Genomic DNA, 57671 nt, shown 5'->3' with positions numbered 1-57671 from the left:
CAACTCCAGTAAGCTCTTCATTGTTTGTTAATCCATCATTATCACAATCATAATTAGGGAAATCAGTACAAGTTCCAATATATATTTGAACAGATGCAGTATCACAATTTGTTGGCACTGCAACCTCACATATCGTATATAAAACTGTGTAGTTTCCAGGAGAAGTCCCTGCAGGAACTATCAAAAGCCCATCTGAATCAATTATTAGTCCGTTTATTCCACCATTACTAGCAATTGAAATTGAAATTTCTGTATCACTTACGGGCACATTATTCATTAAATCATTTATGGTTATATCACCTACTACTACATCTTCTAAACTTGTATCAATAGGCGTTTGGCTATAATCATCATCAATAGCATCGATTGAATCTGGTGCGCTTACTACTACTGTAGCTGTCGCAGTATCACAGTTACTGTTAGTTGGTGCTGTACCATCTTCACAAACTATATAATCTACTGTATAAGTGCCAGGTGCAGTGTTCGCTGCTACGGCCACTGTGCCATCAGCATTCACCGTAAGTGGACCATCTGTATTTGGAGTGATTGTGACATCTGCAGGGTCTACAGGTATACCGTTAATTACATCATTAGAAAGAACATCACCTAAGGTAATACCATTAACTCCCTCTTCTGCTGTAGCATTGTAGCTATCGTCCATCGCATCGATTGGGTCCGGTGCGCTTACTACTACTGTAGCTATGGCAGTCTCGCAATTTGATGGAACAGCTGTCTCACAAATTTGATAAGGAATTGTATAAGTACCAGGTGCAGTGCCGCTGGCAACTATAACATCTCCAGTAGCAGGGTCTATTGACAATTCCACTGTTGGTGTAGCGGTTAAAGTAACATCTGCTGGATCTATCGTCGCTCCGTTTAAAGTGTCATTGGCTAATACATCACTAAAAGTAATACCAGTAACACCTTCCTCTGCAGTGGCTGTGTAGCTATCATCCATCGCATCGATTGGGTCTGGTGCGCTTACTACTATTGTAGCTGTCGCAGTATCACAGTTACTGTTAGGTGGTGCTGTACCATCTTCACAAACTGTATAATCTACTGTATAAGTACCAGGTGCAGTGTTCGCTGCTACGGTTACTGTGCCATCGGCATTCACCGTAAGTGGACCATCTGTATTTGGAGTGATTGTAACATCTGCAGGGTCTACAGGTATACCGTTAATTACATCATTAGAAAGAACATCACCTAACGTAATGCCAGTAACACCTTCTTCTGCTGTAGCTGTGTAGCTATCGTCCATCGCATCGATTGGGTCTGGTGCACTTACCACTACTGTAGCTGTCGCTGTCTCGCAATTTGATGGAACAGCTGTCTCACAAATTTGATAAGGAATTGTATAAGTACCAGATGCAGTGCCGCTGGCAACTATAACATCTCCAGTAGCAGGGTCTATTGACAATTCCGCTGTTGGTGTAGCGGTTAAAGTAACATCTGCTGGATCTATCGTCGCTCCGTTTAAAGTGTCATTGGCTAATACATCATTAAAAGTAATACCAGTAACACCTTCCTCTGCAGTGGCTGTGTAGCTATCATCCATCGCATCGATTGGGTCTGGTGCGCTTACTACTATTGTAGCTGTCGCAGTATCACAGTTACTGTTAGGTGGTGCTGTACCATCTTCACAAACTGTATAATCTACTGTATAAGTACCAGGTGCAGTGTTCGCTGCTACGGTTACTGTGCCATCAGCATTCACCGTAAGTGGACCATCTGTATTTGGTGTGATTGTGACATCTGCAGGGTCTACAGGCACACCATTAATTACATCATTAGTAAGAACATCACCTAAGGTAATACCATTAACTCCCTCTTCTGCTGTAGCTGTGTAGCTATCATCCATCGCATCAATTGGATCTGGTTCGCTTACTAACACTGTAGCTGTCGCAGTCTCGCAATTTGATGGAACAGCTGTCTCACAAATTTGATAAGGAATTGTATAAGTACCAGGTGCAGTACCGCTGGCAACTATAACATCTCCAGTAGCAGGGTCTATTGACAATTCCGCTGTTGGTGTAGCGGTTAAAGTAACATCTGCTGGATCTACCGTCGCTCCGTTTAAAGTGTCATTGGCTAATACATCACTAAAAGTAATACCAGTAACACCTTCCTCTGCAGTGGCTGTGTAGCTATCGTCCATCGCATCGATTGGGTCTGGTGCGCTTACTAACACTGTAGCTGTCGCAGTCTCGCAATTTGATGGAACAGCTGTCTCACAAATTTGATAAGGAATTGTATAAGTACCAGGTGCAGTGCCGCTGGCAACTATAACATCTCCAGTAGCAGGGTCTATTGACAATTCCGCTGTTGGTGTAACGGTTAAAGTAACATCTGCTGGATCTACCGTCGCTCCGTTTAAAGTGTCATTGGCTAATACATCACTAAAAGTAATACCAGTAACACCTTCCTCTGCAGTGGCTGTGTAGCTATCGTCCATCGCATCGATTGGGTCCGGTGCGCTTACCACTACTGTAGCTGTCGCAGTATCACAGTTACTGTTAGGTGGTGCTGTACCATCTTCACAAACTGTATAATCTACTGTATAAGTGCCAGGTGCAGTGTTCGCTGCTACGGTTACTGTGCCATCAGCATTCACCGTAAGTGGACCATCTGTATTTGGAGTGATTGTAACATCTGCAGGATCAACAGGTACTCCGTTGATGACATCATTAGAAAGAATATCACCTAAGGTAATGCCATTAACTCCCTCTTCTGCTGTAGCTGTGTAGCTATCATCCATCGCATCGATTGGGTCCGGTGCACTTACCACTACTGTAGCTGTTGCAGTATCACAGTTACTGTTAGGTGGTGCTGTACCATCTTCACAAACTGTATAATCTACTGTATAAGTGCCAGGTGCAGTGTTCGCTGCTACGGTTACTGTGCCATCAGCATTCACCGTAAGTGGACCATCTGTATTTGGAGTGATTGTAACATCTGCAGGATCAACAGGTACTCCGTTGATGACATCATTAGAAAGAATATCACCTAAGGTAATGCCATTAACTCCCTCTTCTGCTGTAGCTGTGTAGCTATCATCCATCGCATCGATTGGGTCCGGTGCACTTACCACTACTGTAGCTGTTGCAGTATCACAGTTACTGTTAGGTGGTGCTGTACCATCTTCACAAACTGTATAATCTACTGTATAAGTGCCAGGTGCAGTGTTCGCTGCTACGGTTACTGTGCCATCAGCATTCACCGTAAGTGGACCATCTGTATTTGGAGTGATTGTAACATCTGCAGGGTCTACAGGTACACCATTAATGACATCATTAGAAAGAACATCACCTAACGTAATGCCATTAACTCCCTCTTCTGCTGTAGCATTGTAGCTATCGTCCATCGCATCGATTGGGTCCGGTGCACTTACCACTACTGTAGCTGTCGCAGTCTCGCAATTTGATGGAACAGCTGTCTCACAAATTTGATAAGGAATTGCATAAGTACCAGGTGCAGTACCGCTGGCTACTATAACATCTCCAGTAGCGGGGTCTATTGATAATTCCGCTGTTGGTGTAGCGGTTAAAGTAACATCTGCTGGATCTACCGTCGCTCCGTTTAAAGTGTCATTGGCTAATACATCACTAAATGTAATGCCATTAACTCCCTCTTCTGCAGTGGCTGTGTAGCTATCGTCCATCGCATCGATTGGATCTGGTGCGCTTACTAACACTGTAGCTGTCGCAGTATCACAGTTACTGTTAGGTGGTGCTGTACCATCTTCACAAACTGTATAATCTACTGTATAAGTACCAGGTGCAGTGTTCGCTGCTACGGTTACTGTGCCATCGGCATTCACCGTAAGTGGACCATCTGTATTTGGAGTGATTGTAACATCTGCAGGATCAACAGGTGCACCATTAATTACATCATTAGAAAGAACATCACCTAAGGTAATACCAGTAACACCTTCTTCTGCTGTAGCTGTGTAGCTATCGTCCATCGCATCGATTGGGTCTGGTGCGCTTACTACTACTGTAGCTGTCGCAGTATCACAGTTACTGTTAGGTGGTGCTGTACCATCTTCACAAACTGTATAATCTACTGTATAAGTACCAGGTGCAGTGTTCGCTGCTACGGTTACTGTGCCATCGGCATTCACCGTAAGTGGACCATCTGTATTTGGAGTGATTGTAACATCTGCAGGGTCTACAGGTATACCGTTAATTACATCATTAGAAAGAACATCACCTAACGTAATGCCAGTAACACCTTCTTCTGCTGTAGCTGTGTAGCTATCGTCCATCGCATCGATTGGGTCTGGTGCACTTACCACTACTGTAGCTGTCGCTGTCTCGCAATTTGATGGAACAGCTGTCTCACAAATTTGATAAGGAATTGTATAAGTACCAGATGCAGTGCCGCTGGCAACTATAACATCTCCAGTAGCAGGGTCTATTGACAATTCCGCTGTTGGTGTAGCGGTTAAAGTAACATCTGCTGGATCTATCGTCGCTCCGTTTAAAGTGTCATTGGCTAATACATCATTAAAAGTAATACCAGTAACACCTTCCTCTGCAGTGGCTGTGTAGCTATCATCCATCGCATCGATTGGGTCTGGTGCGCTTACTACTATTGTAGCTGTCGCAGTATCACAGTTACTGTTAGGTGGTGCTGTACCATCTTCACAAACTGTATAATCTACTGTATAAGTACCAGGTGCAGTGTTCGCTGCTACGGTTACTGTGCCATCAGCATTCACCGTAAGTGGACCATCTGTATTTGGTGTGATTGTGACATCTGCAGGGTCTACAGGCACACCATTAATTACATCATTAGTAAGAACATCACCTAAGGTAATACCATTAACTCCCTCTTCTGCTGTAGCTGTGTAGCTATCATCCATCGCATCAATTGGATCTGGTTCGCTTACTAACACTGTAGCTGTCGCAGTCTCGCAATTTGATGGAACAGCTGTCTCACAAATTTGATAAGGAATTGTATAAGTACCAGGTGCAGTACCGCTGGCAACTATAACATCTCCAGTAGCAGGGTCTATTGACAATTCCGCTGTTGGTGTAGCGGTTAAAGTAACATCTGCTGGATCTACCGTCGCTCCGTTTAAAGTGTCATTGGCTAATACATCACTAAAAGTAATACCAGTAACACCTTCCTCTGCAGTGGCTGTGTAGCTATCGTCCATCGCATCGATTGGGTCTGGTGCGCTTACTAACACTGTAGCTGTCGCAGTCTCGCAATTTGATGGAACAGCTGTCTCACAAATTTGATAAGGAATTGTATAAGTACCAGGTGCAGTGCCGCTGGCAACTATAACATCTCCAGTAGCAGGGTCTATTGACAATTCCGCTGTTGGTGTAACGGTTAAAGTAACATCTGCTGGATCTACCGTCGCTCCGTTTAAAGTGTCATTGGCTAATACATCACTAAAAGTAATACCAGTAACACCTTCCTCTGCAGTGGCTGTGTAGCTATCGTCCATCGCATCGATTGGGTCCGGTGCGCTTACCACTACTGTAGCTGTCGCAGTATCACAGTTACTGTTAGGTGGTGCTGTACCATCTTCACAAACTGTATAATCTACTGTATAAGTGCCAGGTGCAGTGTTCGCTGCTACGGTTACTGTGCCATCGGCATTCACCGTAAGTGGACCATCTGTATTTGGAGTGATTGTAACATCTGCAGGGTCTACAGGTATACCATTAATTACATCATTAGAAAGAACATCACCTAACGTAATGCCATTAACCCCCTCTTCTGCAGTAGCTGTGTAGCTATCGTCCATCGCATCGATTGGGTCTGGTGCACTTACCACTACTGTAGCTGTCGCTGTCTCGCAATTTGATGGAACAGCTGTCTCACATATTTGATAAGGAATTGTATAAGTACCAGGTGCAGTACCGCTGGCTACTATAACATCTCCAGTAGCAGGGTCTATTGACAATTCCGCTGTTGGTGTAGCGGTTAAAGTAACATCTGCTGGATCTACCGTCGCTCCGTTTAAAGTGTCATTGGCTAATACATCACTAAAAGTAATACCAGTAACACCTTCCTCTGCTGTAGCTGTGTAGCTATCGTCCATCGCATCGATTGGGTCCGGTGCGCTTACTACTACTGTAGCTGTCGCAGTATCACAGTTACTGTTAGGTGGTGCTGTACCATCTTCACAAACTGTATAATCTACTGTATAAGTGCCAGGTGCAGTGTTCGCTGCTACGGTTACTGTGCCATCGGCATTCACCGTAAGTGGACCATCTGTATTTGGAGTGATTGTAACATCTGCAGGATCTACAGGTGCACCATTAATTACATCATTAGAAAGAACATCACCTAAGGTAATACCAGTAACACCTTCTTCTGCTGTAGCTGTGTAGCTATCGTCCATCGCATCGATTGGGTCTGGTGCGCTTACTACTACTGTAGCTGTCGCAGTATCACAGTTACTGTTAGGTGGTGCTGTACCATCTTCACAAACTGTATAATCTACTGTATAAGTACCAGGTGCAGTGTTCGCTGCTACGGTTACTGTGCCATCGGCATTCACCGTAAGTGGACCATCTGTATTTGGAGTGATTGTAACATCTGCAGGGTCTACAGGTACACCATTAATGACATCATTAGAAAGAACATCACCTAACGTAATGCCATTAACTCCTTCTTCTGCAGTGGCTGTGTAGCTATCGTCCATCGCATCAATTGGATCTGGTTCGCTTACCACTACTGTAGCTGTCGCAGTATCACAATTTGATGGAACAGCTGTCTCACAAATTTGATAAGGAATTGTATAAGTACCAGGTGCAGTACCGCTGGCAACTATAACATCTCCAGTAGCAGGGTCTATTGACAATTCCGCTGTTGGTGTAGCGGTTAAAGTAACATCTGCTGGATCTACCGTCGCTCCGTTTAAAGTGTCATTGGCTAATACATCACTAAAAGTAATACCAGTAACACCTTCCTCTGCAGTGGCTGTGTAGCTATCGTCCATCGCATCGATTGGGTCTGGTGCGCTTACTACTACTGTAGCTATGGCAGTCTCGCAATTTGATGGAACAGCTGTCTCACAAATTTGATAAGGAATTGTATAAATACCAGGTGCAGTGCCGCTGGCAACTATAACATCTCCAGTAGCAGGGTCTATTGACAATTCCACTGTTGGTGTAGCGGTTAAAGTAACATCTGCTGGATCTATCGTCGCTCCGTTTAAAGTGTCATTGGCTAATACATCACTAAAAGTAATACCAGTAACACCTTCCTCTGCAGTGGCTGTGTAGCTATCATCCATCGCATCGATTGGATCCGGTTTGCTTACCACTACTGTAGCTGTCGCAGTATCACAGTTACTGTTAGGTGGTGCTGTACCATCTTCACAAACTGTATAATCTACTGTATAAGTACCAGGTGCAGTGTTCGCTGCTACGGTTACTGTGCCATCAGCATTCACCGTAAGTGGACCATCTGTATTTGGAGTGATTGTGACATCTGCAGGGTCTACAGGCACACCATTAATTACATCATTAGTAAGAACATCACCTAAGGTAATACCATTAACTCCCTCTTCTGCTGTAGCTGTGTAGCTATCATCCATCGCATCAATTGGATCTGGTTCGCTTACCACTACTGTAGCTGTCGCAGTATCACAATTTGATGGAACAGCTGTCTCACAAATTTGATAAGGAATTGTATAAGTACCAGGTGCAGTACCGCTGGCAACTATAACATCTCCAGTAGCAGGGTCTATTGACAATTCCGCTGTTGGTGTAGCGGTTAAAGTAACATCTGCTGGATCTACCGTCGCTCCGTTTAAAGTGTCATTGGCTAATACATCACTAAATGTAATGCCATTAACTCCCTCTTCTGCAGTGGCTGTGTAGCTATCGTCCATCGCATCGATTGGATCCGGTTTGCTTACCACTACTGTAGCTGTCGCAGTATCACAGTTACTGTTAGGTGGTGCTGTACCATCTTCACAAACTGTATAATCTACTGTATAAGTACCAGGTGCAGTGTTCGCTGCTACGGTTACTGTGCCATCCGCATTCACCGTAAGTGGACCATCTGTATTTGGAGTGATTGTAACATCTGCAGGATCTACAGGTGCACCATTAATTACATCATTAGAAAGAACATCACCTAAGGTAATACCAGTAACACCTTCTTCTGCTGTAGCTGTGTAGCTATCGTCCATCGCATCGATTGGGTCTGGTGCGCTTACTACTACTGTAGCTGTCGCAGTATCACAGTTACTGTTAGGTGGTGCTGTACCATCTTCACAAACTGTATAATCTACTGTATAAGTACCAGGTGCAGTGTTCGCTGCTACGGTTACTGTGCCATCCGCATTCACCGTAAGTGGACCATCTGTATTTGGAGTGATTGTAACATCTGCAGGATCTACAGGTGCACCATTAATTACATCATTAGAAAGAACATCACCTAAGGTAATACCAGTAACACCTTCTTCTGCTGTAGCTGTGTAACTATCATCCATCGCATCGATTGGGTCTGGTGCGCTTACTACTACTGTAGCTGTCGCAGTATCACAGTTGCTGTTAGGTGGTGCTGTACCATCTTCACAAACTGTATAATCTACTGTATAAGTACCAGGTGCAGTGTTCGCTGCTACGGTTACTGTGCCATCGGCATTCACCGTAAGTGGACCATCTATATTTGGAGTGATTGTAACATCTGCAGGATCTACAGGTACACCATTAATTACATCATTAGAAAGAACATCACCTAAGATAATGCCAGTAACACCTTCTTCTGCTGTAGCTGTGTAGCTATCGTCCATCGCATCGATTGGGTCTGGTGCGCTTACTACTACTGTAGCTGTCGCAGTATCACAGTTGCTGTTAGGTGGTGCTGTACCATCTTCACAAACTGTATAATCTACTGTATAAGTACCAGGTGCAGTGTTCGCTGCTACGGTTACTGTGCCATCGGCATTCACCGTAAGTGGACCATCTATATTTGGAGTGATTGTAACATCTGCAGGATCTACAGGTACACCATTAATTACATCATTAGAAAGAACATCACCTAAGATAATGCCAGTAACACCTTCTTCTGCTGTAGCTGTGTAGCTATCGTCCATCGCATCGATTGGGTCTGGTGCGCTTACTACTACTGTAGCTGTCGCAGTATCACAGTTACTGTTAGGTGGTGCTGTACCATCTTCACAAACTGTATAATCTACTGTATAAGTACCAGGTGCAGTGTTCGCTGCTACGGTTACCGTGCCATCAGCATTCACCGTAAGTGGACCATCTGTATTTGGAGTGACTGTAACATCTGCAGGGTCTACCGGTACACCATTAATTACGTCATTAGAAAGAACATCACCTAAGGTAATGCCATTAACCCCCTCTTCTGCAGTGGCTGTGTAGCTATCATCCATCGCATCGATTGGGTCCGGTGCGCTTACCACTACTGTAGCTGTCGCAGTATCACAGTTACTGTTAGGTGGTGCTGTACCATCTTCACAAACTGTATAATCTACTGTATAAGTGCCAGGTGCAGTGTTCGCTGCTACGGTTACTGTGCCATCCGAATTCACCGTAAGTGGACCATCTGTATTTGGAGTGATTGTAACATCTGCAGGATCTACAGGTACACCATTAATTACGTCATTAGAAAGAACATCACCTAAGGTAATGCCATTAACCCCCTCTTCTGCAGTGGCTGTGTAGCTATCATCCATCGCATCGATTGGGTCCGGTGCGCTTACCACTACTGTAGCTGTCGCAGTATCACAGTTACTGTTAGGTGGTGCTGTACCATCTTCACAAACTGTATAATCTACTGTATAAGTGCCAGGTGCAGTGTTCGCTGCTACGGTTACTGTGCCATCCGAATTCACCGTAAGTGGACCATTTGTATTTGGAGTGATTGTAACATCTGCAGGATCTACAGGTACTCCGTTGATGACATCATTAGAAAGAACATCACCTAAGGTAATGCCATTAACTCCTTCTTCTGCTGTAGCTGTGTAGCTATCATCCATCGCATCGATTGGGTCCGGTGCACTTACCACTACTGTAGCTGTCGCAGTATCACAGTTGCTGTTAGGGGGGGTTGTTCCATCTTGACAAACTGTATAATCTACTGTATAAGCACCAGGTGCAGTGTTCGCTGCTACGGTTACTGTGCCATTGGCATTCACCGTAAGTGGACCATCTGTATTTGGAGTGATTGTAACATCTGCAGGATCAACAGGTACACCATTAATTACATCATTAGAAAGTACATCACCTAAGGTAATGCCATTAACTCCTTCTTCTGCTGTAGCTGTGTAGCTATCGTCCATCGCATCAATTGGTAAACCTAGATTTTTATCTAAAGTAATAGGTGTATTATCGCTTGCTGGGTTACCAAAAGAGTCAGCAACATCTGCAGTAACAGTGATGGGACCATTTGAAAGACTAGAAATATCCACATCTGTAGCCGTCCATACGCCACCCGTTACGGTTGCGGTGGTCGTAACAGTGTTTGTACCATCTGAGAATGTTACGGTTACAATCTGACCATCCTCGACATCTGTTGTAGTTCCAGAAGTGCTTACACTACCTACCTCTGCGCTATCTACAATATTATCACCTTCAATAGGAGTATCAATCGTTATGGCAGGCGCAGTTTTATCTCCATTTAATGTAATTATGAGTTGTGCTTGATCAGTTGCAACACCATCCGATAATACATAATCAAAATCTTCTGTTAACGTCTGCCCTGTCAATAACCCAGCGACTGCGGGATTACTTGTATCTGGGGTATAAGTATATGTTCCATCAGGGAATACCTCAATACTTCCATAAGTTCCCACAAAAACAGAACCACCTACAGCAACAGGACTTCCATCAATCTCAATTATAACAATATTTTCTGCCTTGCCTTGCCAGTATATATCTGATATTCCTGCAATTTGTCCCGCTTTATCATTGTCAGTTGCATCAGGACCATAATTATAACTTAATATTAGTTGATTTATAGGCTCTTCAAAAACAATGTTAACATTACCTGTGGCATCTTGTGGAATAGCATTTCCAGTACCATAAAAAGTATTATTTCCTGCTTCAACTACGCCGCCAGTCGTAACAACTTTATAAATAGAACTTACACCGTCTAATAATCCATTAATTCTAATTTGATCCTGCCAGCTTGTAGCTTGGGAGAAATCAATATCCACTACTAAAAACCCCAAATTAAATACGGGCTCATCAAAATCTATAATAAGCTCCGTATCTTGAGACGGACTCGTAGCGGCATCTATGGAGTATAAAAGATAACCCTGATGACCACCATTCACTCCAGTTTGAAATACCACTTGATTTTGATTAGCGACACCAATATTGGAAGGGTCAGTGGATTGAAAGTTTAGAGTTACACCATCAATAGTTCTCATCTCCATATCTACAGGTCCAGATAAACCTCCGAAGACACCTCCAGGGGCACTAAATTCGGTTTCCCATACTAGTGTACTTAACCCTCTATCTATAGCATCAACCCCATTCACACCCTCATCAGTAATAATATTTCCAGAAACATCAACTTCTGTAACTACTGTAATGGAATCATTGTTATCTTCAGCGTCAGGCGCCTCGTCAACACCATCAATGGTTATGGTTAATATACCATAATCAATAATCGAAGCATTGTCTTGAACTGTATACGATATTATATCATCGATAGACTCTCCACTTTTCAAACCTGTAACAGAAGAATTTGTCTCATCCACATCATAAACATAACTTCCATTTGGTTGAAAAATAATTGAACCATATAAAGTTTCATAAGAATTACCCACGGCTGTAGCGTATACATCTACCTCAGAGACCACTATTGAATTACCAGTATCATTAGCTAAAACATTGCCCGGTATACCCCCTACTGTATTTGCAGCGACAGAGCCTGCGTCATCTGTTGCTACTGGGCCATTTATAAAAACTCTCGTTTGACTCACTGCGGTAGCTGTTGCCAAATTTGGATCTGTCACTGTCACAGTTGCATTCCTTACACCTGCCGTTGGGGCAGCCGTAGTATTTCTATAATAAAGCGTTTTAAAAAATGCTATAAGATCATCGTTAGGTATTGGGTTACCAGATGCCTCTGTTATTAAAAAATCAGAACCTGTCTGAACAACCGTTAGCGTGGTTGAGTTGACAGTGAAATTTTGAGGAGCGTTAGTATCATCTAAGTCAAACTGAAAAAATCCATTAGGTATGTGACCAGTAGTTACATAAAGAAATTCTGAAGCATCTACGACACCCGTAAAATCTATACTAGCACTTAATATAGTGCCCGTATCAGAAGTTAGTGTAGGTACTTTGAACAAAGGACTAATACCATTAGATGGAACATTCCACTGCACTTCATTATCAACTCCTGCAGCATAAAAGTTAAGATCCAAAACAGGATCTGCATAAAAGGCACTTATTTTTAACTCATCGCTACAGCTCTCAACCACTTCATTTGGTGCTGCTAGAGAAGAACCTATTAAAAGCATATACAGCACAGAAAAAACACCGAGTTTACCCAGAGCACTTTTCACACTAGTTATTGACATTGCCATCTCACTCTTATAAGATAAGAAAGATGATTTTTTAATCTGTCCAGAAGGAATAGTAATTTTTCCCATATATAAATTCTTTTTTTAAACACCTTAACGATTTCGTCTTAAAGCTTAACTATCAATAAAACTAGATATGCGCTTCTCCTAAAGAGGAAGACAAAACATTACTTACAAATCTAATTTAATTACTTGTATAAGTTACAATTAACATACACTTAATCGTTGATATTTAACTTTTTAACGATTGACGATCTTATTTATATCGATGAAATACAGTTTAGTATCGACGAATGGCTTTAGTTGTTTTTTTATAAATGCCTCAATAATAAGTAATTAACAATAGGCCTAAAATCACAAATTATAAATACATACGAACTGCCTTAAGGTTCGGTTTGGAAATTTTTAAAAAATCTCAGAGTGAGAAACATCATTCCCTCTAGGGCTAGCAGTCCTTAATTTTATTTTGTCAAAAAAATGTAGAAAACCCTTTGTAAAAACTAGAAAAGACTTAAATTTGCATCCGCTATGAGAAATAGTGATGTTCTTTACAGAATGAAATGCGAAAGTAGCTCAGGGGTAGAGCATCACCTTGCCAAGGTGGGGGTCGCGAGTTCAAATCTCGTCTTTCGCTCAAAATTTTAAATAATTACGCTTTCGCGAAAGCGTATAGAAAATATACCAATTTTCTTTTCACATCCGTGAGAATATGCTCGAGTGGTGGAATTGGTAGACACGTTGGACTTAAAATCCAATGTCCATTAGGACGTACGGGTTCAAGTCCCGTCTCGAGTACAAAAGGCTTCCATTTAGGAAGCCTTTTTTATTTTAATCAATTTAATGTTAATACATTAAGATGTTGATTTATTCTTTTTCTTAACAAGCATTCTTTTTATCTCGTTGAGTTTCATAAGCGCTTCAACCGGTGTAAGCGTGTCAATATCTATATGCAATATCTCTTCTTTTATTTCTTCTAGTAATGGATCATCTAGATTAAAGAAGCTAAGCTGCATTTCTTCCTCTGCAGCATCTTTTAAGGTACCCGTAAGCTCTTCACTACCGTGAGACTTTTCTAGTTTACCCATCATCTTAGTAGCGCGACGCAGTACTTGCTGTGGCATTCCCGCCATTTTTGCTACGTGTATACCAAAACTATGCGCACTTCCTCCTGGCACGAGTTTACGTAAGAATAAGACATTGTCTTTAAGCTCTTTTACAGAGACGTTAAAGTTCTTAATACGCTCAAAGGTTTCACACATCTCGTTGAGCTCGTGATAGTGTGTGGCAAAAAGCGTTTTTGGCCTACCAGGGTGCTCGTGCAGGTACTCACTTATTGCCCAGGCTATAGATATACCGTCATAGGTACTTGTCCCCCTACCTATCTCATCTAGCAACACAAGGCTGCGGTCGCTCAAGTTATTAAGTATACTAGCTGTCTCATTCATCTCTACCATAAAGGTACTTTCACCCATAGATATATTATCACTAGCTCCTACTCTGGTAAAAATCTTATCTACTAAGCCTATGTGAGCCGCTTGCGCTGGCACAAAACTTCCCATTTGAGCAAGCAACACTATTAACGCTGTTTGCCTTAAAATAGCACTCTTACCAGACATATTAGGTCCAGTAATCATAATCATTTGTTGATCTGCACTATCTAGATATACATCATTTGTAACATATGCCTCACCTAGTGGTAATTGCTTTTCTATAACAGGGTGACGCCCTTCCTTTATATCTATTACTTGTGACTCATCTAGGGAGGGTCTCACATAATTATTTTCTCTTGCCAGTTGTGTAAACCCAAGCAAGCAATCAAGTTGTGCAATTTGTGTTGCATTAACCTGTACTTGCGGGATAAAACCACCTACCCAACTCACCAGCTCTGCAAACAGTTGCTGCTCTATGGCCTGTATACGCTCTTCTGCCCCAAGTATTTTACCCTCATATTCCTTAAGCTCATCTGTAATGTAACGCTCAGCATTAACAAGAGTTTGTTTTCTAATCCACTCCTCAGGCACCTTATCTTTATGCGTGTTTCTTACTTCTATATAATACCCAAAAACGTTATTTGAGGCTATTTTTAAAGAAGTAATACCTGTGCGCTCTGTCTCGCGCTCCAGCATCTTTTCTAAGTAGTCTTTACCTCCTTGTGATAATGCTCTTAAATCATCTAGTTCTTTATGAAAACCAGGTGCAATTGCACCGCCCTTTACTATAGAGACAGGAGCTTCTTCTCTTAAGGTTTCTTTTATTTTAGAGCGTAATACTTCACAGTTTTGCAACTGCTCACCTATAATTTTAAGCGATTCATTATCTGTAGCAGAAGCTAGCGCTTTAATAGGGACAACGGCTTCAAGTGAGTTTTTGAGTTGTATCACCTCGCGAGGACTAATCTTGCCTGTGGCAACCTTACTTATTAAACGCTCGAGGTCTCCTATCTGTTTGATATGAGACTGCATTTTATCAAAAATATCACCATTGTCTGATAAAAATGAGACCACCTCGTGACGTCGCTTTATCTCGTCTAGCCTTTTAAGCGGTAATGCAAGCCACCTTTTGAGAAGACGTCCACCCATCGCAGAAGTGGTTTTATCTATTATATCTATTAGGGTGATAGCCTTTACGCCAGAAGCAGAGTTATATAGCTCTAGATTACGTATGGTAAAGCGATCCATCCACACATAATCATCTGCAGCAATACGACTTATGCTTGTGATATGCTGTAGCTTATGGTGTTGCGTCTCTCCTAGATAATGTAAAGCGGCTCCAGCAGCTATAATACCTGCCGAAAGATGCTCGACACCAAAACCTTTAAGAGATTTCACATCAAAGTGCTTATGCAATGATTCTCTCGCATAATCTATGTGAAAAACCCAATCTTCTTGATAAAAAGTGTGATAATCTGGCCCATACGATTCTATGAATTTCTTTTTTTGAGCCTTAGAAACAAGTAATTCACTAGGAGTAAAATTCTGGAGCAACTTATCTACATAAGCAACATCACCTTGAGCCGTAAGATACTCTCCTGTAGACACGTCCAAAAAAGAAACACCCACCTTGTCTTTTTCAAAATATACTGCTCCCAGAAAGTTATTTGTCTTTGCAGAGAGTATATCATCATTCATCGCGACACCAGGGGTGACAAGCTCTGTAACGCCTCTCTTTACGATTTTCTTTGTTTGTTTTGGGTCCTCAAGTTGATCACAAATAGCGACACGACAACCCGCTTTTACGAGTTTAGGCAGGTATGTATTAAGTGAGTGATGCGGGAAGCCCGCAAGCTCAGTGCGCTCTCCACCATTATTACGATTGGTTAACGTGATATTGAGAATGGCAGCAGCTTTTACTGCATCTTCACCAAATGTTTCATAAAAATCGCCAACTCTAAAGAGTAACAAAGCATCAGGATATTTTGCCTTGATACCATTGTATTGTTGCATTAATGGGGTCACTTTCTTCTTTGCCAAACTGTAATTTTTAAGGAAAATAAAAATACGCCATTCTTTTGTGTTGACATTAATGACCTAAAGAATGTTATCCCCAGTTTTACACATTTTTTTAGTCCGCTTTCGCGAAAGCGTAAATAAAGCGTTTTAAGAGCTTTTTGCTATAATCAGCATACAAACACAAACCACTGTATATAAAATCGATTTAAACCAATTTAAAATCGCCCAAAAATAATAGAAATATTCTATTGTGTTTTTATTTTTAATATTTTCAAACTATTAAATACGAAAACCTACAACAAACACTGTGAGAAAAATCACTATTTACAATAAAAATATGAATTATCCTTAAAAAACATATATAATTAAGCTTTCTATTAACAAATACACACTTATATGTAATTTATATTAAATATTATTTATAATTTGGATGTAAATTTAAAATACAAATTATATGAAACAAAAACATCCATTCATCAAAATGGTTTATTTCTTGTTATTTTTAATTCCTTGTGCAATGATGGGACAATCTGTCGTTACTGGAGTTATAAGTGACGCGGGAAATAACCCAATTCCTTTTGTTAACGTTATTGAAAAAGGAACATCAAACGGAACCACATCAGATTTTGACGGAAATTATTCTATAACATTATCTGGCGACTCTGGAACCTTAGAATTTACATATTTAGGCTACGCAACTCAAGAAATCGCAGTTACTAGCTCACAAACACTTAATGTAACTCTTGAAGAATCTTCTGAATCACTAGATGAAGTTGTTATTTCTGGACTTGCGTCTTCTGTAAAAAGATCTAACGCAGCAAATGCGGTTGCATCAATCTCTGCCGAACAAATTACAGGCACAACACCACCACCTACACTAGACGGTGCACTTTATGGAAAATTTGCCGGAGCGCTAGTGAGTCAAAACTCTGGAGCACCTGGTGGAGGACTTTCTATAAAATTACGTGGAGCAACTTCTATACAAGGTAACACACAGCCACTATATATTATAGATGGTGTATATGTAGACAACTCTTCTATCTCTGCAGGTCTTAATGCAGTATCGGCAGCATCGGCTGGAGGTAGTGCTTCAAACCAAGACAACCCAACAAACAGAATAGCAGATATTAATCCAGATGACATACAAAACATCGAGATATTAAAAGGAGCCTCTGCTGCCGCAATATATGGATCTCGTGCTGCCGCTGGTGTTGTAATCATAACAACTAAGAAAGGTAAAGCAGGAGAAACACAGTTTAAATTTGGTCAATCCTTTGGATGGACTCAGGTAACTAAACTCTTAGGTTTACGTAACTACAATGAGCAACGTGTGGAAGATAGTTTTGGCGCAGACGCTGTACCGCTTTTTATAGCAGCTAGAGATGAGGGACGCCTAGTAGATTATGAAGAAGAAATTTTTGGCGAGAAAGGTCTTATAAGTAAAACCAACTTTAGTATGAGTGGTGGTGATACCAAAACTAGATTTTATGCTGGAGTAACACATAGCAATGAAAATGGTATCGTAAAAAATACTGGATATGAAAAAACCTCTCTTAGATTAAATTTAGATCACAGAGCAACAGACTTTTTAAAAGTATCTCTTAACACAAACTATATCAACTCAAAGTCTGATCGTGGTTTCTTTAACAATGATAACTCAGGGACAACTATTGGAGTTACATTAACAGGAACAACACCTTGGTTAGAATTATTTCCAGATGAAAATGGTGTATATCCAGACAACCCAGCTGGTGCTTCTAACCCGTTACAGACACGCGATAGAGTTACAAATAGAGAAACAGTAGATAGATTTATCATAGGAGCCTCTGCAAACCTTGATATTTTTAAGGCTGAAAAATCTAGCTTAGAATTAATAATGCGTGGTGGACTTGACACCTATGGACAGAAGTCAAGAGCTATCTTCCCAAAAGACTTACAGTTTCAAAAACCAGCAAATGGAGGACAAAATGGTGTGGCCGTACAAGGAGATACACAAAATAGAAACTACAACCTTGCAGCTTTCTTAGTACACAACTACAGAACAGATAATGAATTGTCATTTAGAACTCAAGCTGGTATAACTCGTGAGTATTTTGACAGAAACACACAACTTATCACAGCAAGTGGCCTTGTAGCATCTGAAACTAATGTTGATCAAGCGGCTAATACGGGTACTAACCAGTTTAGACTACTTCAAGAAGATGCTGGATTTTTTGTACAAGAAGAGATTAACTACCAAGACAAACTTATAGGAGCTATAGGTCTTAGAGGCGATAAATCTTCAAATAATGGAGATGCAAATAAGTTAAACTATTATCCAAAGGCTTCCCTTGCTGCAAATATCAACAAGTTTGATTTTTGGAAAGAAGATGGCTTTATAAACAAACTTAAGCTTAGAACGGCTTATGGAGAGGCTGGTAACTTTGCTCCTTTTGGCGCACTATTTACCTCATATACTTCATTCTCTACAGATGGATTACTAGGTATAAGTCTTGTAGGTGTACGTGGAGACGCTGGATTAAGCCCAGAGCGTCAAAAAGAACTTGAATTTGGTACAGATATTACTTTCTTTAATAATAAGATAGATTTTTCTGCAACATATTATATCAAAACTGTAGATGATTTAATTCTTAACTCTGCACTATCACCATCTTCAGGTTTTACTAGCGAGTTTGTTAATGCAGGAGAATTACAGAATAAAGGTATTGAGCTTTCTCTTAACAGTACTATCATCGAGTCAGAAAACTTCGTTTGGGATGCTAGTGTAAACTGGTTTAAAAACACTTCAAAAATCACACGTCTTGATGTAGATCCTTTTAACGTAGGTGCTTTTGGAGCAACATTAGGAACCTTTAGAATCGAAGAAGGGTCAAGTGCTACGCAAATTGTAGGTATAGGCCCTAATCCTGGAGCAAATGGATTCCAGAAGTTTGGAGATTCTGAGCCAGATTTTCAAATGGCTTTAAATAATAGTCTTCAATACAAAGACTTTCAATTATCATTTTTATGGCAATGGAAGAAAGGTGGAGATAACATCAACTTAACCACACTTCTATCTGACCTTAATGGTACAAGTGCAGATTATGACGATTTTGGTTTGGACCCAACTGGGACCCTCGCAAATGGACCATACAGAGTTAGCCAGTTAGGATCATCTGCAGACGTATTTGTAGAGGATGCATCTTACTTAAGATTACGTGAAGTAGGTTTATACTACACGCTTCCTTCTGCTACTTTAGATAACTTTTTAGGTGGTAATATAGACAACATAAAAGTTGGCTTTTCAGGTACTAACCTAATTAACATATTTGACTATAACAGTTATGATCCAGAAGTATCAAACTTTGGTGGTGGCGGTATCTTTACCGGTGTAGAGGTTACACCTTTCCCATCTTCTAAGCGATTCTTATTTAACCTAGCTGTAAACTTTTAATATAAAAAGATGAAAAAATATTTTATAAAAAGCCTACTCGCACTAAGTATTTGCGCCGGGTTTTATTCTTGTGAAGTTCAAGAATATTCAGATTTAAATAACCCTGAGGTTGATGCTTTTGCAGAAAACCTAACAAGGGGTGACTTACAAGATCTCGTAGGAGGGATTTTATACAGCTCAAGAGTTGGGCTTGGCACCTATTATGACGACTGTGGAGTTATAGGAAGAGAATACTATAGATTCTCAAGTTCTGACCCGCGTTTTACTAGTGATTTACTAGGTGGTGAGAACTCTGTGCTAGACAATAACACGTTTTATATCACAACACCTTGGTCAGCCCGCTATAGAACTGTAAAAAATGCAAATCTTATTTTAGGTTTTCTCGATGCACAAGACCTCTCTGCTATATTTACAGACGAAGAGCTTAGCGCTACAAGAGGGTTTCTTAATACAATGATTGCTCACGAGCTACTGCTCAACCTTAATCTTACTGATGAAGGAGGTATACGCATAGATGTGGCAGATGAGACTAACTTGGGGCCTATTGTTTCAAAAAGCGAAGCGCTAAGCTTTATAAAATCAACACTAGATGCCGCTGCCTTAGACCTAAGTGCTGGTGGTGATGCCTTTCCATTTGTACTTTCTTCTGGCTTTGGAGATTTTGATACTCCAGCAAGCTTTAGCCAAGTAAGCAATGCGCTTGCGGCACGTGTAGCTGCATATCAAGGCGATTTTGCTGGTGTACTATCATCTCTTGAAGATTCATTTTTAACACTAGATAATAATGAATTAGATTTAGGAGTTTATCACAACTTCACTCAAGACCAGACAGATATTCTTAACCCTATGTTTTTTGCTCTCAACTCATCTACTGCTGGTGCGCGTATCGCACAACCATCATTTATTACAGATGCTGAGACAGATGACCAACGTCTTGACAAAGTTGTGCTTAGAGAATCTGCTCTTACTCTAGATGGTCTTACTGGAGAGTATGACGTGTTTAGATATACTAGTAACGTAGACCCTATTCCAATCATACGTAAAGAAGAACTACTCTTATTATACGCAGAGGCAAACATTACGATCAATCCTATGGAAGCAGTAACAGCTTTAGATATCATACGTGAAAGTGCTGGACTGGATCCTTATACCGGAGCTATGGATGCTGCTTCTCTTACAGATGAGATGCTTACACAACGTAGATACTCACTCTATGCAGAAGGACATAGATGGATTGATGTACGTCGTTATAATCGTCTTGATGAGCTCCCTATAGACAGAGCAAATGATGATGTATTCTCTCAATTCCCAATACCACTTACAGAACTTTAATATTAAGTTATTGAGCAATTCTAAAACACCCTGGATATAGGGTGTTTTTTTATGCTTTCGCGAAAGCGTAATTACCCACAAAAAAAGCGCACTCAGCTTATTGCCGAATGCGCTTTTCCACACTTAACTAACTAACAAATTATGCTGCTTCTGGCAGCTCTTTTTCTTCTTCTGCTGTTTCTTTACCACCTCGTATTTTATATTTAATTCGATATACTATGTAATATAGCAATGGTACAATAATAAGAGTAAGGAAGGTAGCTATGATTAATCCGTAGATTACTGTCCACGCAAGTGGCCCCCAGAAAATCACGTTATCACCTCCTACATAAATCCCTGCATCAAACTCTTGGAACAATCCAAAAAAGTCAATATTAATTCCTATTGCAAGCGGTATTAAACCAAGAACGGTTGTGATGGCAGTAAGCAATACTGGGCGTAAACGCGCTCTACCTCCTTCTATTATCAATTCTTGCATTGTCTTTTTATCAAGTAATTGCTTGTCTTCAAGACCTAGCGCCACCTCTTTTCTATCTACTAGCAACTGCGTGTAGTCCAGAAGTACCACCCCATTATTTACTACAATACCAGCAAGTGAGATAATACCCATCATAGTCATTATGATAACGAAAGGCGCTCCACTTATAATAATACCTCCAAAAACTCCTATAAAGCTCAAGAAGATTGCAATCATAATAATCACAGGTTTTGATATAGAGCTAAACTGGAAAATAAGTAAGAAGAAAATTAACGCAAGACCTCCAAAGAAGGCACTTACTAAGAAGTTCATTTCTTTAGCTTGTTCTTCAATTTGCCCTGTGTAGTTTACCTTAATATCCTTAGGCACACCATCAAAGTTTTTCATCTCTTCTTGAATGGCTGCAACTACCACACCCGCATCTGTAAATCCAGCAGCAAGGTTAGAATATACCGTTACCACACGTTTTGAATCTCTGTGCTTGATTGCGCTAAAAGATGATGTATTTTTTGTAGTAGTAACAGCACTCACTGGCACTTCTTTTACTTGCCCAGTTGCTGGGTCTCTAAACGTGATATTCTGATTAAATAAAGCAGATTTATCATAACGCTGCTCTTCATTAAAGCGCACGTAGATGTCATAATCTTCTCCGTCTTTCTTATATACTCCAGCTTTATCCCCAAAGATAGAACGACGCAGCTGCATACCCACTTGACCGGTTGCCACACCTAGCTCTCCAGCCTTCTGGCGATCTACGATGACCTCTGTACCTGGTTTACCTCTATTTACATTAATCTTAAGCTCATCTACACCTGGCACGTTACGGCTGTTTATGTAGTTACGCATTTGCTCTGCTGCGATGATGAGTTCTTGGTAATCTTTACCTTCTAGCTCGATGTTAATAGGATACCCTTGCGGTGGTCCTGCAGCATCTTTTTCTACTGTAATCACCACTCCTGGATACACACCTCTCACGGCGTCTTGCACTTTAAAGCGTAGCTCTTCACTATCTGCCTCGTTACGGTACTTGTACTCACGCATCGTTGCCGTAATTTTTGCTTTATGCGGCATCTCGGCAGCACTACCGCCATCTGTTTGAGGATTACCTGCACCTTCACCTACTTGTGATACAGAAGTTTCTACAAGAGCATTGTAATCTTCACCCTCGAGATATGCCTCGTCATTAAATACTTTAAAGACGCGCTGCTCTATCTCTTTAGTAATGGCATTTGTTTTCTCGATGGCTGTTCCTTCTGGATACTCGATATACACCGTAATCTGGTTAGGCTTATTATCTGGGAAGAACTCAACAGCTGTGCGTCCTGCCATCATAGAACCAACAAAACCACCCATCGTTAATAACAATAGCAGAAATATAGCAATAACAAATGCTAAAGGTCTGTAGCCTCTAATAGACCACCCTAAGAAATTCTTGTAGACCCTCTCAAGCCACGTAAGGAAACGCTGCTGAAAAACATCTGCAGCACCTTTAAGTAGGTATTTGTAGATCCACATAAAGATAATAGTCGCTAGCACTAGACTCCCTAGACCGCGTATGCTTCCACCTAAAAATAATATCATTAACCCAATAGGCAACATTATGAGTGATGTGCGTATTAGAAATTTTCGCGAAAGCGCCTTCTCCTCTGTATTCATAAACTGTGATACGAGCATCGAGTTTATAAATATTGCCACAAATAATGACGAACCTAGTACCACAGATAATGTGATAGGGAAGTAAATCATAAACTGTCCCATAATACCTGGCCATAATCCTAACGGTACAAAGGCTGCTACGGTTGTAAGTGTAGAAATGATAATAGGGAAAGCAATCTCTCCGATACCTTTTTTGGCCGCTTCTATACGTCCCATACCTTCTTCATCCATAAGGCGGTATACGTTTTCTACCACCACAATCCCGTTATCTACAAGCATACCTAGTCCCATAATGAGGGCAAAAAGTATCATTGTATTCATCGTATAACCCATTAAATTAAGGATCATAAAACTCATAAACATAGACATAGGAATCGCAAAACCTACAAAGAGTGCATTTTTAAATCCTAAGAAAAACATAAGTACACCTACTACAAGTATAATCCCGAAGATGATATTGTTTACTAGGTCGTTTACTTGGTTTTCTGTTTTGGCACTCTGGTCATTTGCCGTACGTACGACTACATCTGGAGGAAAGACCTCTGCCGTGGCGTTTTCGATAATCTCGTTGATTTGCTCAACGGCTTCAATCATATTTTCGCCAGAACGTTTCTTTACATCTAGCATTACCACTGTCTCGCTTATCTCCTCATCATCTACGGTGTCTCCATCATAAAGCGTAAGGTCACGTGCATAAGTAGTTTTATCTTCTTCTGTAAATGATACAGTGGCGATATCCTTTAGGTATATCGCTCCATTTTCTGATTTGATCACAAAGTCTTCAAGCTCTTCTGGGCTTTGAATCTCTCCTATAACACGTATGTTACGACGCTGCCCACTGCTTATAAGGTTACCTGCAGAGAGGGTCATATTCTCGTTACCTATAGAAGCAAGTATGTCGTTAAAACTTACTTGAGCAGCAATCATTTTATACACATCTACCGCTACTTCTACCTCGCGTTCTTGAGCACCACGTATGGTTGCCTCCTTGATTTCTTTAAGACTCTCTATCTCGTCTTGCAGGTATTCTGCATACTCCTTGAGTTTAATAGTAGGGTAGTTACCAGATACGTTTACATTAAGAATAGGTGTCTCTTCTGAGATACTTAGGTCAAAAACATTAGGCTCTACCTTAGCGTTGTTAAACGTAGGCCAGTCCTCATTTGCAGTTTCTGAGTCTACCTCATCCTTAACACGTTGCTTTGCAACTTGCACGTCTACACCTTCTTTAAACTCTACTGTGATGATTGCATAATCTTCTTGTGAGGTAGATAATACTTCTACCACGTCAGAAAGATTCTGCAGTTTATCTTCTAGAGGGTCTACTATGAGACGTTCTATATCTTCGGCAGTGTTACCTGGGTAAGGTGCAGAGATATAAATTTTTGTCTCATTAATTTCTGGAAAGTTCTCACGAGCCATTCCTAGGTAGGCTCCCATCCCTAAGGCAAGAAACAGCGCCATAAGAACGTAAATAATCGTAGGATTATCTATCGCCCAACTTGAAATCGCAAACTCCTTGTTTACATTTTTCTTTTTCTTATCTGTCATCGCTTAGTATGTTAAGATTTTTACTGGCTGGTTATCTTTTACAGATCTCGCACCTTCTACAATGATTTTATCTCCCACTTCTAGACCAGATAGTACTTCTATGTTAGATCCTTGTGATTTACCTGTAGTGATGATTTTTTGCTGTGCTACCATTTCGTCCGCTTTCGCGAAAGCGGTATACACAAATTGCTCACCAGCTGCATTTTCATTAATCACATTGAGAGGGATTAAAATTGCACTTTCTGCCGTGTAATCGTTGATAGAAAGTCTCGCTGTAAGATTAGGTTTTACCTTTCCATCCTTATTAGGAACGTCTACTTCTATCGCAAAACTTCTGTTTGATGGCTTGATATAATTACCCGTCTGGCGCACGGTAGTCTCTACCGACTCTCCTAGTACTGGAAACTCTACTTTTACCTTTTTACCAGCAGTTACTGTAGGTAGGTAGCTTTCTGGAATCTCTGCCGCCACATACATATTATCCAGATTTACGATTCTGAATAATGCCATACCTGGAGCAACCACTGTACCTTGGTCTGTAATCACCTCATCTATTACTCCAGAAAAAGGAGCTGTAACCGTTGTTTTACCCAGCTGACTTCTAATCTGGCTCACCATATTTTGTGATGACTCATATTGTGTTTTTGCTTGCAGGTATTGTATTTCTGACCCTATTTTTTGATCCCAAAGACGTTGCTGGCGCTCAAAAGTAGTTTTTGCAAGTGCTAGTTGAGATTCCATCTGGGCTACTTGACTGCTTAGGCCACCGTCATCTATACGAGCCAGTGTTTGCCCTTTTTGCACGCGCTGTCCTTCTTTTACAACCACACGAGATAAGGTACCTTGATACTCTGGGTAGATAAGTACATTTTGCTTAGTCTCTACATTACCTTGCACCTCTATAAAGTGATTAAACAAGGTGTCTTTTACCGTCATTGTGGTAATAAGAACCTCTTTTTTCTCTCTAGGATTCTTTTTTTCTAGCACCTTTTCTATTTGTGCTAGTTGATCATTTGTCGCTGCGACATCTGCCTTAAGTGCTTCTTGTTTTGCCTGTAACTCCTCTACAGATCCAGACTCTAGAAGGGCTTCTACAGATTTCTCGTTACTGTCTCCACCGCAAGAGGCTAGCGCGATACTTAAGATGGCAAGTGTGATATATTTTTTCATCATTGTTCTATTACTGATTGGTACTATTTGGATTTTCTTTTTAAAAACTAGTTGTTTGTATAGTTAGGCACATTAAGAATAGTCTCTAGCTCTGCTTTTGTGGTTACAATTTGTAGCATTGCCTGTATTAATTCTTGCTGTACTTGGTATAGCTGCGTTTGTGCTTGTCTTAAATCAAAACTCGTACTAAGCCCTTCTCTAAACTTTACTTGGTTTTTATTTTCAATGCGCTCTGCAAGTTTGATGTTTTCTAGCGCAGTGTTGTAGTTATCTATCGCAAGCTCGTGATCACTTTTTGCAGAGGCATAAGCAAGTTTTATCTGTTGCTCTGTCTCCTCTCTTTGTGTTGCTGCTTGATCTAGCGCAATCTCTGCCTGCGCTGTTCTTGCATTACGCATACCAGAACTAAAAATAGGGATGTTAAGCTGGAACCCAGTAATAGACTGTGCAAACCACTTCTCATCACTATCAAAAAAGTTAAACTCGTTACGTCCTGCAAAGGTTCCTACGTTTATAAATGCTCCTAGTGTAGGTAAGGCCTTGCTCTTTTCTAGCTTAAGCTCTAGTGCTCTTTGCTCATTAAGATTATTTACAATCTTATAGTCTACATTTTGCTCAATGTTAAGCGTATCATTAAGTAATCCTAGTGCTGGAACAGCAAGTGACTCTAGACTATCTTTAAGAACTGTCTCCTCATCTACGCCTACACCTATTGCGAGATTAAACATTTGCTTTGCAATCACCACCATACGCTTTGCATTTGCACGCTGATTTTGAAGCGATAAATATGTGATTTGTAACTGCTCTACATCTTCCTCTTCTGCAAAACCGTTTTCAAAAATGAGTTTTGTTTCCTTGAGGTTATCTTCTAGGTTTGCAATGTTTCTATCTAAAATTGCTACACTTTCTTGTGCAAGTAGCACACCGCCGTATGCGTTTATGACTCCTTTGCGTACTTCGAGTTGTGTTTTTTCATTTGCATTTTTAGAATAGTCTAGAAAGGTCTTTGCTGCTTGTAGCCCTACAAGGTATGACCCATCAAAAATAAGCTGACTCAACGTAGCAGTGGCAGTAGCATTTTGCTGTGTTCCAAAAACTACGGGTATAAAAGTACCTGGCTCTCCTCCAGTAAACTCGGCTGGTATAAGCTGTGTAGGCTGCTTGATTTGATAATTATAATCTAGACTTGCGCTTACTTGTGGCAACCCACTCGCTGTGGTCTCCCACTTTTGCTTTATTGCCTTTGCGATATCACGACGGCTATTTATGGCTGTGTAGTTGCTATCTAGAGCAAAAGTCACAGCCTCTTCTACAGTAAAACTTCTAGTCTGTGCGGTCACACCTACACTAGCAAGAAGCATTAGCGCTATATATAATCTCTGTATCATTAGTTATGGTTAGATTTAATAAGTTTATTTAAAATTTTTCTACCCTTAGGGGTTACAATACCGCGTATGTGATACTCTAGATACATATCGTGTAAGTCTCCTACGGGAAAAGCAGATCTAGGGAAAATCGTCTCATCTTTAATACCTGTCATACCGGTGAAGTAAATGTTTACCACAAACGGCACACTTATTTCACTAATAAAAAGTCCTTGCTCTATACCTCTAAGTACATTTGTAGTCACACAGCTTTGCATATAGTCGTACTGACTCTTGCGTAATTCTTGATGTATTTTTGGATAGTATTTTTGGAGTTGATACATAGAAGAGGTGCGCTCACCATTTATATGCTCAAGAACATATTTTTTAATATCATAAAGCTCTTCTATAGGATTCATCTCACGCGCGCATATCCCATCTATTCCTCCACACACAGAAGTAAATATGTGTAAAGCACAGGCAGAGACAATAGCCTCCTTATTTTCATAATAGCTGTACACCGTCTTTTTAGACATTCCCATCTCACGGGCAATATCATCCATAGTAATGCTCTTAAATCCTTGATTTAAAAACAGTTCGGTGGCAGTTTTTAATAGTTGTTCTTTCATAGTCAAGGCACAAAGATACGTAGGAAACTTTTTTAGTTTTTAAAGTTTCCGTTAACTTTAGTTAAAATTTAACAACTGTAAGTTTTTACTGTACGCTTTCGCGAAAGCGTAATAGGGCATAATCTCCTTTTATCACTTATTTTTACAAAAAATTGCCATTTATGCACAGCATACCAGAATACACATCTATATTTTTAGAATACCTCAACAAGCACGCGCTAGAGAAGGAACCTAAAAATCTTTATGAGCCTATTAATTACATCTTACAACTAGGTGGTAAAAGATTGCGTCCAGTACTTACACTTATGGCGTGTGAGCTTTTTGAAAAAGACTATAAGGATGCACTAGATGCAGCGCTGGCAGTAGAGATTTTTCATAACTTCTCTCTAGTGCACGATGATATTATGGATGATGCACCCTTGAGACGCGGGGAAGAAACGGTGCACGAGAAGTGGGATATTAATACGGGTATTCTTTCTGGTGATGCAATGCTCATACGTGCCTACCAGCTTTTTGAAAATTATGAGGGAGCCACCTTTAAGGAGCTGGCAAAACTGTTTTCAAAAACAGCAATAGAGGTTTGTGAGGGGCAACAGTATGATGTAGATTTTGAGACGCGTGACGATGTGACCATCCCAGAATATATGAAGATGATTGAGTATAAAACCGCGGTTCTCGTAGGTGCTGCACTTAAAATGGGAGCTATTGTAGCTGGCGCATCAAAGAGTTGTCAAGAAGGTATTTATAACTACGGCCGTGATCTAGGACTGGCTTTTCAACTACAAGATGATTATCTAGATGCCTTTGGCGATCCAGAGAGTTTTGGAAAGCAAGTAGGAGGTGATATTATAGAAAACAAAAAAACATTTTTATACCTCACTGCCCTAGCAAATTCTAACAAGGATGATGCACAACAGCTAGAGCACTTTTTCTCTATCTCACCGGCAGATCCTACAGATAAAATAGAGACGGTAAAGCAACAATTTTTAGACTCAGGTGCCGCAAAAGCAACCGAAGAAGAAATATCTAAGTATACTCAAAAGGCGTTTACCGCACTTGATAATGTAGATATATCAGAAGATAAAAAGGAAACACTCAGGCTTTTTGGGCAAGGGCTTATGAAGCGCACATACTAGCGAGCATACCCCATTTACAAGCAGTCCTTACGTAAACTTTTAACTAAGAGTTTATTATGGCACTCCATTTGCTTAAATTTACGAGAACTAATCAATGTTACTCGTGAAGTATTTTCTATTTATTTTATTAGCCTCAGTAAGCCTATCTAGCTGTGCTCAAACTACCTGGCATAGTGAGCAACTTGCCATAGACGACTCGTTACAGATTGCCGTCATACAAATACCAGAAAATAGAAAGCTATCACAAACAGAGGTTTTCTCACTGGGTAATGATTCATACGCACTTACCCTACATAGTACAGACTCTATATACAGCGCAACTCACACCCTCGAGTTTAATAACAACACCTATAAAGCTTACATAACATCCCTACCGCTTATTACTATAAACGCTCCGCAAGAAATTGTAAATGAGCCTAAACGTATGAGTCGCATTGGGTATGCAGATGAGGAAATCGCATTTACAAGTTATGCCGGTATTGAGCTACGAGGTAGCAGTTCGCTTGTTTTTAAGAAGAAAACCTATGACCTCAACTTTTACAAAGACAGTCTAGGTTTTGAAAATCAAGACTACAAGCTGGCTGGAATGCGCTCTGATGATGACTGGATTCTGGATGGACTTTATAACGAGCCCTTACGTATGCGCTCTTTTATCTCACTTAATCTCTGGAATGATATCTACACACCACATTATCTAGATAAAGAACCTAAGGCAAAGGCTGGTGCGACCGCCGCTTATAGTGAGGTGTTTATAAATGGTCGCTACAAAGGTCTTTTCTTGCTACAGGAGCAGGTAGATCGGAAGCTAGTTAAGATAAAGAAAAACAAGGGTGATACCGTACGCGGTGAGATCTTTCAAGGGGCACGCTACCTGGGTGCCAGCTCCTTTGACTCTATACCTCCTGCAAAGAATTTTTTAGCCAGTTGGGGTGGTTATGATATAAAATACCCATCGCCTACTAATGCGCCTTGGGACAATGTATATCCTTTTACAGACTTTGTGGTTAATAGTGATGATGACGCTTTCGCGAAAGCGATCTCAAAACAATTTGTAATTGATAATGCTATAGATTACTTCTTATATATAAATGCCCTACGAGCACCAGATAATCTAGGAAAAAATCTCTACCTGATACGTTATGATGCAGGAGCGCCCTACTTTTATGCTCCTTGGGATCTGGACGGAACACTAGGCACCATTTACAGCGGAAAGCGTATTAATACCACAAACGACTTTTTAAGCAACGGACTATTAAGAAGGCTTATCGCCACAGATGCAGATGATTTTATTGCACGTTTTCAAGCGCGATGGCTCAACTTACGACAAGGAGTTTTAAGCGAAGAGCAGTTGCTCAAAAAACAAATGGATACCTATAAGCTACTAAAAGAAAAGAAGGTTTACGAGAGAGAAGCGCTCGTATGGGACACTTTTATTTATGAGGAAGAAGGCATTACATATATGCAAGAATGGACAAAAAAGCGCCTTGCCTTTTTGGACAAATACATTAGTGATTTAAAATAATAAGCGACTGTAAAACTAAGCAGTAAAAGAGTTAATCACCTTCAAAAAGTCTTCGCGGTTTTTTACAAAATCAAGATCTGAGATGTCTACAATCTTTACATTAAGATTATGCTGTCCCTTTATAAAATCTAAATACCCTTGATTGATTTTCTCTAGATACTCTGGAGCGATACTTTTCTCATAGCTACGGCCACGCTTCTTTATATTTTTAAGCAAACGCTCCGTGTTTTGATATAAGTACACATACAAGTCTGGTTGTGGCATATCTTTATACATCATCTCGTGGAGACGCTTGTACAGCCCATACTCCTCTTCTTGTAATGTCACTTGTGCAAAGATGAGCGATTTATATCGATCATAATCTGCGCACATAAAGTCTTTAAACAAATCAAACTGACCAATATCATCAAGCAATTGCTGATAGCGATCTGCCAGAAAAGACATTTCTAGAGGGAAGGCAAACCTATCTGGGTCTTTGTAAAATTTAGGTAAAAATGCATTGTCTTTAAATCGCTCTAAAATGAGCTTTGCATTAAACTCCTCAGAAATCATTGTAGCGAGACTTGTTTTACCAGCGCCTATATTACCTTCTATCGCTATATAATTGTAACCACCTAGATCTATACTGTCTTGTGGCTTCTTGAGCCACTTTGCTTGCTTTGTTAATGTGCTATCATCTTCACAGGCTTCTAGCAGCTCTGTAAAAGACTTATTAAAAACAGGAGCTACATCTTCTGCATTTATATCTACGAGCGGCTGCAATACAAAACGACGCTTAAGCATATGCGCGTGTGGTATGGTTAATCGCTCTGTTTGCTTGACAACATCGTCATATAGCAATATGTCTATATCGATATATCGTGATTGATATCCTTTTCCCTCTATTTTATCTCTGCCTAGTAACTTTTCTATAGCTTGCGTTGCATCTAGGAGCTTACTTGCAGATAATGATGTTTCCATCTTTACAGCACAGTTATGAAAATCTGCTCCATCAAAACCCCAAGCTGGGCTTTGATACACTGGTGAGATTTTGCGCACACGACCTACACGCTCAAAAAGCAATTGAATTGCATTATTGAGTGCCTCGTACGTATTACCTTGATTACTGCCTAATGATAAGTATATAGTATGCAATGAGATAGCTGTTCTAAGTTGGGCTTAAGATTTCACAACAAATTAAGGAAATCAAAATCACAATGCCCTAATTTTGAAATTGAAGTTATTAAGAAAATGAATCAAAACTCTAGTCACTTAAATTCAAAGGACTTACAACTAGCCTATCGTATCTATTTTATACTAGGTGCTCTTTTTATATGTGCCCTGGTGGTATCTAACCTTATATTTCAAAAATTCTTTAGTTGGGACTTTTTTGGCATTTATACTTTTGAGATTTCTGTAGGGATACTTCCCTACCCTATCACCTTTCTTATTACAGATATTGTAAGCGAGATTTACGGCAGAAAAAAAGCAAACCAGATGGTCACTGCTGGCATTTTTGCCTCTCTATTTTCACTACTCATCGTTTATGTGGCAAAAGTAGTTCCTGCTACTAGCTGGTCACCTGTAAGTGATAGTCTCTTTACCACCGTATTTGGTGCTACAGCGCTGGCAGTTTTTGCAAGTATGATGGCATACTTACTTGCACAATATGTAGATATACACATTTATCATTTTTGGAAACGAGTAACTAAGGGCAAACACCTCTGGCTCAGAAATAATTTCTCCACCTTTTTATCACAATTTATAGATACGGCAAGCGTGCTTTTACTCTTGTGCGCTTTTGGACTAATAGAGTGGAATTTATTTGGCGGACTATTATTAGGTGGATTCTTATTTAAAATTCTCGTAGCGGCATTCGACACACCGTTCCTTTATCTAGGTGTATGGTTATTTAAGAAACGTTTTAACCTTGAAGAAGGAGAAGAAATTAAGCTCCCTGTTTAAACAAGTATATTCACACTAAGGCAGATAGTAAAAGACAACATTAGAAAACAACAAATGAAAAAGATATTTAAAATTATAGGCATAGTAGTTCTTGTACTTGTTATCGTGCTGGCTGCTTCTCCATTTTTGTTTAGAGGAAAACTAGAAGACCTCCTCAAGCAAACCATAAACAATAACCTCAACGCTCAAGTAGAATGGTCTTCTCTGGATTTAAGCCTCTTTAGAAGTTTTCCTGATGCTACGGTTATAGTAAATGATTTTACGGTAGTAAACAACGCTCCATTTGCAGGTGACACACTTGCTAGTGGTAAAGAAATACGCATTGAGATGGGCGTTACCCAGCTCTTTAAAAACACCGCAGATGAGCCTATTGCTATAGGTGCACTATCACTTCTAGAAGCAAACGTACACGTACAAGTAGACTCCTTAGGTAATGCAAATTATGATATTGTAAAAGAGACACCGACTACAGAGACTACTACTGAGGAGAGCTCAGAACCTTTTGTTTTTAACTTACAAGAGTACAGCCTCATAGACTCAAAAATAATTTATGACGATCGCTCTACACAAACCCACTTAGAACTTACAGAGGTAAACCACACGGGTTCTGGAGATTTTTCGGCTATTGAGAGTGAGCTAGATACGAAGACCCACGCTGTAGTATCTTTTGATTATGGCGGCACACATTACTTAGACGGGCACGACCTCGACCTCGAGGCTGTAATCCAAATGGAGCTAGAAAAACAGAAGTATACTTTTAAGGAAAACTTAGCCAAAATAAACGAACTCCCACTAGAGTTTAATGGTTTTATAGAGCTTCTTGAAGATGGCAATCTTATGGACTTATCATTTAAAACACCTTCATCAGATTTTAAGAACTTTCTAGCCCTAATCCCTAAGGAATATAGAGCAAATCTCGATGGGGTGGAGACGAGTGGCGACTTTCGCGTAAGCGGAATTATAAAAGGTAAAACAACGGAGACTAACATCCCAAATCTTGATATTGAGATTGTGTCTAATAATGCTTCTTTTAAGTATCCTGATCTCCCTAAAAGAATGAACAACATCAATATAGATGTAAAGATTAAAAATGATACTGGCATTACAGAACTTACTTATATCGAGATAAACGACTTACGCTTTAAGATTGACCAAGACACCTTTACAGCAAAGGGAACACTTAAAAACTTGATGGGGAATATGCTTGTTAATCTTGACCTAGATGGTGCGCTAGACTTAGGTAACATTGACAAGGTGTATCCTCTTAATCTAGACCAGCCGCTGCAAGGTAGACTGGTTGCAGATGTGGTGACGAGTTTTGATATGAACGCTGTCGAGAAGCAACAGTATCAAAAAATAAAAAGCTCTGGTAATGCTACACTTAGTGACTTCACTTATAGCACTCCAGAACTGCCTAATCCCATTGCTATACAAAATGCAGATGTGAGTTTTAAAACCGGCAATATTGCACTTAACTCATTTGCAGCAACAAGTGGAACTTCAGATATCAATGCAACGGGATCTATAGAAAACCTCATCCCTTTCGTAATGTCTAAGGAAGATTTAAAAGGGCGTTTTGATGTGACCTCAAAGGTGTTTAATCTAGATGATTTTGCAACCAGCACTGCAACTACAACAGGCACTTCACCAGCCAGTACAGGCGAGAGTGATACCGCCATACAAATTCCAGATTTTCTAGATGCCTCTGTAAACTTTAATGCCGCAAAGGTAATTTATGATGGGCTAGAACTTAGTAACACAAAAGGTAGCGTGACCATTGCAAATGAGCAGGCATCATTAAGCAACCTTAACTCTGGCATCTTTGGCGGTGCGGCAGGACTCTCTGGATCTGTCACTACACGTGATGGCGCTCCTACTTTTAATATGACTGTAGACTTGAGCAGTATAGACATAGACCGCTCATTTAAGGAGCTCGAGATGCTGCAAGGACTTGCTCCTATTGCAAAGGCACTACAAGGCGCGCTCAATACCAAGATACAATTGCAGGGACAGCTGGATGACAACTTCAGCCCTATCCTTAGTACCATTTCTGGAAATGCCTTTGCAGAGATTTTGACCGCAGATGTTGATGCAGATAAAATGCCGCTTCTTAATCTCCTATCACAAAAACTTGATTTTATAAACCTTGACGACCTTAAACTAGACAAGCTCAAAACCAGCCTTACGTTTAATGATGGTCAGGTGGCTGTAAAGCCTTTTGATTTTAACGTAAAAGGAATTAATGTGCAGGTAAGCGGTGGACATAGCTTTACAAATGAGATGAACTACACGCTCAACCTTGATCTCCCTGCAAAATATCTAGGCGGAGACGTGAGCGGCTTACTCTCAAAACTTACAGATGCCGAAAAAGAAAGTATCCATATAGACGTTCCTGTTTCCCTTTCGGGAAATTTTACTGCGCCAAAGGTAGACCTTAACTTAAAAGCAGCTACCACTGCACTTACTAACCAGATTATAGAGATACAGAAGCAACGCGCAAAAGACAAAGTAGAAGACAAACTCACAGATGTGCTAGGAGGTCTATTAGGCGGAAACAAAACAACACCAAACACTACTGAGACAGATAGCACAACTACTGACACACAGACTCCTCAAAACACCACCACGACCCCAAAAGCCGAAGACGCTATTAAAGATGTTGCCACGGGAATATTAGGTGGTCTCTTTGGAAAAAAGAAAACTACAAAAGAAACAGTGAAGGATACGGTTAATTAATGAAGTAGTAACTCAAGTTATGATGTGGCGTATATATATTCCGCTTTCGCGAAAGCGGGATACTACCCCTCGTCATCTACCTTAATCTCGTTGAGCTCTTCGTTTTTGTACTTGGCATAGTCAAAACCACTCTTCCACCAGATTTTCATTTTTTCTTTATTAAAAATGAGCGAATTTGTAGTAAGTACCGTCGGTGTATAATAGAAGTTAATTATCGCCTCTTTTTGATTTGCAGCATATTTACCTATGGTAATATTTTGCTTTTCTATACGGTCCATCATAAAGCCGTGTAGATTGCTCAACAGGGAGAACACGTTAGTAGAAGGGAGATTATTATAATAAGTCACTTCTGTTTCTAATATGATTACATCAATTTCGGTTGCGCCGCGCTCTACAGCTTCTTTAATAGGCACAAGTGCGCCAAAACCTCCATCTGCATACTCGCATCCATTCTTTGAGGCGAGGCTCATAAAAGGGATATAATTACAAGACATCCAGACCCAGTCACAAAAATCTTCGTAAGTCTCTTCTTTACTGGATTTATATTCCGTTTTATGAAGTGAGAGATTAGAAACTGTGACTAGTACTTCTTTACCACTAGCCTGTAGCTGTTCATAATTTTGACGCGTAAAAGTTTTTTCTATAAGCTTGCGTAGCTTTTTACTTTCTCCAAAGGTTTTAGAGCCTTTTAAAAAATTGCGCAGTACGCTCCAGTGATCTATAGCAATAGATTGCTCGCCAAATTTATCTTTCTTTATTACAAAAGGACATACATTAAAAATGGCATTTTGATTTACAGAGGTGTATACCTCCTTTATCTTTTCGATATTTTGAAGCGCAAGATGAGGCACTAAAAGACTTCCTGTAGAGGTGCCTACAAGCATATCATAATCCTTTCCCATTTCTTGCATAAGGTATTGAGCAACACCGCCGCCAAAAGCGCCTTTACTTCCTCCTCCTGAAATGACTAATGCTCGCATACCTCGTTTTAACTAATAGCTAGTCGAAAATAAGGTTTTTAAATTACAAATAGTTTTACGCTTTCGCGAAAGCGTCTAAAAGAACATTATCCCACCATTATCTGTCTCGCCTTTTTTACCTAGCGTATTAAACTTCCAGCTCAAACTAAGCATAAAATACTGTTGCAATACGGTACTCTGTACGTCTTGTATAAAGTTTGCATTTGCCGTACGACGGGCGTTTGTGTTTTGATCAAGCACGTCATACACCTTAAGTGTAGCTGTTGCTCTTTCTTTGGCAAAAGAGTATGCTAGTGTTGAGTTCCAGAACAAAGCACTTTGCTGAAAGTCACTTGCAATATTAGGGTTATAGTTATAGTTTATCTCATTACGCCATTCCCAGTTTTTTGGTACAAAAAGAGCCGTACTCAAGCGCAATGTGTGCGACACAAACTCTTGATCATCAAATGCATCTAGACCAAACTCAGTTTTTGAAAATGAAATGTTATAACTAGGGCGAACCTCAAAGAGGTCTTTCCAAGTAAAGGTCACATTTACTCTTGGGGTGAGTGATCTTGTTTTACTTGCATACTTCACGTCATTATTGAAGTTTACATTACGGCCAAAGTTCCCGTAAATACCTCCACCATATTTTATGGTTCTTAGTGAATCTATCTTGAGCGTTTTATTATAACCACCACCGGCTCCTACGTTATAATTACCATCTACATTTTCATAAGTAGTGGTGCGCACAAGGTTTTCATCTATGGTAGTTTTATTTACCACGGCATCATTTGTAACACTACCATTACCGTTTAAGTACCAGCCACCCCCTTTCTGGAAGTCAAAATTATTAAACCCTCCATAAAAATTATAGACATTAGAAGGTGATAAATCTGGATTACCCACAGTGATATTAAGTGGGTCTGACACATCTACAAAAGGATTGAGCTGTTGCACATCTGGCGGACTATTACTCTTACTCACACTGGCATATAAAGATGCCTTTGGGCTAAAACGATAGTTGATATAAGAGTCTAGTTCTAGCGCTTCAAAATTTTCCTTTACGTTAAGTTCTGGGCGCAGGTTATCTGTATTTTCTAGTGTTCTAAAGACATAACCTGCTCCAAAGTTTATATTAAACTTTTCTGTGTTATAATTAAGCCCCAACTTAGGTGTTGTGCGCATATTGCGTCCCTCAAAGTCTGTGCTTAACGCCTCATTAAGTGTGCTATACTGCTGCGTGTTTTCATCAAAATCAAAAGTGGTTCTTGATCGCTTTCGGCTATCATCACGATGCCCAAAATCTGCATCTAGAAATAACTTTTTTGCAATAAGGGGTATGCGGTATGTAAAGTTAAGATTGTATCCATCCAGCTTAGTCTCACCATCTGTAACCTGGTTGCGCTCTATAAGCTCTGGAGCATCTCCTAGTATGGCAGTATTAGAGACTATAAAATCTTCACTCTCTTGTCTGTTTATTTCGTTCTGAAGACGAGCACGCACGTAGGCTCCTTTGTCACCCCACTTTTTTGTAATACTTAATGTGTTTTCAAAATTCTTCCCTTGATCTTTTATAAAGTTTGCATTATCAGACTGGTTGATAAGATCCCCATTTTCATCAAGAGACTCTTCATCACGAGTATAGCGCGTCTCACTCTTTGCGTAAGAAAACTTAGGGCGTATGTTTATGAGAATAGTAGAATCCTTCTTAATATTTATAGTTGCATTTGCACTATGATTATCAGAGTTTGAATCACTTCTTGAGTTGCTATTTGTAAAAAAACGACGATCTGGCAAGATGTTCTCACGCTCGATACGTGTCTCGTCAAAAGAGTTTGCTGCAGAGTAGAAGTAATCCATACTCGCATCAAAACCTTTTGCATACTCATCTGTATAATTTGTCCCGATGCTGCGACTGTTTGTAATACCCTGGCCACCACCAAAACTGCGCCCGTCTATACCAAAACTTCCATTACCGTTAAAGTAAACACTTCTCCCGCCGCCAAACATCTTGCGTATCTCCCCAAAGCTAAAACCAGCCTCGTTTATATTATTACCTCCAGCAAGTACACTTATGCGCCTGTCATTATCAAAAGCATTTACAATACCCGCATACTCAAAGCGTTCATCTGTACCAGCACCAGCAGCTACACGACCAAAAACGCCCTTGTTCTTCTCTTCAGAGATGGTCAGATTTATGGTTTTATTCTCTTGATCACCATCTTCACCAGCAAAGGCCTCGTCATCTGTTTTTGTATCTACCACTTGTATCTTTTCTACCATCTCCTTAGTAAGGTTACGTGTAGCTACTGTAGGATCATCGCCAAAAAAGGGTTTCCCATTTACAAGTATCTGGTTAACTTCCTTACCATTTACTAAGATTTTACCATCTTCATCTACCTCAACACCTGGCAGCTCCTTGAGAAGGTCCTCAATATTTGCATCTTTTTTTGTTTTGAAAGAGGATACGTTAAACTCTAAAGTATCTTTTTTTACAGTAATGGGGGCTCTACTTTTTACCACAACCTCTCCCAGTGTGTTAGTCGCAAGCCCCACTTCTATAACACCTAAAGAAATATCACCCGCACTAAGGTCTACTTGCTTGCTATAATTTTCATACCCTAAAAAAGATATATTAACTCGAGCATCCTTTTCTTGGGCTCTTCCTTCTAAGGTAAAAGCTCCATTTTGATTTGTGATGGTGTACGTGATGAGCGTACTGTCTTTTACGGTTTCAAGAAAAACGGTAGCAGCCTCAAGTGGCTCTTTTGATTCCTTGTCTGTGAGTGTACCTGTAACTGAGAAGTTTTGCGCTTTCGCGAAAGCTGAAACTAATAGAAGTCCAACTAAGATTACTAAATGACGTAATTGCATTGTACTGATTAATTGATGAGTACGTAAATAACCAACCTTTTAGTGAGAAGTTTTAGCAGGATATTGTTTTTAATATAATTTTAACAATTTGAGATACTCCTTAAAAAAAGGTCTTGAGTGATTCTTTCTATACACGCTTTCGCGAAAGCGTAAAAAACACACAACTGAAACTAAATCAAGTATCTAAAACAAAAAAAGCGACCTATAGAGGTCGCTTTTCTTATATATAAAAGTGGTTTTACTTCTTTCTAAAGTAAATAGAAATAGGCACTCCAGAGAAGTCGTAAGCTGCTCGAAGTTTATTTTCTAAAAATCTTCTGTAACCTTCTTTAAGGTATTGCGGCAAGTTACAGAACAACGCAAACTGTGGTTGCGGTGTAGGTAGCTGCATACAGTACTTGATTTTTACATATTTACCCTTAATAGCCGGTGGAGGGAATGCCTCTACTAGCGGTAAGAAAAACTCATTAAGCTCACTGGTCTTGATACGTTTTGTTTTACTCTCGTAAACTTTTACGGCAGTCTCAATAGCTTTAAAAATACGCTGTTTCTCAAGCACAGAGATAAATACAATAGGTACATCTGTAAATGGCTCTATTTGCTGTCTTATGTGCTTTTCAAATTCTTTCATTGTGTTAGTCTTCTTTTCTACAAGGTCCCACTTGTTTACTAAGATTACTATTCCTTTTCTGTTGCGTTCTGCAAGCCAGAATATATTTTGCACCTGGCCGTCAAAGCCTCTTGTTGCATCTACTACAAGTAGTACAACATCTGCGTGCTCAATAGCACGTACAGACCTCATCACAGAGTAAAACTCAAGATCTTCTTTTACCTTAGCCTTACGACGTATACCTGCCGTGTCTACAAGGTTAAATTCAAAACCGTAGCGATTATACTTTGTATCCATCGCATCACGAGTGGTTCCTGCAATATCTGTTACGATATAACGCTCCTCACCTATTAATGCATTTATAAAAGAAGATTTACCTGCATTAGGACGACCTACTACCGCAAAGCGTGGTAGCTCATCTTCTTCGCTTTCTTCTTCTTTTTCTGGTAATGCCTTAACTACAGCATCCAGAAGATCTCCTGTACCACTACCATTTGTAGCAGCAATGGTATAAAAATCACCAAGACCAAGATTATAAAACTCTACAGCATCTGCTGCACGCTTATTATTATCTACTTTATTTACAGCAAGAAAAATAGGCTTCTTAGATCTACGTAGTAAGTTTGCGACCTCTTCATCCATCCCAGTGATACCGTGCTCTACATCTACCATAAAGATGATAGCATCTGCCTCATCTATGGCAAGCTCTACTTGCTTGTCTATCTCTGCTTCAAAAATGTCGTCACTTCCCACAACATATCCACCAGTATCTATAACTGTAAACTCGCGTCCATTCCAATCTGTTTTTCCGTAGTGGCGATCTCTGGTCACACCACTCACGGCATCAACAATTGCCTCACGACGTTGCACTAACCGATTAAAAAAAGTGGATTTCCCTACATTAGGGCGCCCCACAATAGCTACTATGGTACTCATTGTAAAATTTTTAGGTCTGCAAAGATAGGCTTTTAAAAAGGACAAAGAGATGGTAAACAACGTAAATACATCGTCACATAATGGACTAAGGATTACTTAAAATGCTAATGATATGATAAACTTAATGAGAACTAGGTGTCTATAATTTAATTTTGCATCCTTATAACACACTTTAATTGATTTTACTCTTATTACTCCTTGGTTTTGGGATTGCCCTAGTCGCTACAATTATCCCTAGCGCGACTAATTTACTTGTACTCAAAAAAGCTACAGGCGGCAGCATATTTAAAGCGATGTTTGTTGCATACGGAGCTGCACTGGGTGAAACTATTGTAGCAGGGTTTGCTATAAGTTTTGGTTTTTTAGTAAAAAAGCTCTACCAAGATTATTTATGGATACAGATTGCTTTTGTAGTATTAATGCTCTTAGCTGGTATCTTACTTATTCTAAAAAAATCCAGCTCACAAACCTCAGAAGATGAAGCGCATCAAAACTTTGGCACTGGTTTCTTACTTGGCTTTTTAAACATCCCTATGTTTATTTTTTGGGTAGCCGTGCTGTCTTCTATTTCGAGCTATGTATTTATAGGCAAAAACTCCCCATGGAGTGTTATACTCTCTTTTCTTTCGGGAGTTCTAATAGGAAAAGTTGTGATGCTTTATGCATATGCAAGACTGAGTGATTTTTTTTCAAAGAAGTTTTCTAATCTTGAAAATAAGATGAATATAGTGATAGGTATTGTACTTATAAGTGCTGCTGTCTTTCAATCCATAAAGCTTATTACTGCATAAATAAGCGCATATAGCGTAAGTTTTTTAGTATGACAACTACTAATGCTTTATGATTATTCTTGCTTTCATCATAGGCTTTACAGCTACAGTTATGGGTGCACTGCCACCAGGAGCATCAAACCTTGCAGTGATTAAGGCACGAGTAAAAGGTTCTTATCAAGATGCTGTAAAGTTGAGCTATGGCGCAGGCCTAGGTGAGTCACTACTTGCACTTACTGCTTTAAGCTTTGGGATGGTTGTACAAGAGTTTATCTCTATGAACTACTGGGTACAATATCTCGTTGCATTTTTACTTGCCCTTGTAGGCGTCTATTTTATAGTAAAGAAGCATTCTCAAAAAAATCCAAAACCAAGAAAACAATCTCAATACTTTGTAGGCTTTATTTTGAGCTTTATAAATCCTCCCGTTTTAATCTATTGGGTAGTTGTGTTTTCACTACTACGTAAATGGATGCTCAACACCGGGTCCAATCCTTATCTATGGACCATTTTATTGCTTGCAGGCGTGTTCTTAGGTAAAATAGCCACACTCTTGATGTATAGCAAGTTTGGTTCTCATATTAAACAAAGGTCTACCTCTAGCCCTAATTCTCTTAATCGTTACATAGGGATCACACTTATTGTACTCTCGGTGATACAGCTCGTAAAACTAGTAGTTAGTTAAGAATCTCTAGTCGCACTACATAACCCTCCCAGCTACGCACGTTAAAAACAGTGTCGTCTTCAAAAATGAGGTATTGCCCCTTTATGCCTTTAAGAGTTCCCTCGTATGCAGGTGTTTTATCTAAGTTAAGTGTCTTAAGTTTTTCTGGGTAACGCTCTACTGGAAAGTGCACGTGCGTCTCCTCGTTAGTAGGGATAAAATATTGCTTTGCTTCTTCTGGTATATATTGTTTTAATGCTTCTCGATGCTCTTTAAGATCTACATCTTCTATGTCATTTTTAAGCATTTTACGCCAGTTTGTTTTGTCAGAAATGTGTTCCTTTAATGCAAGTTCTGTAATACCTGCAAGGTAGCGGTTAGGTACTTCTACAATTTCTATAGCCTCGTGTGCACCTTGATCAATCCATCTTGTAGGCACTTGGGTTTTACGAGTCACGCCTACTTTTACATTGCTAGAATTTGCTAGATAAACTATGTGCGGTTGCAGTTGCACGCTTTGCTCATAAGCGAGATCGCGATCTTCTTCTCCTAGATGCGCTTTAGACAGTTCTGGCTTCATTATCCACTCTGCAGCTTGAGGTACTTTATAAAAGTCATCATAGCAATATCCTTGTCTAAAAATCTTTTTATTCTCCCCACAGGCAAGGCACTCATATTTTACAAACTCGATATGCAGTCTCTTATTGAGCAACTGATTCACCTGTATAAAATCACCTTCCATCACGAGGTAATAATTTATAGGATCTGTATGCTCCGTTTGCATTTTCTTGAGGACACCTTGGTATTGCATTTATAAGAATTTTGATTACTGCATTGTATAAAAAAGGTTAAATTAGCTTTCGCGAAAGCAAAAAAACAACCCATCACACACGTGTAAATATACCAACTTTATGCCGATCCCTTTAGTGCATTCTATTGCTTCTTGGTTCTTAAAAAAGCGCATTCACCAGATGGAGCTTTTTATGAAATACCCAGCCGAAGTGCAGGAAGAATTGCGCGCAAAACTTATCGATAAAGCAAAGGATACCGAGATAGGTAAAAAGTATGATTTTAGATCTATACGTAGTTATAATGACTTCGCCCAGACGATCCCCATCACCTCTTATGAGGAGAATCAAGCTTATATAGAAAGAAGTCGCAAAGGAGAGTCTAACATCTTATGGCCTACCCCTATAAAATGGTTTGCACAAAGTAGTGGCACTACAAATGCACGAAGTAAGTATATACCCGTAAGTCCAGAGTCGCTAGAAGATTGTCATTATGCAGCAAGTAAAGATTTACTCTGTATGTATCTCAATAATAATGAAGGTTCTCACTTATTTTCTGGCAAAGGGTTACGCTTAGGTGGTAGTAAGCAATTATACCAGGATAATGGTACTGTATATGGTGACCTTTCTGCCATACTTATAGATAATATGCCTTTCTGGGCAGAATTTAGCAGTACTCCTAATCACGACATTTCATTGTTAAGTGACTGGGAAGTGAAAATGCAAGCTATTGTAGACGAGACCATACAGCAAGATGTAACCAGTCTAGCAGGTGTCCCATCGTGGATGCTTGTACTACTCAATAATGTACTAGTAACTACGGGAAAAGACAGTATACTAGACATCTGGCCTAACTTAGAAGTTTACTTTCACGGAGGGGTGAATTTTGATCCTTACCTTAATCAATATCAAAAAATTATACCATCAGATTCTTTTAAGTATTATGAGATTTATAATGCCTCTGAAGGATTTTTTGCCATACAAGGGCAAAATGACTCAAAAGAGTTGCTTCTTATGCTAGATTACGGGATATTTTATGAGTTTATCCCTATGAACACCTACGGAACGCTTGATCAAAAAATCATCCCTCTAAGTGAGGTAGAAGCTGGCGTAAACTATGCAATTGTTATTACGACAAACGCAGGTTTATGGAGGTATAAAATAGGTGATACGGTGCGTTTTACTTCTACCAGTCCATATAAAATTAAAGTAACTGGTAGGACAAAACATCATATTAATGTCTTTGGCGAAGAGCTTATCATAGAAAATGCAGAACAGGCTCTTAAAAAAGCCACACAAGAGACTGGCTGTGAAATAAAGGATTATACAGCTGCCCCTATATTTATGGATGGTAAAGAAAAAGGTGCTCACGAGTGGGTTATAGAGTTTAAAAATCCTCCAGAAGATATGACGTTATTTAATACCCAACTTGATCTAGCGCTGCAAGAGGTAAATAGCGACTACCAAGCCAAACGTTTTAATAACACTACGCTTAATGCTCCAAAAATACACGCAGCTCGAGAGAACCTCTTTTATGACTGGTTACGAGAGAATAATAAGCTAGGAGGACAACATAAAGTCCCTAGATTATCTAATAAACGTGACTTTATTGAAGCTCTACTACATATCAATTAATTACCAAAACACGTAGGGAGCTACTTGAAAAATTATGCTTTTTTAGTCGCTCATCGGCAAAAAACACCTTCTTATCTAAAAGTCAGGCTTTTACTTTATTCTTAGGGATATCACTCTTAATTTAGAGCAATGCGATTCCCCAGAATCATAATTAAGGAGATGAAAACAACGCTAACTTTTTTTACAGTTACAGCTTTATTGCTTTGCACATTTACAGCACTAGGTCAAGATCAATTAACCTATACTGCACTTGCTGATAATGTAGCAAATTATAGTGCTGAAGAAAAACCCTTCTACGGTGATAATGGTTTTAAGTTTGAAACCTTTAACACTGGTATTAACTCAAAATATTCTGACTACGGCATAGGCTTCTTTAGAGAGAAATTTATTTCATTTTCTGCTCGTAAAATAGGTGGTCTTGCAAAAAAGGATCCCATATCAAATGAACCATATACTAAGTTATATTGCTCAGACATCACCTATGATTATGACTTGAAAAGACCTTTATTATTCTCTTCTATTTTAAATCGCAATGACAATCTAGGTACCCTTGCCTTTTCTCAAGATGGTAACACCCTATATTTTACACAGAGCAAAGAAGATCATACACAAAGCTTTGAACTTTATCGCGCAGAGATGAATCCAGAGCGTGAAGGTGAGTGGATAAATATCACTGCACTATCTGTAAATGGAGACTACTCAGTTGAAAACCCTCATTTAAGCAGAAATGGAGAGTGGCTTTACTTCTCTTCAAATAAACCAGAAGCTATAGGAGGTTTTGACATTTTTAGAATTGCAGTAAAAGACAATGAACTTATAGGAAAAGCAGAAAGGATTGAGGGTAGTGTGAACACTGTTCTTGATGAGAAGTTTCCGCAAACTTCTCTTGATGGCAAGTACCTTTACTTTTCTTCAAAAGGACACGATAGTCAAGGTGGTTATGACATCTTTAGGTCAAGAAAATCTAAGCTTGGTTTTGTTTCTACAAGAAACTTAGGAAGCACCATTAACTCTCCAAAGGATGAAGTTGCCTTTATACAGGCAAATGAGAATATAGGTTATATGACCTCAAACAGAGATGGCGGTAATGGAGGTTATGATATTTATAAAATAGAAGAATCTATACTAGCACTGAGTGTTGCAGGAAAAGTGATAGATGCAGAGACAGAGATTGCGCTAGCAAACGCCACAGTTGCTCTACTTGATGATTATGGCGAGGAAGTAGCAAGTGTACGCTCTAATATAGATGGTAGTTATAACTTTCCTGTAGAAGGGTTTGTAAACTATACGGTTATTGCTTATAAAGATAGATTTGAAACTACTCGAGAGACGTTTAACACAGCCGCTCAAGAGGATAAAATATTTGTCAAAAACCTGATACTTGAGGCAACTCCAGCCCCAATAGTCAAAACAGCAGAAAAAACTATTATTAAAATAGACAATATTCTTTTTGACTTGGATAGCGCAAAAATCAAAGAAATCTCAACTATAACCCTTAATACGGTCGTTGCAGCTCTCAAAGCAAATCCAGAATTGAAAATTGCAATAAATGCACATACAGATGCACAAGGTAGTGCAAGTTATAATAAAAGGCTATCTATGCGAAGAGCAGCCTCTGCGATGGAATATCTGTTAAGTAAAGGAATTTCAAAAGACAGGTTATCATCTCAAGGCTTTGGAGAAGAACAACTACTTATAAATTGCACATCGTGTACTCCTCAAGAAAATGAACTTAACAGACGTATAGAGTTTGTAGTAATTTCTAAAGAGTAACAATTACAATAGCAATCACTACGTGATGTAATGATTGTAAAGCAGCTATCAGTTGGGGGACCGATAGCTGTTTTTTTATGTTTACTTGGTACGCTTAAAACAAAAAAAGAAGCATCCTTGTCAGGATGCTTCTTTTAATACAATCTGTTATACTTTTTACAGCTATGAAGCTGCTTTAAGCTTTTTGAGCGTAGACTTATTAAGTTTACCCTCTGCATAGGTCTTAGTCACATTAAGCGACTTCTCATCTGAGCTAGGTAGATCAAACATTGCATCTGTTAGTATAGCCTCACATAAGCTACGTAGCCCTCTAGCTCCTAGTTTATATTCTATAGCCTTATCAACGAGATAATCTAGCGCATCATCTGTAATGCTAAACTCTATATCATCCATCGCAAAAAGCTTCTTATATTGCTTTATAATCGCATTTTTAGGCTCTGTAAGAATTGCTCTAAGCGTTCCTGCATCAAGCGGGTTCATATGAGTTAATACAGGGAGTCTACCTATAATTTCTGGTATAAGACCAAAATCCTTTAGATCTTTAGGTATAATATACTTGAGCATATTATCCTTCTCCAGAGCCTCATCGCTTTTACTTGCTACAAATCCCATAGCCTGCATATTGAGACGCTTAGAGATATGACGCTCTATACCGTCAAAAGCTCCACCAGCTATAAATAAGATATGCTCAGTATTTACTTCTATAAACTTCTGGTCTGGGTGCTTACGTCCTCCCTTAGGTGGTACGTTTACAACCGTTCCTTCTAGTAATTTTAATAACGCTTGCTGCACACCTTCACCACTTACATCACGAGTAATAGATGGGTTATCACTCTTACGAGCAATTTTATCTATCTCATCTATAAATACAATACCGCGTTGAGCTTTCTCTAGGTTATAGTCTGCTGCTTGTAACAAGCGAGTTAAGATACTCTCTACATCTTCACCTACATAACCAGCCTCTGTAAGAACCGTTGCATCTACTATAGCAAGTGGCACGTTAAGCATACGTGCCACTGTTTTTGCTATAAGCGTCTTACCGGTACCAGTTTGTCCCACCATCACGATGTTACTTTTCTGGATCTCGATATCATCATCTGTAGCTGGTTGTAACAATCTCTTGTAGTGATTATAAACCGCTACAGACATTACTCTTTTTGTAAATTCTTGACCTATCACATACTCATCAAGAAACGACTTTATCTCTTGTGGTTTCTTTAACTTGAGTTCTCCTTCAAGATCATTTGTAGCTACATCCTTAGACTCTTCTATAACAATACCGTGAGCCTGCTCGATACATCTATCACATATGTGTGCATCTAGCCCCGCAATAAGCAGGTTAGTCTCTGGTTTTTTTCTGCCACAAAATGAACATTCTAAATCTTCCTTTGCCATTCTATTTACTATTTTGACTTGAATTACGCTTTCGCGAAAGCGTAAACTTCATTAGTCTCTCTTCAAAATTTCGTCTATCATACCGTACTCAAGTGCCTTATCTGCCTTCATCCAGTAATCACGATCACTATCGTTATATACTTTATCGTAGTCTTGACCTGAGTGCTTTGCTATGATATCGTATAGCTCTTTCTTGAGCGTAAGGATTTCTTTTGCCGTGATTTCAATATCACTTGCTTGACCTTGTGCCCCACCCATAGGCTGGTGTATCATTACACGGCTATGTGGTAATCCACTACGTTTACCTTTTTCTCCTGCACATAATAAAACGGCTCCCATAGAGGCTGCCATACCTGTACAAATAGTTGCAACGTCTGGTTTTATAAACTGCATTGTATCATAGATACCTAGACCCGCATATACACTTCCTCCCGGTGAGTTTATGTAAATCTGGATGTCTTTATTTGCATCTGTACTTTCTAAAAACAGTAGTTGTGCCTGTACAATGTTTGCTACCTGGTCATTTATTCCAGTACCCAAGAAAATGATGCGATCCATCATTAAACGTGAGAACACGTCAAAGATCGCGATATTCATCTGGCGCTCTTCTATAATGTTAGGAGTAAGTCCCTGAGGAAGCATACTCGTTATGATTTTATCGTAATAGTTAGAGCTTACACCCTGATCTTTAATTGCAAATTTTTTAAATTCTTTTCCGTAATCCATATCTATTCTAGCAATATTTTCTTTAATAAAAAAGCGTTTTACCTAGTCTAGTAAAACGCTTTAAAGATACTTATTATCTAGGAGGTATTCTAATTGTATACTTCCTTAACAAATTCGTCAAAGGTTACTTCCTTCTCCTTAAGTTTTACATTTTCTTTAAAGAATGTAAGCATTTTTACATTCATAAGCTGTTCAGAAAGACGCTTTACTTCTTCTTGATTACCAAGTATACGTGCTGCGATATCATCAAGCTCTTTTTCTTCTGGGTTCATTTGCCCGTACTGCATCATTTGTGCTTTGATCATATCTTTAGAATAATCTTTAAGCTCGTCAAATGTTACTTGAAGTTCATTTTCTGTAACGACTTTACCTTCTATAAGTTGCCATCTTAATCCTTTTTCAGAACGCGCAAACTCTTCTTTTGCTTCTTCTTCTGTCATAGGCTTCTCACCTGTAGACTGTATCCATCTAGCTAAGAAGTCTGAAGGTAGGTCAAACTTAGTTTCATCAATAAGACGCTCTGTAACGTCATTCATAAGTTGCTGGTCGCTCTGTTGTGTAAACTGGCGCTCACCATCTTCTTTTATTTTATCTTTAAGCTCTGTCGCAGATTTTACTACGTCCTTTCCAAATAACTTATCAAAAAGCTCTTGATCAAGATCTGCTTGCTCACGCTTGTTTGTTTCTGTTAGTGTAAAAGTAACTTCTGCATTCAGGTCTTTTGCTTCGTCTTCAGAGATTTTTAATGCTGCTTGGTATGTTGCAGGCTCTGAGAAAAGACTTTTAGTCTTAACCGTAATTACATCTCCAGGTTTTGCTCCTACAAATGCATCTACATTTTTCTTCCCTTTAAGTTGCTCTATCTCAAAAGTAGCTTGGTTATCTATACCAGCTTTCTCACTTGCAAATGTTCCAGTTACTTCACTGTCTTTTGCAACCTCTGTTTGAGAGATTAACTTTCCGTATTGTTTTCTAATAGTAGTTACTTGACTATCTACCATTTTATCATCTACCTTAATCTTATAGCTAGTGATTGCTTTTTTAGGCTTAAGGTTTACATCAAACTTAGGCGCCATTCCTAGCTCAAACTCAAAGTTATAATCTTCTGCATCCCAGTTAAAATCTTCTTGATTTTTTGGAAGCGGATTACCTAATACGTCAAGCTTCTCCTCTTGTAAGAACTTACCTAGAGCTTCTTGAAGTATTTTATTTACCTCATCTACACGCACAGCCATCCCGTATTGCTTCTTCACCATTCCCATAGGTACGTGACCTTTTCTAAAACCAGGAATATTTGCTGTTTTACGATAGTTCTTAAGTATAGACTCTACCTTCTCGTTATAGTCATCCTTAACGATTTCTACCTTCACTACTGCGTTAAGGTCGTCTATTTGCTCTTTTGTAATATTCATTATAATGTAATTTTGAGGGCGCAAAAATACGATATTTTTACAACTCCAACAATCTTTTAATAAGTGCTTAACGTCCTCTTACTTATCATCTTTAAGTAGCGAGAATAATATGCTCTGAAAAATACTGAGTAAAATACTAAAGAGGAGTGCTATCCAAACGCCACTTACAGAAAAACCTCCCACAAAATAATCTGCTATTAATATGATAATGGCATTTATGACAAATAAAAACAGTCCGAATGTCACGATTGTAACAGGCAGAGTAAGTATCACAAGTATAGGCCTTACTATAAATTTAAGTAACGCGAGCACTACTGCAACAATGATAGCAGTCACAAAACCATCTACCGTTACACCTGGCAAAAACTTTGAAAGCACGATCACAGCAACCGCTGTAAGCAATATTTTAATAATTGTATTCATAATAGGTTGTTTTTATGGGTTAAATACGCTTTCGCGAAAGCATAAATTTACACATAAAAAAAGCGCCTTTTATAAAAAGGCGCTTTTACTATATAGTATGTAGGTTGTAAAACTTAGTTTACATCGTTACTTATAGCTACTGTTGCATAAGAACCGATATCTACTCCTGGTATTGTAGAACCATACTGATCATTTATTGCATCTATAATAGCATTTGCTGTAAATGCATAACCTCTAGGTGTAGGGTGCACACCATCTAGAGAGAAAGCTCCTCCAGTTACAAATTCTGAGGTAAGCACTCCACCGTTAAAAGAAACACCACCATTTGCAACCACTTGTAATGCAGAACGTGCATCTACAAAGGCAAGATCATTTGCCTGCGCAAGTGCTTGTATAGTGGCATTGTACTGTGTTTGTGCTGCTGTGATAAGTTCTTGCTCTTGTGAGGTAAGTACAAACTGGTCTTGTAAAGGACGTGACACTCCATTTATAGCCTGTAGTGCAGCCTGCTCTGCAGGGATTCCTAAAGAAACTAATAGATTTAAGAAATCTTGATCTGTAGTTCCAAGCACTCCCGCTGTGGTAAGTGGCACTAGATCATCATTTGTAGTCTGGCGTAATTGAGATAATAATCCCGCAGTAATAGGATCTAAGTTAAAAGGAGGTCCTTGTACTATTGCAGAGATATCTGTAAGGTCTTCATCTTGAATTGTTATAAAGTTTGCTCCTTCGGCAAATGTGATTTGACGAGCAGCAGCCTCTTCTGCAGTGATGATTCCAAAAGATGCTAGACCTGGTAACACTTGAGTGTTATATGCTGTAAAAGCAGCATTAAGTGTAGCCGCAGTACCTGCATCTAAAGGAATAGACTGAGATGGTACCGTAGTAAAGAAAGGAATAGATGTTACATCCGGAATATTTACAAGTGCTCCTTGTGCCCCAGAACCTACTAGAAGTCCAACTTCTTGAGAATATACACTAGCAAAAACGTTAGGATCTGTAATGTCATTAGGACCGTATGTAGTAGGATCAAGGTTACCTGTCTGATCTACTCCAGCACCACCTGATGTTGCAAAACCTAAAATATCATTGTTACCTATCCATAGTGAGAAAAATGATGGATTTGCCGCAAGTGCATCTCCCATAACTGTAGCATTAGCCTCTGATGCAAATCTTGCAAAATATGGATTTGCTTGTCCTGTAGGTACTCCAGCTACATTACCATAACCTGGCGCCACAAGGTGAAAACTTTTTGCGCCTGGTACTCCAACATTATTGAATGGTCCTGTTACAACATTTGTAATTTCTGTAGTAGGAGTTCCAGATAATACTGCTGGTCCTGGATTACCATTTGCATCTGTCGCAAGTACAAAGCGGTTATCTGCAATTTGAGTACCTCCTAGTGTTAACCCTCCTAGGTTATCACTTACTAATGGCTGTGTAAACTCACCTCCACCTGCAAGCGCAAACTGTTGCGCCATAATGTTAGGGTATGAATTTTCTTGACCAGTTATATAAAGTGCTCCATCTGCAAAACCTGCAGTAAGCGAGTTACCTACAGCGACATATGAAGAAAAGTTTGCTTCTCCATTTGTGTATACTGTTCCATCCTCAATTTCATTTTCAAATTCTGGCTCACAAGCAACAAGGCCAAGTGCAAGCGCAGGAAGTGCGATATAATTAAAATATTTTTTCATTGCTGTAATTTTATAATTTGTAGCTTAATCCTAAACCTGGTGCAAATGCACTTGATCTATACGTTCCCGCAAATGGAGCTTCAACACCACTTTCTGTATATGCATCATAAGAAGCATCTACCTCTCTAAAGGCTAAGTATAAGAAAGAAGCATCTATAGCGAGCTTCTGTGTTACGTTATAAGAGAATCCTCCTGTAAAACCAAAAGAATCATTACGTGGAGTTTCTGGAGAGAAGAATCCTTCTTGTACTGGAGACTCGTCAAAATAAGCACCACCTCTTAAAGCAAACTTATCGCTTACGGCATACTCTGCTCCTAGGCGTAATGTCCAAGCGTTTTGGTAATTTCTTGGGTTAATAGACTCTAGTGCTACAGATCCATCAGGATTTAAAAAATTAAGATCAAGAGAGTTGTATATATCCCACTCTGCATAATTTACATCTGCGTTAAGAACCCATTTATCTGTAGGCTTATAAGTGACACCCACTGTCCACTCTGCTGGTAACGGTAATGTTGCTGTAAAATCAAAATCTCCGTTTACAGTAGGTGCAAGTGGTGAGTTAGGCACATTTGAGAATGTTGCTGTACCCTCTCCTTGCTCTACCTCGATATCAATTCTAGATCTATAGTTTACACCAAAAGACCACTTATCGCTAAACTTAGCATAACCACCTACAGAAAAACCATATCCTTTTACTCCAGAAGCATCAACCTCTACATTTGATCTATTTCCGTTTTCGTCTGTTAAACTTCTTGTAAGATTACGATTAAAGTTTACACCTCCTATAGCCAGAATCGGTCCTCCTCCAAAACTTACGTTTTCAGTTAATTTTGTAGAAAATATAGGCTGTATAAAAATAGCAGATAGTTCTATACTATTTACTAAGTGCGATCCAGACCAATCTGTTGGATACTCTACTGTACTACCATACGGAGTATAAACTGCTAGCGCTACAGAAGACTTCTCGCTAAGCTTGTAAGCTGCGTATAAATATAGAGGCGTTCCCGTAGGACTGTCTGTTTGTGAAGATGTTCCAAACTCTGTGTTCTGATACTTTACATCAGAAAAAACTCCAAAGCCCCCTACAGATATACTTAGTTTACTTTCTAGGTGCACAAGGCCTCCTGGGTTAAAGAATGCTATCTCAGCACTGTTTACATAAGCCACACCTGTGTGACCCATTGCTAGACCTCGTTGTCCCTGTAGACTCACTCGGTAACCTCCGGCGTACGTCACTGCACAAACAAGTAGCAGAACAATGACACTTAATACTTTTTTCATAATTTAATTTAGGTTATGGGAATTGTGTTATTCGTAAAAATGTACCTTCAAAAATAAGCTATTTATAAAGGAAACTTTGATTTTTTACACATTTACTATGCATACATAGCTTTTTGTGATTGACAATACTATAAAAAATTTATCACTTCTTTATAAAAATCTTTAGGATTTTCTGCGTGAAGCCAGTGACCCGCATTAGAAATTGTCTTGATTTGCGCTTTCGCGAAAGCGTTATAAATCCCATTTTTATCTTCCTCGAGGATGTAATTAGATTTATCTCCTCTAAGGAATAAAGTAGCATCGCTATAAGTTGCGTCCAGCGGTAAGGGCTTTCCTATTTCTTCAATATTTTGAATAAGAGCCGCTAGGTTCATACGTAAACCTAAAACCCCTTTTTCTACCCAATAAAGATTTTTAAGTAAAAACATTCTCGTCCCTAAGTCTGATATATAATTTGCTAGAAATTGATCTGCTCCAGACCTACTAGACATCGCTTCACTATTATTTGAAAGCGCTGTGAGCCCCTCTAAAATAGTCTGATGATGCTGGGGATATTCTTTAACTCCTATATCTGCAATGATAAGTTTATCTACCATAGCTGGATACGTAACCGCAAAGAGCATTGCTGTTTTACCTCCCATAGAGTGACCTAATAAGTGTATCTTATCAAGTCCATTTTCTTCACAATATAGTTTTAGATCTTCTACCAACACCTCGTAGCTAAATGTGTCACTATGAAAACTTCGACCGTGATTGCGCTGGTCTACAAGATGCACTTGGTAACCATCTGCAGCAAATTGTTTTGCCAGCGTTTTCCAGTTGTCACCCATACCTAAAAAGCCGTGTAAAATCACCAGTGGCTCACCCTCTCCTATAATATTTGAGTGTATTATCATTTATTGTAATTTTTCTAAATAAGAGGCTACTACGGTCTCAAAACCTAGATATAATGACTCTGCCATAAGAGCGTGGCCTATAGAAACCTCTAGCAAGTCTGGGATGCTGTTATGAAAATATGCCACATTGTCTAGAGAAAGATCGTGTCCCGCATTAATGCCTATACCTAGATCACTAGCTAGAAAAGCTGCTGCGATATATGGTTTTATAGCCTCCTCCTTATTTTCAGTATAACCATCTGCATAGGCTTCTGTATACAATTCTATTCTATCTGCACCTGTTTCTTTTGCCCCTTCTATCATTTCTAATATAGGGTCAACAAAGATTGAGGTGCGTATACCTGCATTTTGAAATTCGGCTATAACTTCCTTTAAAAAGTCCTTATGTTTTATTGTATCCCATCCCGCATTACTCGTAATTGCATCTACTGCATCTGGTACTAGTGTAACTTGTGTAGGTTTAGTCTCTAGTACGAGATCTATAAATTTTTGAATAGGATTACCTTCTATATTAAACTCTGTAGTCACCACATCTACTAGATCGCGAGCATCTTGATATCGTATATGGCGCTCATCAGGTCTAGGGTGTATGGTTATTCCTTGCGCGCCCATTTTCTCAAGGTCGCTTGCCACCTTTAATAGATCTGGCACATTCCCTCCTCTAGCATTACGCAATGTGGCTACTTTGTTAATATTTACGCTTAATTTTGTCATAGCAATCATATATTATTTGATATCACAAAAATACAAAGAGACCAGTGCTGGGCGGGTATTTTTTCATTATTTTGCATTATGACATTAACAGATTTTATAATAAATGACATAAAGCCTGTCTCAGAAAAAGAGAATATAGGCGAGGTACAATCTATTTTTACACAAACCACATACTCTCACGTGCCTATTGAGCGAGATGGGATTTATGTAGGGTCGCTCCCTGAGAATGATACACATTGCCTAGATGCAACTACCCCCATAAGTGATTATAACCACGGGTATGAGCAATTTTTTGTAAGATTTGATACTAATTGGCTAGACGTGCTAGAAGCCTTTGCTCAAAATGGCTGCAACCTTATGCCAGTACTTGGAGAAAACAACACCTATCTTGGTTATTATGAACTTGAAGATGTGATGAATTTCTTTAATAACACACCATTTATAAGTGAGCCTGGAAGCGTAGTTGTAATTGAAAAAGGAGTGCAAGACTACTCTTTTAGCGAGATAAGCCAGATTGTAGAGTCTAATGATGGCAAACTATGGGGTATGTTTATCTCAAAAATAGAAAATGATGTAGCAGAGATTTCTCTTAAAATAGGAAGGTCAAACTTTAACGATATACTGGCAGCTTTTAGAAGATATAGCTATATAATAGTCTCAAGTCATCAAGAAGATACATTTCTTACAGACCTACGTGAGCGATCACAATACCTTGAGAAATACTTAAACATATAACTAACTATGAAAATAGGTATATACGGTCAGTTCTACCACGAGGCCGCAGGACAATACATCCAGCAGCTCCTAGATATTTTAGACAAAAAGCAAATAGAAGTTATTATAGAGAAAAACTTTCTCAAACTTATACACGAGAATGACACCATAGAGAAGGACTACAATCACTTTTCTACCTTTAGAGAACTAGATAACACTTACGACCTTTTTGTGAGTATAGGTGGTGACGGTACAATTCTAAAAACTGTTACATATGTACGAGATCTTAACATACCTATAATAGGGATAAATACAGGTCGACTAGGTTTTCTTGCCACTATCAAGAAAAATGACATCGCCGCCTCTATAGAAAAAATACTTACCGGTAAGTACAGCATCTCAAAAAGAAGCCTACTACAAGTCACTACCAATAGCAAAAAAGACCCCATAGGAGAACTCAACTTTGCACTTAACGAGATCACTGTAAGTAGAAAAAACACCACCTCTATGATTTCTGTAACTACAAAATTAGACGGTGAGAATCTTACAAACTACTGGGCAGATGGTCTTATAGTTGCCACACCTACAGGCTCTACAGGCTACTCACTAAGCTGTGGAGGACCAGTAATCACACCACAAACATCAAGCATTATACTCACACCAATAGCGCCTCATAATCTTAATGCAAGACCACTAGTTATACCAGACGACACTACAATCGAGCTGAGCGTCTCTGGAAGAGCAGATCAACATCTTATCTCTCTTGACTCAAGAATAGCTACGGTAGATAATGAAACAATTATAACGCTACAAAAAGCACCATTTAAGATAAGCCTCATTCGTTTAGAAGGAGATAGCTTTCTAAAAACACTTAGACACAAGCTACTCTGGGGAGAAGATAAAAGGAACTAGACAATAATTATGCACAAAGGCTGTTTTCTTTTAGGACTGACTATATAGGGTTTAAAGACGCTTTCGCGAAAGCGAACACACACATAATCATCTTAATAACCTCTTATTGCCAGTACCATCACAGAATTGTTATATTTGCAAACTTTTACGGCTATATGAAGTACCTGACGATTGTTTTAATCGCCATTTTTTGGAATTTTGAAGTGCAAGGGCAAACCTATGAGATAGGAGCCTTTATTGGCGGGTCAAATGTTGTAAGCGACATTGGATCAACTAATTATATTGCACCGAACAAACCAGCTTTTGGAGCGATTTTAAAATGGAACCGAAGTTCAAGACATTCCTTCAGGTTTACAGCCCTGTTTACAGAGCTAGAAGGAAATGATGTAGATAGCCACGAAGCTAGAAGACAAAGTAGAGGATTATCATTTACAAACAGTTTACAAGAGGTCTCACTGGGACTGGAGTATACCTTTTGGGAATTTGATATGTTTAAAGATCGTAATGCAAATGCACCATACTTATACTCAGGTATAACCGCATTTAATCACGAAAACATCTCAAGAGTAAGTGGCGTTACTCAAGATGGAAATTCTCTGGACTTTGCAATGCCTATCGTGTTAGGCTACAAAGTAGCTTTTAACTCTATGGTTATTGCATTAGAAGGTGGTGCTCGTTATACATTTACAGATAATCTGGATGGAAGCGCACCCGTAGGAGAGGACAATACGATAAGTATTGGAAATAGAAATAATAATGACTGGTATGTGTTTACAGGTGTAACTGTAAGCTTTACCTTTGGCCGCAGACCTTGTTTCTGCGCATTTTAAATATATAATGGACGCACTCGCCCACATTGACAAAAATAAATTACCCCAGCACGTTGCCATCATTATGGATGGTAATGGACGATGGGCAAAAAAACAAGGACTCCTTAGAGCCGTTGGTCATAAAAAAGGTACAAAAGCTGTAAGAGAAGCTGTTGAGGCTGCTGCAGAGCTGGGCATACCCCACCTTACACTCTACGCTTTTTCTACAGAAAACTGGAACAGACCTAAAGCAGAGGTAGATACACTTATGAATCTACTCGTCTCTTCTCTAAAAAAAGAAATTTCTACACTTCAAGACAATGATGTTGCGCTCAACACCATAGGTTTAACGAGCTCTTTACCTAAGAAAGCCCAGCGAGAACTCAATGAAGTGATAGAAAAAACAAAAGATAACAAAAGGCTTAAACTCACTCTAGCACTGAGTTACGGCAGTAGAGAAGAGCTTATAAAAACAGTACGAGAAATAAGCGATAAAGTTAAAAATAACCTAATTTCGCCAGCTGAAATAGATGAATCTTGTATAAATCAGCATCTTTACACCTATGACATACCAGATGTAGATCTGTTAATACGTACAAGTGGAGAGCAACGAGTGAGCAATTTCTTGTTATGGCAAATTGCCTATGCTGAATTTTACTTTACAGAAGTATTGTGGCCAGATTTCAGAAAGGAACATTTACATGACGCTATTTACAATTATCAGAAAAGAGAACGAAG

At 39.4% G+C, this 57671-nt stretch carries 34 protein-coding genes and 2 tRNA genes (3 of these 36 only partly in view); 17 read left to right on the top strand and 19 right to left on the bottom strand.

Annotation, left to right across the window (positions count from 1 at the left end; all coding sequences use genetic code 11):
- Window positions 1-12610, bottom strand: partial view of a gliding motility-associated C-terminal domain-containing protein gene (locus ABVM49_RS06360; protein WP_405203512.1) — the 5' portion only. 2765 nt of this gene lie to the left of the window's left edge; 12610 of the gene's 15375 nt are visible here — the first part of the coding sequence; its start codon is at window positions 12608-12610; its stop codon lies beyond the left edge, outside the window.
- Window positions 12611-13103: 493 nt separating this feature from the next.
- Here ABVM49_RS06360 and ABVM49_RS06355 point away from each other — a divergent pair.
- Both ABVM49_RS06355 and ABVM49_RS06350 read left to right on the top strand, forming a co-directional pair.
- Window positions 13104-13175 (top strand) — tRNA-Gly (locus ABVM49_RS06355).
- A 77-nt stretch (window positions 13176-13252) separates the two neighbouring features.
- A tRNA-Leu gene (locus ABVM49_RS06350) sits at window positions 13253-13336 on the top strand.
- 56 nt (window positions 13337-13392) lie between these two features.
- Here the strand turns inward: ABVM49_RS06350 and mutS are convergent.
- On the bottom strand, window positions 13393-15984 hold the full coding sequence (gene mutS, locus ABVM49_RS06345; protein WP_405203662.1) for a DNA mismatch repair protein MutS: 2592 nt from the start codon (window positions 15982-15984) through the stop codon (window positions 13393-13395).
- 460 nt (window positions 15985-16444) lie between these two features.
- On the opposite strand from mutS, the gene ABVM49_RS06340 reads away from it, so the two are divergent.
- The gene (locus ABVM49_RS06340; RefSeq protein WP_405203511.1) at window positions 16445-19423 is read left to right on the top strand and encodes a SusC/RagA family TonB-linked outer membrane protein; all 2979 of its coding nucleotides are present in this window, start codon (window positions 16445-16447) and stop codon (window positions 19421-19423) included.
- Between the two features lie 9 nt (window positions 19424-19432).
- A complete protein-coding gene (locus ABVM49_RS06335; RefSeq protein WP_375252022.1) occupies window positions 19433-20755 on the top strand; it encodes a RagB/SusD family nutrient uptake outer membrane protein in 1323 nt (440 codons plus the stop codon).
- A 139-nt stretch (window positions 20756-20894) separates the two neighbouring features.
- Here ABVM49_RS06335 and ABVM49_RS06330 read toward each other — a convergent pair whose 3' ends face one another.
- Genes ABVM49_RS06330 through ABVM49_RS06315 form a run of 4 tightly spaced genes read right to left on the bottom strand, consistent with a single transcriptional unit; the run spans window position 20895 to window position 27603 of the window.
- Entirely contained in the window at window positions 20895-24440 is a 3546-nt protein-coding gene (locus ABVM49_RS06330; protein WP_405203510.1) for an efflux RND transporter permease subunit, read from the bottom strand.
- Between the two features lie 3 nt (window positions 24441-24443).
- Complete coding sequence (locus ABVM49_RS06325) at window positions 24444-25610, bottom strand: efflux RND transporter periplasmic adaptor subunit (RefSeq protein WP_405203661.1); 1167 nt, start codon at window positions 25608-25610, stop codon at window positions 24444-24446.
- Between the two features lie 47 nt (window positions 25611-25657).
- Complete coding sequence (locus ABVM49_RS06320) at window positions 25658-26998, bottom strand: TolC family protein (RefSeq protein ID WP_405203509.1); 1341 nt, start codon at window positions 26996-26998, stop codon at window positions 25658-25660.
- On the bottom strand, window positions 26998-27603 hold the full coding sequence (locus ABVM49_RS06315) for a TetR/AcrR family transcriptional regulator (RefSeq protein ID WP_035325746.1): 606 nt from the start codon (window positions 27601-27603) through the stop codon (window positions 26998-27000). Before ABVM49_RS06315 ends, ABVM49_RS06320 begins: the two co-directional genes overlap by 1 nt.
- Before the next feature lie 161 nt (window positions 27604-27764).
- On the opposite strand from ABVM49_RS06315, the gene ABVM49_RS06310 reads away from it, so the two are divergent.
- Together ABVM49_RS06310 and ABVM49_RS06305 are read left to right on the top strand one after the other, a co-directional pair.
- Window positions 27765-28739 (top strand): polyprenyl synthetase family protein, encoded by a 975-nt coding sequence (locus ABVM49_RS06310; RefSeq protein WP_405203508.1) that lies wholly within the window; start codon window positions 27765-27767, stop codon window positions 28737-28739.
- Window positions 28740-28842: 103 nt separating this feature from the next.
- Window positions 28843-30261: a CotH kinase family protein gene (locus ABVM49_RS06305; protein WP_405203507.1), complete on the top strand. Its 1419-nt coding sequence runs from the start codon at window positions 28843-28845 to the stop codon at window positions 30259-30261.
- A 15-nt stretch (window positions 30262-30276) separates the two neighbouring features.
- Here the strand turns inward: ABVM49_RS06305 and folK are convergent, their stop codons facing one another.
- On the bottom strand, window positions 30277-31395 hold the full coding sequence (gene folK, locus ABVM49_RS06300; protein ID WP_405203505.1) for a 2-amino-4-hydroxy-6-hydroxymethyldihydropteridine diphosphokinase: 1119 nt from the start codon (window positions 31393-31395) through the stop codon (window positions 30277-30279).
- 96 nt (window positions 31396-31491) lie between these two features.
- Between folK and ABVM49_RS06295 the strand changes: the two genes are divergently transcribed.
- Entirely contained in the window at window positions 31492-32205 is a 714-nt protein-coding gene (locus ABVM49_RS06295; protein WP_405203504.1) for a queuosine precursor transporter, read from the top strand.
- Between the two features lie 54 nt (window positions 32206-32259).
- A complete protein-coding gene (locus ABVM49_RS06290) occupies window positions 32260-34941 on the top strand; it encodes an AsmA-like C-terminal region-containing protein (RefSeq protein WP_405203503.1) in 2682 nt (893 codons plus the stop codon).
- A gap of 62 nt (window positions 34942-35003) precedes the next feature.
- On the opposite strand, the gene ABVM49_RS06285 is transcribed toward ABVM49_RS06290, so the two are convergent.
- From ABVM49_RS06285 to der, 3 genes are all read right to left on the bottom strand, one after another.
- Window positions 35004-35921 carry a patatin family protein gene (locus ABVM49_RS06285; protein WP_405203502.1) on the bottom strand — a complete coding sequence of 306 codons (918 nt, stop codon included), beginning with the start codon at window positions 35919-35921 and terminating at the stop codon, window positions 35004-35006.
- Between the two features lie 75 nt (window positions 35922-35996).
- A complete protein-coding gene (locus ABVM49_RS06280; protein ID WP_405203500.1) occupies window positions 35997-38777 on the bottom strand; it encodes an outer membrane beta-barrel protein in 2781 nt (926 codons plus the stop codon).
- 238 nt (window positions 38778-39015) lie between these two features.
- Entirely contained in the window at window positions 39016-40323 is a 1308-nt protein-coding gene (gene der, locus ABVM49_RS06275) for a ribosome biogenesis GTPase Der (RefSeq protein ID WP_405203499.1), read from the bottom strand.
- A 176-nt stretch (window positions 40324-40499) separates the two neighbouring features.
- On the opposite strand from der, the gene ABVM49_RS06270 reads away from it, so the two are divergent.
- Together ABVM49_RS06270 and ABVM49_RS06265 are read left to right on the top strand one after the other, a co-directional pair.
- The gene (locus ABVM49_RS06270; RefSeq protein WP_405203498.1) at window positions 40500-41114 is read left to right on the top strand and encodes a LysE family transporter; all 615 of its coding nucleotides are present in this window, start codon (window positions 40500-40502) and stop codon (window positions 41112-41114) included.
- 49 nt (window positions 41115-41163) lie between these two features.
- Entirely contained in the window at window positions 41164-41778 is a 615-nt protein-coding gene (locus ABVM49_RS06265; RefSeq protein WP_405203496.1) for a LysE family translocator, read from the top strand.
- On the opposite strand, the gene ABVM49_RS06260 is transcribed toward ABVM49_RS06265, so the two are convergent.
- Window positions 41771-42568, bottom strand: coding sequence for a DUF2797 domain-containing protein (locus ABVM49_RS06260; RefSeq protein ID WP_405203495.1), 798 nt, complete (start codon window positions 42566-42568; stop codon window positions 41771-41773). The two genes, ABVM49_RS06265 and ABVM49_RS06260, sit on opposite strands and share 8 nt — an antisense overlap.
- A 100-nt stretch (window positions 42569-42668) precedes the next feature.
- Here ABVM49_RS06260 and ABVM49_RS06255 point away from each other — a divergent pair, with 100 nt between their 5' ends.
- Both ABVM49_RS06255 and ABVM49_RS06250 read left to right on the top strand, forming a co-directional pair.
- Window positions 42669-44180: a GH3 auxin-responsive promoter family protein gene (locus tag ABVM49_RS06255; RefSeq protein WP_405203494.1), complete on the top strand. Its 1512-nt coding sequence runs from the start codon at window positions 42669-42671 to the stop codon at window positions 44178-44180.
- 159 nt (window positions 44181-44339) lie between these two features.
- Window positions 44340-45953 carry an OmpA family protein gene (locus ABVM49_RS06250; RefSeq protein WP_405203492.1) on the top strand — a complete coding sequence of 538 codons (1614 nt, stop codon included), beginning with the start codon at window positions 44340-44342 and terminating at the stop codon, window positions 45951-45953.
- A 162-nt stretch (window positions 45954-46115) separates the two neighbouring features.
- On the opposite strand, the gene clpX is transcribed toward ABVM49_RS06250, so the two are convergent.
- From clpX to ABVM49_RS06210, 8 genes are all read right to left on the bottom strand, one after another.
- Window positions 46116-47348 (bottom strand): ATP-dependent Clp protease ATP-binding subunit ClpX, encoded by a 1233-nt coding sequence (gene clpX / locus ABVM49_RS06245; protein ID WP_035325769.1) that lies wholly within the window; start codon window positions 47346-47348, stop codon window positions 46116-46118.
- A 51-nt stretch (window positions 47349-47399) separates the two neighbouring features.
- Window positions 47400-48074: an ATP-dependent Clp endopeptidase proteolytic subunit ClpP gene (gene clpP, locus ABVM49_RS06240; RefSeq protein WP_035325770.1), complete on the bottom strand. Its 675-nt coding sequence runs from the start codon at window positions 48072-48074 to the stop codon at window positions 47400-47402.
- 89 nt (window positions 48075-48163) lie between these two features.
- Window positions 48164-49486 (bottom strand): trigger factor, encoded by a 1323-nt coding sequence (tig, locus tag ABVM49_RS06235; RefSeq protein ID WP_380032150.1) that lies wholly within the window; start codon window positions 49484-49486, stop codon window positions 48164-48166.
- 78 nt (window positions 49487-49564) lie between these two features.
- On the bottom strand, window positions 49565-49909 hold the full coding sequence (locus tag ABVM49_RS06230) for a phage holin family protein (RefSeq protein ID WP_405203490.1): 345 nt from the start codon (window positions 49907-49909) through the stop codon (window positions 49565-49567).
- 113 nt (window positions 49910-50022) lie between these two features.
- A complete protein-coding gene (locus ABVM49_RS06225) occupies window positions 50023-51606 on the bottom strand; it encodes a G-D-S-L family lipolytic protein (protein WP_405203489.1) in 1584 nt (527 codons plus the stop codon).
- 10 nt (window positions 51607-51616) lie between these two features.
- Window positions 51617-52888 (bottom strand): OmpP1/FadL family transporter, encoded by a 1272-nt coding sequence (locus ABVM49_RS06220; RefSeq protein ID WP_038597509.1) that lies wholly within the window; start codon window positions 52886-52888, stop codon window positions 51617-51619.
- Window positions 52889-53016: 128 nt separating this feature from the next.
- Window positions 53017-53784, bottom strand: coding sequence for an alpha/beta fold hydrolase (locus tag ABVM49_RS06215; protein WP_405203487.1), 768 nt, complete (start codon window positions 53782-53784; stop codon window positions 53017-53019).
- Complete coding sequence (locus tag ABVM49_RS06210; protein ID WP_405203486.1) at window positions 53785-54498, bottom strand: pyridoxine 5'-phosphate synthase; 714 nt, start codon at window positions 54496-54498, stop codon at window positions 53785-53787.
- 78 nt (window positions 54499-54576) lie between these two features.
- Here ABVM49_RS06210 and ABVM49_RS06205 point away from each other — a divergent pair, with 78 nt between their 5' ends.
- Entirely contained in the window at window positions 54577-55233 is a 657-nt protein-coding gene (locus tag ABVM49_RS06205) for a CBS domain-containing protein (RefSeq protein ID WP_035325779.1), read from the top strand.
- A gap of 6 nt (window positions 55234-55239) precedes the next feature.
- Entirely contained in the window at window positions 55240-56124 is an 885-nt protein-coding gene (locus ABVM49_RS06200) for an NAD kinase (protein ID WP_375252388.1), read from the top strand.
- 155 nt (window positions 56125-56279) lie between these two features.
- Entirely contained in the window at window positions 56280-56954 is a 675-nt protein-coding gene (locus ABVM49_RS06195; RefSeq protein ID WP_405203485.1) for a DUF6089 family protein, read from the top strand.
- A gap of 7 nt (window positions 56955-56961) precedes the next feature.
- Window positions 56962-57671 carry the 5' portion of an isoprenyl transferase gene (locus ABVM49_RS06190; RefSeq protein ID WP_035325783.1) on the top strand. 31 nt of this gene lie beyond the right edge of the window, so the window shows 710 of its 741 coding nt (coding positions 1-710); its start codon is at window positions 56962-56964; the stop codon falls past the right edge of the window.
- A protein-coding gene (locus ABVM49_RS06185; protein ID WP_405203483.1) for an outer membrane protein assembly factor crosses the window boundary here: on the top strand, window positions 57635-57671 show its 5' portion. Its footprint extends 2645 nt past the window's final position; the window shows 37 of its 2682 coding nt (coding positions 1-37); it begins with the start codon at window positions 57635-57637; the stop codon falls past the right edge of the window. The genes ABVM49_RS06190 and ABVM49_RS06185 overlap by 68 nt, the downstream gene beginning before the upstream one ends.

Origin of the sequence: Dokdonia sp. LLG6352-1, assembly GCF_045055815.1 — a bacterium.
GTDB classification, from domain to species: domain Bacteria; phylum Bacteroidota; class Bacteroidia; order Flavobacteriales; family Flavobacteriaceae; genus Dokdonia; species Dokdonia donghaensis.
This window is presented reverse-complemented; position numbering and strand designations above follow the sequence as displayed.

Excerpts from the sequence above, each read along its gene's own strand:
- ABVM49_RS06295 (WP_405203504.1), top strand. The coding sequence starts at position 31,492 with ATGAATCAAAACTCTAGTCACTTAAATTCAAAGGACTTACAACTAGCC.
- ABVM49_RS06315 (WP_035325746.1), bottom strand. The coding sequence starts at position 27,603 with ATGAAAGAACAACTATTAAAAACTGCCACCGAACTGTTTTTAAATCAA.
- ABVM49_RS06290 (WP_405203503.1), top strand. The coding sequence starts at position 32,260 with ATGAAAAAGATATTTAAAATTATAGGCATAGTAGTTCTTGTACTTGTT.
- ABVM49_RS06205 (WP_035325779.1), top strand. The coding sequence starts at position 54,577 with ATGACATTAACAGATTTTATAATAAATGACATAAAGCCTGTCTCAGAA.
- ABVM49_RS06210 (WP_405203486.1), bottom strand. The coding sequence starts at position 54,498 with ATGACAAAATTAAGCGTAAATATTAACAAAGTAGCCACATTGCGTAAT.
- tig (WP_380032150.1), bottom strand. The coding sequence starts at position 49,486 with ATGAATATTACAAAAGAGCAAATAGACGACCTTAACGCAGTAGTGAAG.
- ABVM49_RS06195 (WP_405203485.1), top strand. The coding sequence starts at position 56,280 with ATGAAGTACCTGACGATTGTTTTAATCGCCATTTTTTGGAATTTTGAA.
- ABVM49_RS06280 (WP_405203500.1), bottom strand. The coding sequence starts at position 38,777 with ATGCAATTACGTCATTTAGTAATCTTAGTTGGACTTCTATTAGTTTCA.
- ABVM49_RS06335 (WP_375252022.1), top strand. The coding sequence starts at position 19,433 with ATGAAAAAATATTTTATAAAAAGCCTACTCGCACTAAGTATTTGCGCC.
- clpX (WP_035325769.1), bottom strand. The coding sequence starts at position 47,348 with ATGGCAAAGGAAGATTTAGAATGTTCATTTTGTGGCAGAAAAAAACCA.
- ABVM49_RS06265 (WP_405203496.1), top strand. The coding sequence starts at position 41,164 with ATGATTATTCTTGCTTTCATCATAGGCTTTACAGCTACAGTTATGGGT.
- ABVM49_RS06325 (WP_405203661.1), bottom strand. The coding sequence starts at position 25,610 with ATGAAAAAATATATCACACTTGCCATCTTAAGTATCGCGCTAGCCTCT.
- ABVM49_RS06200 (WP_375252388.1), top strand. The coding sequence starts at position 55,240 with ATGAAAATAGGTATATACGGTCAGTTCTACCACGAGGCCGCAGGACAA.
- ABVM49_RS06230 (WP_405203490.1), bottom strand. The coding sequence starts at position 49,909 with ATGAATACAATTATTAAAATATTGCTTACAGCGGTTGCTGTGATCGTG.
- mutS (WP_405203662.1), bottom strand. The coding sequence starts at position 15,984 with ATGCAACAATACAATGGTATCAAGGCAAAATATCCTGATGCTTTGTTA.
- ABVM49_RS06250 (WP_405203492.1), top strand. The coding sequence starts at position 44,340 with ATGAAAACAACGCTAACTTTTTTTACAGTTACAGCTTTATTGCTTTGC.
- clpP (WP_035325770.1), bottom strand. The coding sequence starts at position 48,074 with ATGGATTACGGAAAAGAATTTAAAAAATTTGCAATTAAAGATCAGGGT.
- ABVM49_RS06330 (WP_405203510.1), bottom strand. The coding sequence starts at position 24,440 with ATGACAGATAAGAAAAAGAAAAATGTAAACAAGGAGTTTGCGATTTCA.
- ABVM49_RS06310 (WP_405203508.1), top strand. The coding sequence starts at position 27,765 with ATGCACAGCATACCAGAATACACATCTATATTTTTAGAATACCTCAAC.
- ABVM49_RS06215 (WP_405203487.1), bottom strand. The coding sequence starts at position 53,784 with ATGATAATACACTCAAATATTATAGGAGAGGGTGAGCCACTGGTGATT.
- ABVM49_RS06255 (WP_405203494.1), top strand. The coding sequence starts at position 42,669 with ATGCCGATCCCTTTAGTGCATTCTATTGCTTCTTGGTTCTTAAAAAAG.
- ABVM49_RS06225 (WP_405203489.1), bottom strand. The coding sequence starts at position 51,606 with ATGAAAAAATATTTTAATTATATCGCACTTCCTGCGCTTGCACTTGGC.
- ABVM49_RS06260 (WP_405203495.1), bottom strand. The coding sequence starts at position 42,568 with ATGCAATACCAAGGTGTCCTCAAGAAAATGCAAACGGAGCATACAGAT.
- ABVM49_RS06285 (WP_405203502.1), bottom strand. The coding sequence starts at position 35,921 with ATGCGAGCATTAGTCATTTCAGGAGGAGGAAGTAAAGGCGCTTTTGGC.
- ABVM49_RS06340 (WP_405203511.1), top strand. The coding sequence starts at position 16,445 with ATGAAACAAAAACATCCATTCATCAAAATGGTTTATTTCTTGTTATTT.
- ABVM49_RS06220 (WP_038597509.1), bottom strand. The coding sequence starts at position 52,888 with ATGAAAAAAGTATTAAGTGTCATTGTTCTGCTACTTGTTTGTGCAGTG.
- ABVM49_RS06320 (WP_405203509.1), bottom strand. The coding sequence starts at position 26,998 with ATGATACAGAGATTATATATAGCGCTAATGCTTCTTGCTAGTGTAGGT.
- der (WP_405203499.1), bottom strand. The coding sequence starts at position 40,323 with ATGAGTACCATAGTAGCTATTGTGGGGCGCCCTAATGTAGGGAAATCC.